47 protein-coding genes (2 of these 47 cut by a window edge) are annotated in these 56,839 nt (G+C 71.6%); 17 read left to right on the forward strand and 30 right to left on the reverse strand.

The window, feature by feature from the left end:
* From FF100_RS02425 to FF100_RS02435, 3 genes are all read left to right on the forward strand, one after another.
* Positions 1 to 350, forward strand: partial view of a homoserine dehydrogenase gene (locus FF100_RS02425; RefSeq protein ID WP_139033951.1) — the end only. The gene continues 973 nt to the left of window position 1, outside the view; the window shows 350 of its 1,323 coding nt (coding positions 974-1,323); its start codon lies beyond the left edge, outside the window; its stop codon occupies positions 348 to 350.
* A 129-nt stretch (positions 351 to 479) separates the two neighbouring features.
* Positions 480 to 1,478, forward strand: coding sequence for a class II fructose-bisphosphatase (gene glpX / locus FF100_RS02430; protein ID WP_139033952.1), 999 nt, complete (start codon positions 480 to 482; stop codon positions 1,476 to 1,478).
* A gap of 102 nt (positions 1,479 to 1,580) precedes the next feature.
* Positions 1,581 to 2,027 (forward strand): GNAT family N-acetyltransferase, encoded by a 447-nt coding sequence (locus tag FF100_RS02435; RefSeq protein WP_139033953.1) that lies wholly within the window; start codon positions 1,581 to 1,583, stop codon positions 2,025 to 2,027.
* Between the two features lie 133 nt (positions 2,028 to 2,160).
* Here the strand turns inward: FF100_RS02435 and FF100_RS02440 are convergent, their stop codons facing one another.
* The 4 genes from FF100_RS02440 to FF100_RS02455 form a co-directional block, all read right to left on the reverse strand.
* The gene (locus FF100_RS02440; RefSeq protein WP_139033954.1) at positions 2,161 to 3,042 is read right to left on the reverse strand and encodes a tetratricopeptide repeat protein; all 882 of its coding nucleotides are present in this window, start codon (positions 3,040 to 3,042) and stop codon (positions 2,161 to 2,163) included.
* A gap of 249 nt (positions 3,043 to 3,291) precedes the next feature.
* Positions 3,292 to 4,425 carry a 5-(carboxyamino)imidazole ribonucleotide synthase gene (locus tag FF100_RS02445; protein WP_139033955.1) on the reverse strand — a complete coding sequence of 378 codons (1,134 nt, stop codon included), beginning with the start codon at positions 4,423 to 4,425 and terminating at the stop codon, positions 3,292 to 3,294.
* Entirely contained in the window at positions 4,422 to 4,919 is a 498-nt protein-coding gene (gene purE, locus FF100_RS02450) for a 5-(carboxyamino)imidazole ribonucleotide mutase (RefSeq protein ID WP_139033956.1), read from the reverse strand. The genes FF100_RS02445 and purE overlap by 4 nt, the downstream gene beginning before the upstream one ends.
* Positions 4,920 to 5,041: 122 nt before the next feature.
* A complete protein-coding gene (locus FF100_RS02455) occupies positions 5,042 to 5,260 on the reverse strand; it encodes a YdcH family protein (protein ID WP_139033957.1) in 219 nt (72 codons plus the stop codon).
* Positions 5,261 to 5,509: 249 nt separating this feature from the next.
* Between FF100_RS02455 and FF100_RS02460 the strand changes: the two genes are divergently transcribed.
* Entirely contained in the window at positions 5,510 to 5,692 is a 183-nt protein-coding gene (locus FF100_RS02460) for a YdcH family protein (protein WP_139033958.1), read from the forward strand.
* A 252-nt stretch (positions 5,693 to 5,944) separates the two neighbouring features.
* On the opposite strand, the gene FF100_RS02465 is transcribed toward FF100_RS02460, so the two are convergent.
* The gene (locus FF100_RS02465) at positions 5,945 to 7,576 is read right to left on the reverse strand and encodes an acyl-CoA synthetase (RefSeq protein WP_139033959.1); all 1,632 of its coding nucleotides are present in this window, start codon (positions 7,574 to 7,576) and stop codon (positions 5,945 to 5,947) included.
* A gap of 157 nt (positions 7,577 to 7,733) precedes the next feature.
* Between FF100_RS02465 and FF100_RS02470 the strand changes: the two genes are divergently transcribed.
* Positions 7,734 to 9,644 (forward strand): propionyl-CoA synthetase, encoded by a 1,911-nt coding sequence (locus FF100_RS02470; protein ID WP_139033960.1) that lies wholly within the window; start codon positions 7,734 to 7,736, stop codon positions 9,642 to 9,644.
* A gap of 13 nt (positions 9,645 to 9,657) precedes the next feature.
* On the opposite strand, the gene FF100_RS02475 is transcribed toward FF100_RS02470, so the two are convergent.
* Positions 9,658 to 10,908 (reverse strand): sensor domain-containing phosphodiesterase, encoded by a 1,251-nt coding sequence (locus FF100_RS02475; RefSeq protein WP_139033961.1) that lies wholly within the window; start codon positions 10,906 to 10,908, stop codon positions 9,658 to 9,660.
* Positions 10,909 to 11,306: 398 nt separating this feature from the next.
* Between FF100_RS02475 and FF100_RS02480 the strand changes: the two genes are divergently transcribed.
* Together FF100_RS02480 and FF100_RS02485 are read left to right on the forward strand one after the other, a co-directional pair.
* A complete protein-coding gene (locus FF100_RS02480) occupies positions 11,307 to 11,723 on the forward strand; it encodes a hypothetical protein (protein WP_139033962.1) in 417 nt (138 codons plus the stop codon).
* Between the two features lie 135 nt (positions 11,724 to 11,858).
* The gene (locus tag FF100_RS02485) at positions 11,859 to 12,980 is read left to right on the forward strand and encodes an NADH:flavin oxidoreductase/NADH oxidase (RefSeq protein WP_139033963.1); all 1,122 of its coding nucleotides are present in this window, start codon (positions 11,859 to 11,861) and stop codon (positions 12,978 to 12,980) included.
* A 25-nt stretch (positions 12,981 to 13,005) separates the two neighbouring features.
* On the opposite strand, the gene FF100_RS02490 is transcribed toward FF100_RS02485, so the two are convergent.
* From FF100_RS02490 to tesB, 5 genes are all read right to left on the reverse strand, one after another.
* Positions 13,006 to 15,639, reverse strand: a complete 2,634-nt coding sequence (locus FF100_RS02490) for a DNA translocase FtsK (RefSeq protein ID WP_139033964.1) — start codon at positions 15,637 to 15,639, stop codon at positions 13,006 to 13,008.
* Between the two features lie 174 nt (positions 15,640 to 15,813).
* A complete protein-coding gene (locus FF100_RS38570) occupies positions 15,814 to 16,185 on the reverse strand; it encodes a YunG family protein (protein WP_139034289.1) in 372 nt (123 codons plus the stop codon).
* Positions 16,186 to 16,316: 131 nt separating this feature from the next.
* Complete coding sequence (locus FF100_RS02500; protein ID WP_139033965.1) at positions 16,317 to 17,828, reverse strand: ammonium transporter; 1,512 nt, start codon at positions 17,826 to 17,828, stop codon at positions 16,317 to 16,319.
* A gap of 81 nt (positions 17,829 to 17,909) precedes the next feature.
* Positions 17,910 to 18,248 (reverse strand): P-II family nitrogen regulator, encoded by a 339-nt coding sequence (locus FF100_RS02505; RefSeq protein ID WP_135414837.1) that lies wholly within the window; start codon positions 18,246 to 18,248, stop codon positions 17,910 to 17,912.
* A gap of 252 nt (positions 18,249 to 18,500) precedes the next feature.
* Positions 18,501 to 19,379 carry an acyl-CoA thioesterase II gene (gene tesB / locus FF100_RS02510; protein ID WP_139033966.1) on the reverse strand — a complete coding sequence of 293 codons (879 nt, stop codon included), beginning with the start codon at positions 19,377 to 19,379 and terminating at the stop codon, positions 18,501 to 18,503.
* 126 nt (positions 19,380 to 19,505) lie between these two features.
* Here tesB and FF100_RS02515 point away from each other — a divergent pair, with 126 nt between their 5' ends.
* On the forward strand, positions 19,506 to 20,774 hold the full coding sequence (locus tag FF100_RS02515; protein ID WP_139033967.1) for an FAD-dependent monooxygenase: 1,269 nt from the start codon (positions 19,506 to 19,508) through the stop codon (positions 20,772 to 20,774).
* 330 nt (positions 20,775 to 21,104) lie between these two features.
* Here FF100_RS02515 and FF100_RS02520 read toward each other — a convergent pair whose 3' ends face one another.
* From FF100_RS02520 to FF100_RS02555, 8 genes are all read right to left on the reverse strand, one after another.
* Positions 21,105 to 21,737: a response regulator gene (locus FF100_RS02520; RefSeq protein ID WP_139033968.1), complete on the reverse strand. Its 633-nt coding sequence runs from the start codon at positions 21,735 to 21,737 to the stop codon at positions 21,105 to 21,107.
* The gene (locus FF100_RS02525; RefSeq protein WP_139034290.1) at positions 21,734 to 23,083 is read right to left on the reverse strand and encodes an ATP-binding protein; all 1,350 of its coding nucleotides are present in this window, start codon (positions 23,081 to 23,083) and stop codon (positions 21,734 to 21,736) included. Before FF100_RS02525 ends, FF100_RS02520 begins: the two co-directional genes overlap by 4 nt.
* A 260-nt stretch (positions 23,084 to 23,343) precedes the next feature.
* Positions 23,344 to 25,809, reverse strand: a complete 2,466-nt coding sequence (locus tag FF100_RS02530; protein WP_139033969.1) for a TonB-dependent receptor — start codon at positions 25,807 to 25,809, stop codon at positions 23,344 to 23,346.
* Between the two features lie 262 nt (positions 25,810 to 26,071).
* The gene (aat, locus tag FF100_RS02535) at positions 26,072 to 26,734 is read right to left on the reverse strand and encodes a leucyl/phenylalanyl-tRNA--protein transferase (protein WP_139033970.1); all 663 of its coding nucleotides are present in this window, start codon (positions 26,732 to 26,734) and stop codon (positions 26,072 to 26,074) included.
* Between the two features lie 152 nt (positions 26,735 to 26,886).
* Entirely contained in the window at positions 26,887 to 27,159 is a 273-nt protein-coding gene (locus tag FF100_RS02540) for a hypothetical protein (protein WP_139033971.1), read from the reverse strand.
* Between the two features lie 240 nt (positions 27,160 to 27,399).
* Positions 27,400 to 28,755, reverse strand: coding sequence for an acetyl-CoA carboxylase biotin carboxylase subunit (gene accC, locus FF100_RS02545; RefSeq protein ID WP_139033972.1), 1,356 nt, complete (start codon positions 28,753 to 28,755; stop codon positions 27,400 to 27,402).
* 79 nt (positions 28,756 to 28,834) lie between these two features.
* Positions 28,835 to 29,326 carry an acetyl-CoA carboxylase biotin carboxyl carrier protein gene (gene accB / locus FF100_RS02550; RefSeq protein WP_139033973.1) on the reverse strand — a complete coding sequence of 164 codons (492 nt, stop codon included), beginning with the start codon at positions 29,324 to 29,326 and terminating at the stop codon, positions 28,835 to 28,837.
* Between the two features lie 163 nt (positions 29,327 to 29,489).
* The gene (locus FF100_RS02555; protein ID WP_139033974.1) at positions 29,490 to 30,302 is read right to left on the reverse strand and encodes a DsbA family protein; all 813 of its coding nucleotides are present in this window, start codon (positions 30,300 to 30,302) and stop codon (positions 29,490 to 29,492) included.
* Between the two features lie 183 nt (positions 30,303 to 30,485).
* On the opposite strand from FF100_RS02555, the gene FF100_RS02560 reads away from it, so the two are divergent.
* Together FF100_RS02560 and FF100_RS02565 are read left to right on the forward strand one after the other, a co-directional pair.
* Entirely contained in the window at positions 30,486 to 31,652 is a 1,167-nt protein-coding gene (locus FF100_RS02560; RefSeq protein WP_139033975.1) for an aminotransferase class I/II-fold pyridoxal phosphate-dependent enzyme, read from the forward strand.
* 29 nt (positions 31,653 to 31,681) lie between these two features.
* Positions 31,682 to 32,452 carry a class I SAM-dependent methyltransferase gene (locus tag FF100_RS02565; RefSeq protein WP_139033976.1) on the forward strand — a complete coding sequence of 257 codons (771 nt, stop codon included), beginning with the start codon at positions 31,682 to 31,684 and terminating at the stop codon, positions 32,450 to 32,452.
* 33 nt (positions 32,453 to 32,485) lie between these two features.
* Here the strand turns inward: FF100_RS02565 and FF100_RS02570 are convergent, their stop codons facing one another.
* The 5 genes from FF100_RS02570 to FF100_RS02590 form a co-directional block, all read right to left on the reverse strand.
* Positions 32,486 to 32,962 carry a VOC family protein gene (locus tag FF100_RS02570; RefSeq protein WP_139033977.1) on the reverse strand — a complete coding sequence of 159 codons (477 nt, stop codon included), beginning with the start codon at positions 32,960 to 32,962 and terminating at the stop codon, positions 32,486 to 32,488.
* 18 nt (positions 32,963 to 32,980) lie between these two features.
* Positions 32,981 to 33,460, reverse strand: coding sequence for an SRPBCC family protein (locus FF100_RS02575; RefSeq protein ID WP_139033978.1), 480 nt, complete (start codon positions 33,458 to 33,460; stop codon positions 32,981 to 32,983).
* 8 nt (positions 33,461 to 33,468) lie between these two features.
* The gene (locus tag FF100_RS02580) at positions 33,469 to 33,906 is read right to left on the reverse strand and encodes a VOC family protein (RefSeq protein ID WP_139033979.1); all 438 of its coding nucleotides are present in this window, start codon (positions 33,904 to 33,906) and stop codon (positions 33,469 to 33,471) included.
* 81 nt (positions 33,907 to 33,987) lie between these two features.
* Positions 33,988 to 35,313 (reverse strand): methyl-accepting chemotaxis protein, encoded by a 1,326-nt coding sequence (locus FF100_RS02585; protein ID WP_139033980.1) that lies wholly within the window; start codon positions 35,311 to 35,313, stop codon positions 33,988 to 33,990.
* A gap of 398 nt (positions 35,314 to 35,711) precedes the next feature.
* Positions 35,712 to 39,011, reverse strand: a complete 3,300-nt coding sequence (locus FF100_RS02590; RefSeq protein WP_139033981.1) for an Rne/Rng family ribonuclease — start codon at positions 39,009 to 39,011, stop codon at positions 35,712 to 35,714.
* 772 nt (positions 39,012 to 39,783) lie between these two features.
* Here FF100_RS02590 and FF100_RS02595 point away from each other — a divergent pair.
* The 5 genes from FF100_RS02595 (at position 39,784) to prfB (ending at position 45,698) form a co-directional block, all read left to right on the forward strand.
* On the forward strand, positions 39,784 to 41,145 hold the full coding sequence (locus FF100_RS02595; protein WP_139033982.1) for an N-acetylmuramoyl-L-alanine amidase: 1,362 nt from the start codon (positions 39,784 to 39,786) through the stop codon (positions 41,143 to 41,145).
* 205 nt (positions 41,146 to 41,350) lie between these two features.
* Positions 41,351 to 43,777: a penicillin-binding protein 1A gene (locus tag FF100_RS02600; RefSeq protein WP_139033983.1), complete on the forward strand. Its 2,427-nt coding sequence runs from the start codon at positions 41,351 to 41,353 to the stop codon at positions 43,775 to 43,777.
* Between the two features lie 64 nt (positions 43,778 to 43,841).
* Complete coding sequence (locus FF100_RS02605; RefSeq protein WP_139033984.1) at positions 43,842 to 44,120, forward strand: AbrB/MazE/SpoVT family DNA-binding domain-containing protein; 279 nt, start codon at positions 43,842 to 43,844, stop codon at positions 44,118 to 44,120.
* Positions 44,117 to 44,491: a type II toxin-antitoxin system PemK/MazF family toxin gene (locus tag FF100_RS02610; RefSeq protein ID WP_139033985.1), complete on the forward strand. Its 375-nt coding sequence runs from the start codon at positions 44,117 to 44,119 to the stop codon at positions 44,489 to 44,491. Before FF100_RS02605 ends, FF100_RS02610 begins: the two co-directional genes overlap by 4 nt.
* A 78-nt stretch (positions 44,492 to 44,569) precedes the next feature.
* Positions 44,570 to 45,698, forward strand: a protein-coding gene (gene prfB, locus FF100_RS02615; protein WP_139033986.1) for a peptide chain release factor 2 whose coding sequence is annotated in 2 segments (ribosomal slippage) — positions 44,570 to 44,638 and positions 44,640 to 45,698 — 1,128 coding nt in all. Because the reading frame shifts where the segments join, the coding sequence is not laid out codon by codon here.
* Between the two features lie 103 nt (positions 45,699 to 45,801).
* Here the strand turns inward: prfB and FF100_RS02620 are convergent.
* Positions 45,802 to 48,159 (reverse strand): caspase family protein, encoded by a 2,358-nt coding sequence (locus tag FF100_RS02620; protein WP_139033987.1) that lies wholly within the window; start codon positions 48,157 to 48,159, stop codon positions 45,802 to 45,804.
* Between the two features lie 189 nt (positions 48,160 to 48,348).
* Between FF100_RS02620 and FF100_RS02625 the strand changes: the two genes are divergently transcribed.
* A complete protein-coding gene (locus FF100_RS02625) occupies positions 48,349 to 49,599 on the forward strand; it encodes a NupC/NupG family nucleoside CNT transporter (RefSeq protein WP_139033988.1) in 1,251 nt (416 codons plus the stop codon).
* A 267-nt stretch (positions 49,600 to 49,866) separates the two neighbouring features.
* Here FF100_RS02625 and acmB read toward each other — a convergent pair whose 3' ends face one another.
* The gene (gene acmB / locus FF100_RS02630; RefSeq protein WP_139033989.1) at positions 49,867 to 51,045 is read right to left on the reverse strand and encodes a methyl acetate hydrolase AcmB; all 1,179 of its coding nucleotides are present in this window, start codon (positions 51,043 to 51,045) and stop codon (positions 49,867 to 49,869) included.
* A 282-nt stretch (positions 51,046 to 51,327) separates the two neighbouring features.
* Between acmB and FF100_RS02635 the strand changes: the two genes are divergently transcribed.
* Positions 51,328 to 52,545, forward strand: coding sequence for an oxalate decarboxylase family bicupin (locus FF100_RS02635; protein ID WP_139033990.1), 1,218 nt, complete (start codon positions 51,328 to 51,330; stop codon positions 52,543 to 52,545).
* Positions 52,546 to 52,778: 233 nt separating this feature from the next.
* Here the strand turns inward: FF100_RS02635 and FF100_RS02640 are convergent, their stop codons facing one another.
* The 4 genes from FF100_RS02640 to FF100_RS02655 all read right to left on the reverse strand — a co-directional run.
* Entirely contained in the window at positions 52,779 to 53,393 is a 615-nt protein-coding gene (locus FF100_RS02640) for a GNAT family N-acetyltransferase (protein WP_139033991.1), read from the reverse strand.
* Positions 53,393 to 55,738 carry an Orn/Lys/Arg family decarboxylase gene (locus tag FF100_RS02645; RefSeq protein WP_139033992.1) on the reverse strand — a complete coding sequence of 782 codons (2,346 nt, stop codon included), beginning with the start codon at positions 55,736 to 55,738 and terminating at the stop codon, positions 53,393 to 53,395. Before FF100_RS02645 ends, FF100_RS02640 begins: the two co-directional genes overlap by 1 nt.
* Before the next feature lie 86 nt (positions 55,739 to 55,824).
* A complete protein-coding gene (locus tag FF100_RS02650; RefSeq protein WP_139033993.1) occupies positions 55,825 to 56,439 on the reverse strand; it encodes an SGNH/GDSL hydrolase family protein in 615 nt (204 codons plus the stop codon).
* Positions 56,436 to 56,839, reverse strand: the final stretch of a protein-coding gene (locus tag FF100_RS02655; RefSeq protein WP_139033994.1) for a hypothetical protein. 580 nt of this gene lie beyond the right edge of the window; the window shows 404 of its 984 coding nt (coding positions 581-984); the start codon falls outside the window, past its right edge; it ends in the stop codon at positions 56,436 to 56,438. Before FF100_RS02655 ends, FF100_RS02650 begins: the two co-directional genes overlap by 4 nt.

Here is a 56,839-nt window from a genome sequence, read left to right on the forward strand (position 1 = left end):
CGCCGGCCTTCGGCCGCCCGGTGGCGGCCCTGGCCGCCCCGGCCCGGGCCGAGATGCAGCGCCACGAGGGCGGCTACTACATCCGCCTCACCGTCCACGACCGCCCGGGCGTCGCCGCCGGCGTCGCCACCAAGATGGCCGAGCGCGAGATCTCGCTCGAGAGCATCCTCCAGCACCGCTCCGACAGCGCCGCGGCCCGCGACCGCCACGGCCGCTCGGGCCTGCCGGTGCCGCTGGTGCTGATCACCTACGCGGCGACGGAGGCCGCGATCCGGGCGAGCCTCGACGCCATGGCGGCCGACGGCCTCCTGTCCGAGCCGCCGCAGCTCATCCGCATCGAGCGCGAGTAGGGTCGGCGGAGGCGAGGGGCCGGCCGGTCATCCACCGATAACCGGCCCGTCGATTGACAGAATTCAGTTCAGCGGCGCCGGTTTCTCCTTTAAGACCCGGGCCCAAGGAACAGCAGGGATCACCAACGCATGTCGGACGCCAAGAAGCCGGGACCGAGCCAGGTCATCGAGCGCATCCTGACCCTCGAGCTGGTGCGCGTCACCGAGCGGGCGGCGGTGGCGGCGGCGCGCCTGCGCGGCCAGGGCAACGAGAAGGCCGCCGACCAGGCCGCCGTCGACGCGATGCGCCGCGAGCTGAACCGCCTGCCGATCGACGGCACCGTCGTCATCGGCGAGGGCGAGCGCGACGAGGCGCCGATGCTGTTCATCGGCGAGACCCTCGGCAACGGCTCGGGCCCGAAGGTCGACATCGCGGTCGACCCGCTGGAGGGCACGACCCTCTGCGCCAAGGACATGCCGGGCTCCGTCGCCGTGATGGCGATGGCCGAGGGCGGCACCCTGCTCGCCGCCCCCGACGTCTACATGCACAAGATCGCCATCGGCCCGGGCTACCCGGCCGGCACCGTGCATCTCGACGCCACCCCCGAGGAGAACATCCACGCGCTCGCCAAGGCGAAGGGCGTGCCGCCGGCCGAGATCACCGCGCTCGTCCTCGACCGGCCGCGCCACACCGACCTGATCGCGGCGATCCGCCGGACCGGGGCCGGCGTGCGCCTAATCTCGGACGGCGACGTCGCCGGCGTGATCTTCACGACGATGCCCGAGGAGACCGGCATCGACATCTATCTCGGCATCGGCGCCGCGCCCGAGGGCGTGCTGGCGGCGGGCGCGCTGCGCTGCATCGGCGGCCAGATGCAGGGCCGCCTGATCCTCGACACCGAGGAGAAGCGCGACCGCGCCGCCAAGATGGGCGTCGCCGACCCGAACCGCCTCTACGAACTCGAGGATCTCGCCCGCGGCGACGTCGTGGTGGCGCTGACCGGCGTGACCGACGGGGCGCTGGTCAAGGGCGTGAAGTTCGGCCGCAGCACCATCCGCACCGAGACGGTCGTCTACCGCTCGCATACCGGCACCGTGCGCCGCATCGAGGCCGAGCACCGCGACTTCGACAAGTTCCACCTGAAGTAGGATCGTCTGCCTATCGGCCGCGCCGGGATGCCGGCGCGGCCCTTGATCCTGGGGCCGTTCCCCACGACCCTGCGGCGTCTCTCCTCCGAGGAATCGCCGCCGATGCCGAGCCCGACCATCCGCCCGCTGCGCCCCGACGAGCGCGCCGCCTGGGATCCGCTCTGGCAGGGCTACCTCGCCTTCTACGGCGCCACGGTCGCCCCCGAGGTCACCGACCTGACCTTCGCCCGCTTGCATGACCCGGCCGAGCCGATGCACGCCCTCGTGGCCGAGCAGGACGGCACCGTCACCGGCCTCGTCCACTACATCTTCCACCGCTCGACCTGGACCGCCGGGCCCTATTGCTACCTCCAGGACCTGTTCACCGCGCCCGCCGCCCGCGGGCAGGGGGTCGGGCGGGCCCTGATCGAGGCGGTCTACGCCGCGGCGCGCGGGGCGGGGGCGAGCCGGGTCTACTGGCTGACCCAGGAGGCCAACGTGACGGCGCGGGCGCTCTACGACACGCTGGCGGACCGGCCGGGCTTCATCCAGTACCGGAAGGTGTTCTGATACCGCCGCGCCTTCGGACGGATCCGTTCGGCGGCGCAAGGCGCAACGCGCGAGGGTATGAGAACGAGGCTCAACGAAAAAGGCCCCCGGCACATCGCCGGAGGCCTCCGTCATCCTTAGGGCCGCGTCGCTCCTATCGGAACAACGACGCCATCCCGCCCTGCATCCGCCCGAGCCCTTGCTTGGCGACGGCATTGCCCTGGTCGATGGCGATGGCGCGCTGGTAGCTCTCCGTCGCTTCCTGGCGGCGGTTGGACTTCTCGTAGGCCAGGCCGCGATAGGCCCAGGAATCCGCGTCCTTGTTGTTGACGTTCAGCGCCGCGTTGTAGTCCTCGATCGCCTTGTCGTACTGGTTGGTGGCGATCAGGCTCTGGCCGCGGGCGGCGTAGGGCGCGGCCACGAAGGGGTTGCGGTCGATGGCGGCGTCGAAGTCGCCGATCGCCGAGCGGTGCTGCCCCTGCGCCTGCCGCACCAGGCCGCGGGCGTGGTAGGCCTCGGCCGATTCCGGCGTCAGGCGGATCGCCTGGCTGAGGTCGCTGTAGGCGGCCTCGTAGTTGCCCTGCGCCCGCTGCAGGTTGGCCCGGCCGATATAGGCGGCGGTGTAGTTCGGATCGGCGTTGATCGCCTTGGTGAAGTCCTGCAACGCCGCGTCGTTGCGGCCCGACTGGCGGTAGGCCAGGGCCCGGTTGCCGTAGGCCGAGGCCGAGTTCGGGTCGAGCTGGACCGCCTTGGTGAAATCGGCGATGGCCGAATCGAAATTGCCCGCCCGGGCATAGGCCGCGCCGCGGGTGTTGTAGGCCGCCGCGTCGCTCGGGTTGCGCTGGATCACGTCGGTCAGCGAGGCGATGTTGACCTCGGTCGCGCCGGACTTGTCGGCCTCGACCACCGCGAATTGCCGCGTCGCGGTCGCGCGGCTGACCGTATCGCAGCCGGCGAGCGCCAGCGCGGTCAGCACGGTCGCCCCCAGCACCCGGGCCGCCGGTGTCACGCGGCTCAAGCCGATCACGTTGTTCATCGCCCGCTCCCAAGGGGCGGCGCATCCTGTCGCGCCGCGCGCCATCGCCATTCGCACGCACGCGCCGCTTGAAGCCGCGGTTCCGGTGCCGGACATACCATTCCGGATCGGGGTGAACGCCGGCTTAAGGCGATGCGCGTCCGACGCTTGTGCGGTCCGATGTGGCGAAGGTGTGGCCTGCCGCCGCCGCTGCGGCAGGGGAGGTGGAGGCGGGGGATGGGTGTGGCAGGAAGGCCGCACCCGGTCGGGTCAGGCCCCGGTCGCGACCCGGGTCAGGTGGCCCATCTTGCGGCCGGGCCGCGCCTCGCCCTTGCCGTAGAGGTGGAGGTGGCTGCCCGGCTCGGCGAGGATCCGGGCCCAGTCGTCGGCCTGGTCGCCGATCAGGTTCAGCATCTCGACCGACGGGCCGGTCAGCGCCGGACTGCCGAGCGGCCAGCCGCAGATCGCCCGGACGTGCTGGGCGAATTGCGAGGTCTGGGCCCCCTCGATGGTCCAGTGGCCGGAATTGTGCACCCGCGGCGCGATCTCGTTGACCACCACCCCGGCGCGCCCGTCCGGCTTGCGGACCAGGAACATCTCGACCGCCAGCACGCCGACATAGCCGAGCGCGTCCGCGATGGTGCGGGCGATCGCCATCGCCTCGGCGGCGGTCTCCTCCGCCATGCCGGGGGCCGGCACGACGGTGCGGGCGAGGATGTGGTGGCGGTGCTCGTTGGCGCAGGGCGCATAGGCCGAGAAGCCGCCCTCGGCGGTGCGGGCGGCGACCACCGACACCTCGGCTTCGAACGGCACGAAGCCTTCCAGGATGGAGGGCTGGTCGCGCAGGGAGGCCATCACGGCGACGGGATCGAAGCCCGCCTCCCGCAGCATCACCTGGCCCTTGCCGTCGTAGCCGAAGCGCCGGGTCTTCAGCACCGCCGGCAGGCCGATCTCCCGCACCGCCTCCGTGAGGCCCGCGGCATCGTCCACCGCCCGGAACGGGGCTACCGGAATGCCGAGGCCGGCGACGAAGCTTTTTTCGGTCAGCCGGTCCTGCGTGGTCGCCAGCGCCGAGGCGCTCGGATGCAGCGGCCGGCGCGCCGCCAGCATCTCGGCGGTGTCGCTCGGGATGTTCTCGAACTCGTACGTCACCACGTCGACGGATGCGGCGAAGGCCTGGAGCGCCGCCGCGTCGTCATACGCCGCGATGGTACGCCGGCCCGCCACCTCGAAGGCCGGGCTGTCGGGATCGGGGCAGTAGATATGGGCCTTGAGGCCGTACTGCGCCGCCGCGACCGCGATCATGCGGCCGAGCTGGCCGCCGCCGATGATGCCGATGGTCGCGCCGGGGGCGATGGGGCCGGGGCTCGCGACGGGGGCGAGACGGGGGGGCGTCGTGCTCACGGGGCGCTCGTATCCGGGTGCTCGGCCACCGCCGCGCTCTGGCGGGCGCGCCAGGCGTCGAGCCGGCCGGCCAGGTCGTCGTCGGTCAGCGCCAGGACGGCGGCGGCCAGCAGCGCCGCGTTGACCGCGCCGGCCCGGCCGATGGCGAGCGTGCCGACCGGGATGCCGGCCGGCATCTGGACGATCGACAGCAGGCTGTCCTGGCCTGACAGGGCCTTCGATTCCACCGGCACGCCGAAGACCGGCAGCGGGGTCATGGCGGCGGCCATGCCCGGCAGGTGGGCGGCACCGCCGGCGCCCGCGATCACCACCCGGAACCCGGCGGCCTTCGCGCCCTTGGCGAAGGCGACCAGGCGGTCCGGGGTGCGGTGGGCCGAGACGATGCGGGCCTCGTAGGGAATTCCGAGGGCGTCGAGGGTCTCGGCGGCGTGGCGCATCGTGGCCCAGTCCGACTGGCTGCCCATGATCACCGCGACGGGGGGCGATGCCGCCATCGTCAAGCGCATCCTCTCGCAAAAAAGCCGCCAAGCCGCGCGAACGGGCCGCGACCGGTCATTCCCCCGCAGTAGCGGCGCGCCCGCGATGCCGCAAGCCGCTGCCGCCGTCTCCGCCGCCGTCAGGCGATGATGTCCGGGGTGAGCTGGTCCTCCAGGAAGGTGATGCGGTCGCGCAGCGACAGCTTGCGCTTCTTGAGGCGCTGAAGCTGGAGGCGGTCGCCGGCCATGACCCCGGACAGGGCCTCGATCGCATCGTCGAGGTCGCGATGCTCCTCCCGGAGCCGCGCCAGCTCGCTCTCGTACTCCGCCGCAGATTCCGCACTCAACTCGAACGCCATCGCCGCCCCAAGTCCTGGAGATATTCCGGGAGAGATGCGGCGAAGCATGAACCAGCCCCCGGCCTCCGGCAAGGGCGTCGCGCTGGCGCCGGGGAGGTTGTGCAGCGCCTCCTCGCTCCGCCGCGGACCCCCTCGCCGCGGCCCCGACGCCGCGGTGCTTTACGCAGGTGCAGCAACAAATGCCTTCGACATCCGCCACGAGCTGTGGCAGGCTGGGTGTGTCACCTACATGACAGGAGGCAATGGCTGATGTCGCTGCACACGCATCTCTCCGAGCTTGAGCGTAAGCACGAAGCCTTGGAGCGCGAGATCCAGGACGCGATCACCCACCTCTCCACCGATGACTTGCGAGTTGTAGAACTCAAGCGGCGAAAGCTTCACCTGAAGGATGAGATCAGTCGCCTGCGGACGTCCACCCGCGTGATGCACTAGCCCAGAGAACCAACCATGTGCCGCCGCGCCATCGTCCGGCGCGGCGGCCCCTGACGAACTGTCCAGGGCATGGGCGATGCGGCCTCGCTCCCTCAGGGATCGCTGGAGGCCTTGCCGGTGATGCAGAACGGTCCAGCCGGCGGCGCGCCAGCGGACCGGACGCCCGGCGGTTCCGGATCCCGGGTTCCGCTGCGCGGCCCCGGGAGGACGTCGGAGGGCTTCAGGTCAGCCGGCCCTGTCGAACAGGCCTTCTCAGAGCGCCTTCGCCATCTCCCGCAGCACGAATTTCTGCACCTTGCCGGTCGAGGTCTTCGGAAGCTCGGTGAACACCACGTGCTTGGGCACCTTGAAGCCGGCGAGGGACTGGCGGCACCAGCCGATCAGCTCCTCGGCCGAGACCATCTCGGAGCCCTTCAGCTCGACGAAGGCGCACGGGCTCTCGCCCCATTTCTCGTCGGGCTTGGCCACCACCGCGGCGGCCGCCACCGCCGGATGCTTGAACAGCGCCTCCTCGACCTCGATCGACGAGATGTTCTCGCCGCCTGAGATGATGATGTCCTTCGAGCGGTCCTTGAGCTGGATGTAGCCGTCCGGGTGCTTCACCCCGAGATCGCCCGAGTGGAACCACCCGCCCGCGAAGGCGGCCTCGGTGGCTGCCGGGTTCTTCAGGTAGCCGCGCATCACCACGTTGCCGCGGAACATCACCTCGCCGAGGGTCTCGCCGTCGGCGGGGACCGGCCGCATCGTCTCGGGGTCGAGCACGTCGAGGGCCTCGAGGGGCGGGTAGCGCACGCCCTGGCGCGCCTTGCGGGCCGCCTGCTCCTCCTTGCCGAGGGAATCCCAGTCGGCGTGCCACTCGTTCACCACCGCCGGGCCGTAGGTCTCGGTCAGCCCGTAGACGTGGGTGACGTCGAACCCGGCCTCCGCCATCCCGGCGAGCACCGCTTCCGGCGGCGGCGCCGCCGCGGTGAGGAACGAGACCCGCCGCGTCAGCTCCCGCCGCTCGGTCTCGGCCGCGTGGATGAGGAGCGACATCACGATCGGTGCGCCGCACAGATGCGTGACGCCGTGATCGGCGAGGGCGTCGTACATCGCCTTCGCCCGGACCTGCCGCAGGCAGACATGGGTGCCGGCCACCACCGACAAGGTCCAGGGGAAGCACCAGCCGTTGCAGTGGAACATCGGCAGGGTCCAGAGATAGACCGGGTGCCGGCCGAGATTCCCCGCCACCACGTTGCCCACGGCGAGCAGCGACGCGCCGCGATGGTGGTAGACCACGCCCTTCGGATCGCCGGTGGTGCCCGAGGTGTAGTTGAGCGTGATCGCGTCCCACTCGTCGCCGGGCATCGCCCAGGCGTAAGCCGGGTCGCCGGCCGCGAGGAGGTCCTCGTATTCGAGGCTGCCGAGGCGCTCCCCCGGACCGTCATATTCCGGATCGTCGTAGTCGATCACCAGCGGCGTGACACCGGCCTGGCTCAAGGCCGGTCCCATGATGCGGGCGAATTCCCGATCGGTGATCACCACCTTGGCCTCGCCGTGATCGAGGCAGAAGGCGATGATCCCGGCATCCAGGCGGGTGTTGAGGGTGTTGAGCACCGCGCCGGCCATCGGCACCCCGTAATGGCACTCGATCATCGCCGGGGTGTTGGCGAGCATCACCGCCACCGTGTCGCCCCGCCCGATGCCGCGGGCCTTCAGGGCCGAGGCGAGCCGCCGGCAGCGGGCATAGAGGTCGCGGTAGCTGCGCCTGAGGCCGCCATGGATCACCGCGGTGTGGTCGGGGAAGACGGCCGCCGCCCGCTCCAGGAAGGTGAGGGGCGTGAGCGGCTGGTGGTTGGCCGGGTTCCGGTCGAGGCCGTGGTCGTAGATCGTCGCGCCGGTCATGGGTCATCCTGCTCGCTGCCCGACGGAAGAGTACCCGCAGGCGCGAGGCGATCAATCCGCCTCCGGTCCTTACGAAAGTTCGACTTCCGGCCGCCCCGACCCCTAAACTATGGGGGTGAGCAGGCCGCCGGGAACGGGCGGCACCGGAGGAGACGCCATGGCGAGCCCGAGCCGCTACCCGGAGACCTACGCCGCCTGGCAGCGCGACCCGGAGGCGTTCTGGGGGCAGGCCGCACAGGCGATCGACTGGGTGACGCCGCCCGGCCGCGTCTTCGCGCCGGAGGAGGGGATCTACGGACGCTGGTTCCCCGGTGCCGCGGTCAATGCCTGCCACAACGCCATCGACCGCCACGTCGCGGCCGGACGCGGCGACCAGGCGGCGATCCTGTACGATTCGCCCGTCACCGGGACCAAGCGCCGGATCACCTATGCCGAGCTCCTGGGCGAGGTCGCGGCGCTCGCCGCCGTGCTGCAGGATCTCGGCGTGGGCCAAGGCGACCGGGTGGTCCTGTACATGCCGATGGTGCCCGAGGCCCTGTTCGGCATGCTGGCCTGCGCCCGCATCGGCGCCGTGCATTCGGTGGTGTTCGGGGGCTTCGCCGCCCGCGAGCTCGCCGCCCGCATCGAGGATGCGGAGCCGAAGGTGGTGCTCGCGGCCTCCTGCGGCATCGAGCCGGCCCGGGTCGTCGCCTACAAGCCGCTCCTCGACGAGGCCTGCCGGCTCTCGGCGCACAAGCCCGGTTCCTGCCTGATCCTGCAACGCCCGCAGGCACCCGCCGAGCTGGTGGCGGGGCGCGACCGCGACTGGGCCGAGGCGGTCGCGGCCGCGAAGGCGGCGGGGCGCGCGGCGCCTTGCGTGCCGGTCGCCGCCACCGACCCGCTCTACGTGCTCTACACCTCCGGCACCACCGGCAAGCCGAAGGGCGTGGTGCGCGATACCGGCGGCTACCTCGTGGCGCTGGCCTGGTCGATGCCGAACCTCTACGGCGTCGCCCCCGGCGAGACCTACTGGTGCGCCTCCGACGTCGGCTGGGTCGTGGGTCATTCCTACATCGTCTACGGTCCGCTGCTCCACGGCTGCACCACGGTGCTCTACGAGGGCAAGCCGGTCGGGACGCCGGATGCCGGCGCGTTCTGGCGCGTGATCGCCGAGACCGGGGCCGTCGCCCTGTTCACCGCGCCGACGGCGTTGCGGGCGGTGAAGAAGGAGGACCCGGAGGCGCGGCTGATGGCGGGCCACGACCTGTCGCGCTTCCGCACCCTGTTCCTCGCCGGCGAGCGGGCCGACCCCGACACCGTCCTGTGGGCCGAGCGGGCCTTGGGCGTGCCGGTCATCGACCATTGGTGGCAGACCGAGACCGGCTGGCCGATCGCCGCCAACCCGGTCGGGCTCGGGGCGCTGCCGGTCAAGCACGGCAGCCCGACCGTGGCGATGCCGGGCTGGGACGTGCAGGTGCTCGACGAGGCCGGCAAGCCGGTGCCGGCCGACACCATGGGCACGATCGCGATCAAGCTCCCCCTTCCGCCCGGCGCCCTGCCGACCCTGTGGCGGCAGGACGAGCGCTTCCGCGAGAGCTACCTCGCGACCTATCCGGGCTACTACAACACCTCGGATGCCGGCTTCCTCGATCCCGACGGCTACGTCTCGGTGATGGGCCGCACCGACGACATCATCAACGTCGCCGGCCACCGCCTCTCGACCGGCGGCATGGAGGAGGTGCTGGCCTCCCACCCCGCCGTGGCCGAATGCGCGGTGATCGGCATCAGGGACGCGCTGAAGGGCGAGGCGCCCTGCGGCTTCGTGGTGCTGAAATCCGGCGCCGCGCAAGCGCCGGACGTGATCGAGCGCGAATTGGTGGCGCTGGTGCGCGAGCGCATCGGCCCGGTCGCCGCCTTCCGCATCGCGCTCACGGTCGGGCGTCTGCCGAAGACCCGCTCGGGAAAGATCCTGCGCGGCACGATGAAGAAGATCGCCGACGGCGAGGCCTGGACCGTGCCGCCGACCATCGAGGACCCGGGCGTCCTGGAGGAGATCGGCGGGGTTCTTCGCGCGCGTGGGCTCGGATAGGGAAGGAGCCGGGTCACCACCCGGCCGCCGTCCCGTGCGGGCGGAGGGCGGCCGGGCCGGAGACGGGCAGGGCGGCGGCCTCGGCGAGCGGCATCGGCCGGCCGGTGAGGAAGCCCTGCACCCGCGTCACCCCGATGCTCCGCAGCACCGCGTACTCGGCGTCGGTCTCGACGCCCTCGGCGACGATTTCGCAGCCGATGCGGCGGCCATATCCGGTCAGCGCCTCGGTCAGGGCCCGGCGGGCCGAATGGGCGTCGATGGCCCGGATCAGGCTCATGTCGAGCTTGATGAACTCGGGGTTGAGGTCGAGGACGTGCCGCAACGTCGCGTGGCCGGCCCCGACATCGTCGATCGCGAGGCTCAGGCCCCGGCGCCGCAGCGGGCCGAGCCCGTTGCGAAGCGCCTCGTAGGACGGGACCGCCGCGTGCTCCGTCAGTTCGAGCACCAGCCTGTCGAGGGGCGCGCCCGCCAGCGCCTCGGCGAGATGCGGCGAGGCGAGGGCCGCCGGCGAGAGGTTGACCGACAGGTCGACCCCGGCGGGCAGCGCCGGAAGCGCGCGCGAGGCCGTGCGCAGGGCCAGGAACTCGAGCGCCTCGCCGAGGCCGGTCTCGGCCGCGTCCGCGAACCACGCGTCGGGGCCGCGCAGGGGCATCGCAGGAAAGCGCGCCAGGGCCTCGAAGGCGGCGAGGGTTCCGTCGGCCGTGCGGTAGATCGGCTGGAACACCATCCCGATCGCCTCGGCCGCGATCGCCTCGGCGATCCGCTGCCGCTTCGCCTCGTGCGCGCGCGCCGCCTCGCGGTCCTGCGACAGGATGGAATCCACGAGGTCGGCGCAGACGCGCAGGATACCGAGATCGCGGGTCGTCAGGCTGCGGTCGGGCGTGAAGCTGAAGCAGCACAGGGTCCCGTAGGGCTCGCCGCCCTCGTGGCGGAGCGGCACGCTCAGATGCGCCCCGACCGGCAGGTCGCGGGTGACCGGCATTCCCGCCGCGACCGGATCCTCGGCCGCATCGTGCATCAGCTCGGGCATCAGGCCCTTGGCCACGTAGTAGCAGAAGCTCTGATCGAGAGGGGCGGAAGTCCCCGCCACGACCGGGTTCACCACCGTCTCGGCATCCGAGATGCGAAAGACCCGGTTGCCGGCGACGAATTCCGAGACGAAGCCGACATCCATTGCCAGATGGCGGCGGACGGAGCGGAGAACCGACAGGATCTGTTCGTCGGCGGTCCCGGAATGGTTGCCGAGAGCAGAGCGCAGAGACATCGTTCGGTCCGACCTGACGGGTGGAGTGATTGCGGTCCATCAACCGGAGGCTGCGTCTCGCTGGGATCCGGGCGATCGCGCGCTTCCAGGTATCGAAAGTCTTGGTATAAAAATCCCGAGGGCGATACAAGCGATACGCCCTATACCCGGCCCGGCTTCGAGGCTATCATCGAGAGATTCCCAAGAACGCTCGGGAAGCGCGGCGATGCAGCGACGCGGTCCTGCAGCACATGTTAGATCCATGAAATGCAACCGCGCGCCTTGACGGTGTGATACGTGCGCCCCATGCTCCCGGGGAGTGTCCGTGTCCGCCCCGCGATCTCCCCGGACGCTCCGTCGCGGTCCGACGGTCGTGACACCGTGCCCCGCCCGCCATCCTGTCGAAGAGAGGTGTCGCCATGCTCGGCCCTGACCCCTGCGAGGGACAGCACCCTGCGAGTGCCGGGCCGGGCGTCGGGACCGTCGTCGCGGCGCGCAGCAGGGTGCCGGAACCGCTCCGGGCCGCCCTCGACCGGATCGAGCAGGGCCTGGCCGGGCTGATGCAGGGGGCGGACAAGCGCGAGACGATGCACGCCCTGCGCAGCACCCTGTCCGACATCTGCGCGCTGACCGAGCGCGATCCGCGGATCCAGCGTGCCGTGAAGCGGGTCGTGAGCGCCGGCGAGCGTCTGGCGGGTCTCGAGACGCCGTCGCTCCGGTCGCGGGCGGAAAGCGCGGCGCGCCGGGCGGCCGCGCGGGCGATCGAGGGGCTGGCCGCCGTCCTGGTCGATACCCGCCCGAGCCGGATCGCCACCAGCCTCGGCCGCGGCTGGTAGCAGGCTTCACGCGTTGCGTCGGGCCGTCCGCTCGCCCACGGGAAGCCCCGCCGCGCACGGGCGCCCTGCGCTGCCTGCCCTGGCGCGTGCCGCCGCCTCGCGCCACACTGGGGCATCCCCTCCTGGAGTATCTGCATGAGCAGCCCGCTTCTGTTCCAGCCCCTGCGCCTCGATGGCCTGGAACTGGAGAACCGCATCATCGTCGCACCGATGTGCCAGTACTCGGCCCGCGATGGCGCGGCGACCGACTGGCACATGATGCATCTCGGCCAGCTCGCGATCTCGGGCGCCGGGCTTCTGACCCTCGAGGCGACGGCGGTGTCGCCGGAAGCCCGGATCACCGCCGGCGATCTCGGCCTGTGGGACGACGGGACCGAGCGCGCCCTGGCGACGGTCCTCGACGCGGTGCGGGACTACGCGCCGGTGCCGGTCTGCATCCAGATCGCCCATGCCGGCCGCAAGGCGTCGAGCGAGCCGCCATGGCGCGGCGGCGGCCAGGTGGCGCCGGACTCCCCCCGCGGCTGGCTCACCGAGGCGCCGTCGGCCCTGGCCCATGCCGAGGGCGAGGTGGCGCCGCGGGCGCTCGACCGCGAGGACATGAAGCGCATCCGCGATGGCTTCGCCGCCACTGCCCGGCGCGCGGTGCGCCTCGGCATCGAGGCGGCGGAGATCCACGCGGCGCATGGCTACCTGCTGCACCAGTTCCTGTCGCCGCTCGCCAACCAGCGGACCGACGCCTATGGCGGCAGCCTCGAGAACCGGATGCGCTTCCCGCTCGAGGTGTTCGACGCGGTGCGGGAGGTGTTTCCGGGCGGCAGCCCGGTCTGGGCCCGGGTCTCGGCGACGGACTGGGTCGAGGACGGCTGGGAGGTCGAGCAGACCATCGCCTTCGCGGAGGCGCTGAAGGCGCGGGGGGCGGCCGCCATCCACGTCTCGACCGGCGGCGTCTCGCCCCGGCAGAAGATCGCGATCGCGCCGGGCTACCAGGTGCCCTTCGCCGAACGGGTGCGGGCGGCGACCGACCTCGTCACCATCGCGGTCGGGCTCATCACCGAGGCGCGCCAGGCCGAGTCGATCCTGGTCGAGGGCAAGGCGGATGCGGTCTCGCTCGCCCGCGCGATGCTCTACGACCCGCGCTGGCCCTGGCACGCCGCCGCGGAACTGGGCGCCCGGGTCCGCGCCCCGAAGCAGTACTGGCGCTCGCAGCCGCACCACCTCAAGGACCTGTTCAAGGAGTCGAGCTTCGGCCAGCGCTGAGGCTCGATCGAGGGTGGGACGGCCTTCAGCCGTCCTGCCCTTCCTCCAGCAGGATCTCGCGCTTGCCGGCATGGTTGGCGGGGCCGACGATGCCCTCGCGCTCCATCCGCTCCATCAGCGAGGCCGCCCGGTTGTAGCCGATCTGCAGCCGCCGCTGGATGTAGCTCGTCGAGGCCTTCTTGTCGCGCAGGACCACCGCCACCGCCTGGTCGTAGACATCGGCGCCGGGCTCGCCGAAGCCGCCGCCCTGGTCCATCACCGGGGCGTCGGCCTCCTCCTCGCCTTCCTCGGCGGTGACCGCCTCGAGGTAGGACGGGCGGCCCTGGCGCTTGAGATGGGCCACGACCTGCTCGACCTCGTCGTCCGAGCAGAACGGGCCGTGCACCCGGGTCGTGCGGCCGCCGCCCGCCATGAACAGCATGTCGCCCTGGCCGAGCAGCTGCTCGGCACCCATCTCGCCGAGGATCGTCCGCGAATCGATCTTCGAGGTCACCTGGAACGAGATCCGGGTCGGGAAATTCGCCTTGATCGTCCCGGTGATCACGTCGACGGACGGCCGCTGCGTCGCCATGATCAGGTGCAGGCCGGCGGCCCGCGCCATCTGGGCGAGACGCTGGATCGCCCCCTCGATGTCCTTGCCGGCCACCATCATCAGGTCGGCCATCTCGTCGACCACGATTACGATGTAGGGGAGCGGGGCGAGATCCATCATCTCGTCCTCGTAGACCGCCTCGCCGGTCTCGCGGTCGAAGCCGGTCTGGACGGTGCGGGTGATCACCTCGCCCCGGGCGCGGGCCTCCGCCACCCGGGCGTTGAAGCCGTCGATGTTGCGAACGCCGAGCTTCGACATCTTCTTGTAGCGCTCCTCCATCTCGCGCACCGCCCATTTGAGGGCGATGACCGCCTTCTTGGGATCGGTGACGACCGGGGAGAGCAGGTGCGGGATGCCGTCGTAGACGGAGAGTTCCAGCATCTTGGGATCGACCATGATCAGGCGGCACTCCTCCGGCGTCATCCGGTAGAGCAGCGACAGGATCATGGTGTTGATGGCGACCGACTTGCCCGAGCCGGTGGTGCCGGCGACGAGCAGGTGGGGCATGCGGGCGAGGTCCGCGATGATCGCCTCGCCGCCGATGTTCTTGCCGAGGCAGAGCGCGAGCTTCTGCTTGGTCTCGGCGAAGGCCGGGCTGCTGAGCAGCTCGCGCAGGTACACCGTCTCGCGCTTGGCATTCGGCAGCTCGATGCCGATGGCGTTGCGGCCCTGCACGACGGCGACGCGGGCCGAGACGGCGGACATCGAGCGGGCGATGTCGTCGGCAAGCGAGATGACGCGGCTCGACTTGGTGCCGGGTGCCGGCTCCAGCTCGTAGAGCGTCACCACCGGGCCGGGGCGCACCGCCAGGATCTCGCCGCGCACGCCGAAATCCTCCAGCGTCGATTCGAGCAGGGTGGCGTTCTGCTCCAGCGCGTCGGTCGAGACCGCGGCGCTCGGCGCCGGATGGCGCGGCTCGGCGAGCAGCGTCAGCGCCGGCATCTCGTAGGCATCCGGCGAGGCCGGGCCCGGAGCCGGGGCGCGACGGGTCTGGATCGGCGGGGGAGGGGGTGCGACGCGGCCGCGGGGCACCGGCTCCGCGCCGTCCTCGTCATCCTCGGGCTCGTCGTCGAGCGCGGGCTCGGTCCGGCGCGATGCCGGGGCCGCGCGCCGCGGCTCGTCCGCGAAGACCGGCTCGCGGCGGCCGGACTTGCCGGCCGAGTTGGCAGCGGACTTGCCGGCGGGACGCTCGGGCGGGCTCTCCGGCTCGTCCCAGCCCTCGGCCTCGCCGGGCTCGGCGAAGGCGCGGCGGGCGGCGAGTGCCGGCGAGTTGCCGGAATAGGGATCGGCGGCGCCCTGGCGCCAGGAGCCGTCGCGGACCGATTCGATCTTCTGGGCCACGGCGCTCCGGGCACTGATGGCGAGGTGGGCGAGCGCCCCCAGGGAGGCGAGGCCGAGGCCCGGCGACTCGTCGTCGTGGGGGGCCGGCGCGCGGCGGCCCTGCCGCTCGTCGTAGCGGCTCACCACCGGCGCGTAGGATTCGGCTTCGTCGTCGCCGTCCTCGTCCTCGATCAGCCCGAAGCCGCAGGCCCCGGTGAGGCTGACCACCGCGATCGCCGCGTAGAGGAAGCCCGCGAAGGCCCCGGCCGGGCCAGCGATCGCCTTGGCGGCGGCGAGCAGCGCGTCGCCGGCGACGCCGCCGAGACCGGTCGGCAGCGGCCAGCGCGCGGTCGGCGGGAGCGCGCTCGCCATGCCGCTCGCCGCGCCGAAGCCGATGATCCACAGGACGATCCGCAATTGCAGCCGCGCCAGCCGGTGGGTGCGCAGGAGCCGCATGCCCCACACCGCCGGCGGCAGCGCGAAGGCGAGGGCGCCGAGCCCGAGGAGCTGCATGCCGAGATCCGACACCACCGCGCCGCCGAAGCCGAGCAGGTTGCGGGCGGTGCGCGAGGTGGCGTGGTTGAGGCTCGGGTCGTCGATCGACCACGTCGCCAGGGCCACCGTGAAGCACGCCGCCCCGACGAGCAGGGCGAGGCCGGTGACCTCCGTCGCCCGCCGCGTCAGGAACGCGCGGAGCGTGTCGATGAGGCCATCGTAGGGCGATGCCGAGCGACGTAGCGAACGCATGCGGGACTGAACCGGGTACGCGGAACTGGACCATGAGGATGGAGCGATGCGGTTAATGCCCATTTAAGGCTAACTGCGTCTTGCGGCGTTGCCGGTGAGCGGTGCGAAGGCGCTGGATCTGCTAGGGTTTCCGGGGGAGGCACGGGTTCGGGCCGCAGGCTTACGGACCCGTCATCATGCCGTCGGTCGGATCAACGATGAGGGTCGCTCTCGCAGGCGCAGGGCCAGGATTCTGCGAGCGACGCTATTGCGCAGGGCCGTATATTGTCTCAAGGTCGCTCCGGCCAGCGCTTCTTCTCTCGTGCTTCTCGCGTCGTCATAAATGATAGACGACGCGAACTGGCTGTCGGTCAAATCATGTCGATCGGCCCCAATCCAGTTGTAGAAGTGCCACCTGGCGGGAAGCCTGGTTTTCAGGATCTCGCCCCCAAAGATGTCGTGAGCGGCCAAGCTCGTCACGTCGCACTGCCCCCTCGCCGGATTCTCCGGGAGCCACAGGCTGCTCGTCTCCACCGACCAGCACTCCGGCAGGATGGACCGTAGCATCGTGGGTGTGACGATCACGGTATCCTCCGAACCCTTCTGGGTGACGCGAAAAAGCCCCGGTGCCGTCGCACCGGGGCCCTTTCAGACTCCGTGAAATGAGCCGGGGCGCGAACGCCCCGGCCCACAAGCCTTTAGTAGTTGTAAGCCCGCTCGCCGTGATCGGCGAGATCGAGGCCCTCGCGCTCCTCGTCCTGGGTCACGCGCAGGCCGACCACCACGTCGACGATCTTGTAGAGGATCGCCGAGCCGATGCCCGACCACAGGATGGTGAAGCCCACCGCCTTGGCCTGGGACAGGAAGGCCGGGCCGAACTCGTAGGCCGCGGCGACGAGCTCGCCGGGCTTCGCGGCGTAGTCGGGCGCGCCGACGCCGCCGAGCGCCGGGTTGACCAGGATGCCGGTGGCGAGCGCCCCGATGATGCCGCCGATGCAGTGCACGCCGAAGACATCGAGGGAGTCGTCGTAGCCGAGGGCGTTCTTGACGGTCGAGCACATCACGAAGCAGACGGCGCCGGCGACGAGGCCGAGCACGATCGAGCCCATCGGGCCGGCGAAGCCGCAGGCCGGGGTGACGGCGACGAGGCCGGCCACCGCGCCCGAGAGCATGCCGAGCAGCGAGGGCTTGCCCTTGGCGGCCCACTCGACGAGGAGCCAGGACAGGCCGGCCGCCGCGGTGGCCACGAAGGTGTTGAGCATCGCCAGCGCGGCCGAGCCGTTGGCCTCGAGGTTGGAGCCGGCGTTGAAGCCGAACCAGCCGACCCACAGCAGCGAGGCGCCGATCATCGTCATGGTGAGCGAGTGCGGGGCGAGCAGGTCGCGGCCATAGCCGATGCGCTTGCCGATCATCAGGCAGCCCACGATGCCGGCGATGCCCGCGTTGATGTGCACCACGGTGCCGCCGGCGAAGTCGAGGGCGCCCCACTTGAACAGCAGGCCGGCATCGGCGTTGACGGCGTCGAGGGCATCCTGGGCCGCCTTCTTGGAGGCCTCGTCGGTGGCCGCAGCCAGCGCCTTGGCGGCGTTGCCGACCGCGTCAGGGCCGCCCCAGTACCAGACCATGTGGGCCATCGGGAAGTAGATGAAGATCAGCCACAGCAGGCTGAACAGCAGCAGGGCCGAGAACTTCATCCGCTCCGCGAAGGCGCCGACGATCAGCGCCGGGGTGATCATCGCGAACGTCATCTGGAAGCAGATATAGACGTATTCCGGGATGACGACGCCGTTCGAGAAGGTGGCGACGGTCGAGTTCGCGTCGACGCCGCGCAGGAAGGCCTTCGAGAAGCCGCCGACGAAATCGTTGAGGCCGCCGCCGTTGGTGAAGGCGAGGCTGTAGCCGAAGAACACCCAGACGATGCAGGCGAGGCTGACGATGGCGAAGATCTGGGTCAGCAGCGACAGCATGTTCTTGGTGCGCACCAGGCCGCCGTAGAACAGCGCCAGGCCCGGCACCGACATCATCAGCACCAGCGCGGACGAGATCAGCATCCAGGCGGTGTCGCCCTTGTTGGGCAGCGGCACCGCCGCGGCCGGCGCCGGCGCCGTCGCCGCTTCGACGGTCGGCGTCTGCGCCAGGGACGGCTCCACCAGGATCAGCGCCAGGGCGGCGCCTCCCAGACCCAGAGCCAGGACGTTGCGAAGCTTCATGGAAGAGGAACTCCCGATGGAATCAAGTGCAATGACGGGGGAGGGCGGCGGGGCACCGAGGCGGGCCCCGCCCGGTCGGCCTCAGAGAGCGTCGGCGTCGGTCTCGCCGGTGCGGATGCGCACGGCCTTCTCGAGCGGCATCACGAAGATCTTGCCGTCGCCGATCTGGCCGGTGCGGGCGGCGGCCGCGATGGTGTCGACGACGTTCGAGACGAGATCGACGGCGACCGCCACCTCGATCTTGAGCTTGGGCAGGAAGCTGACGGCGTACTCGGCCCCGCGATAGATCTCGGTATGCCCCTTCTGCCGCCCGTAGCCCTTCACTTCGGTCACGGTCAGGCCGTGCACGCCGATGCTGGTGAGGGCGTCGCGGACCTCCTCCAGCTTGAACGGCTTGATGATGGCCATGACGATCTTCATGGGACGAGCCCCCTTTCGATTGGCGCCCCCGCCCGGCCTGGGGCCGGACGGGGCGTGATCCGGAGCCTTGGGGAACCCCTCGGTCCTGGCGCCGGTCTCGAAAGACCTAAATCAAGGAACGTGCCACAGATCGCGACCGACCCTACGGACAAGCTGCCCGGTTCCTGGGCCGATTGCGGATAAAGAAGCCGCTCGCGGCGGCAGTTCAGTTCAAAATATCATCATATGCCCATGGATTATGCACGGGCCGGATCAGACCTCGGGCTCGGGCGGGCGGCGCTTCTCGCGGATCATGCCCTCCTGCGCGACCGAGGCGACCAGGGTGCCGTCGCGGGTGAAGATCAGCCCGCGGGAGAAGCCGCAGCCGCCGGACGCGCTCGGGCTGTCCTGGGCGTAGAGCAGCCACTCGTCGGCCCGGAACGGGCGGTGGAACCACAGGGCGTGGTCGAGGCTCGCCGGCTGGATCTCGCTCTCGAACACCGTGCGGCCGTGGGGGCTGAGCGAGGTGTCGAGGAGCGTCATGTCGGAGGCGTAGGCGAGCACCGCCTGGTGGATCGCCGGATCGTCCGGCAGGGCCGAGGTGGCGCGGATCCAGACGTGGAAGCGCGCCGGGCCGGGCTCGCGCGAGCCGTAGCGGGCGAGCTCGACCGGGCGCAGCTCGATCGGCCGTTCGCGCTCGAAATAGGCCCGCACCGGCTCGGGCATGCGCGGCAGCATCGAGGCCTTGAGGGCGCCCTCGCCCGGCAGGTCCTCGGGGCCGGGCACCGCCGGCATCTCGGCCCGGTGGTCGAATCCCGGTTCCTCGACGTGGTAGGACGCCGACATCGAGAAGATCGGCCGCCCGTGCTGGATCGCCACCACCCGCCGCGTGGTGAAGCTGCGGCCGTCGCGGATCCGGTCGACCTCGTAGACGATCGGCACCTTCGGGTCGCCGCCGAGCAGGAAATAGGCGTGGAGCGAATGCGGCCGGCGCTCCGGCGGCACGGTCCGGGTCGCGGCGACGAGCGCCTGGCCGATCACCTGGCCGCCATAGACCCGCTGCCAGCGATCCTTCGGCGAGCGGCCCCGGAAGAGGTTCTGCTCGAGCGGCTCCAGATCGAGGATGTCGAGGAGGTCGGCGACCGCGCGCAAGGGACTATATCCGGGCTGGTGGAGGGGCGCGTAGCTGACGCGGGCCGATGCGCGCCGTCAAGCGACGCGGGGCCCCGCACCATGCTATGAGCCTGCCTACCGGATGAGCAGCAGGCGAAACGCGACATGGTGCAGGGTGACGGCGTGAGCGGGCGGCGGGGCGCGGCGCGGGAGATCGTGGTCGCGGGCGGGGGATTGCCGGGGCTGGCCCTGGCGCTGGCGTTGCGCCAGGCCCTCGGCGAGGCGGTGCGGGTCACGGTCTGCGATCCGGCCTTCGCCCGCACCGACGCAGGCAGGGACCTGCGCGCCTACGCGGTCGCAGCCGCCGCCCGGCGGATGCTCGCGCGGCTCGGCGTCTGGGATGCGGTGGCGGGGAGTGCCCAGCCGATCACCGAGATGGTCATCACCGACAGCCGCCTCGCCGACCCGGTGCGGCCGACCTTCCTGACCTTCGCGGGCGAGGTGGCCGAGGGCGAGCCCTTCGCCCACATGGTCGAGGGCGACGGCCTGCTCGCGGCGCTCCGCGACGCGGCCGAAGCGGCCGGCGTGGTCCTGGAGGGACGCCCGGTGACCGCAGCCGTGCCGGAGACGGGGGCGATGAGCGTGCGCCTGCCGGACGGGCGCCGGATCCGGGCCGATCTCGTGGTGGCGGCGGATGGGGCGCGTTCGCGCCTGCGCGAGGCGGCCGGCATCGGCTGGGTCGGCTGGTCCTATCCACAGGCGGGCATCGTCGCGACGGTGGCGCATGAGCGCGACCACGAGGGCCGGGCGATCGAGCATTTCCTGCCCTCCGGCCCGTTCGCGGTGCTGCCGCTGCCGCCGGGCGGGCCGCTCGGCCACCGCTCCTCGATCGTCTGGACCGAGCGCCAGGACGAGGTGGCGGCGCTCCTCGGCGGCGGCCCGGACGAGGCCCTGGTGGAGGTCGAGCGCCGCTTCGGCCTGTCGCTCGGCCGCATCGCCCTCGAATCGCCGCTCAAGGCCTATCCGCTCGCCTTCGGCATCGCCCGCCGCTTCGGCGCCAAGCGCCTGCTGCTCCTGGGCGACGCCGCCCACGTCATCCACCCGATCGCCGGCCAGGGCCTCAATCTCGGCCTGCGCAGCGCCGCCGCCCTGGCGGAGGCCCTCACCGATACGATGCGCCTCGGCCTCGACCCGGGCGGGCCGGAGGCGCTGGAGACCTACGAGCGCAGCCGCCGCTTCGACACCCTGGCGATGGGGGCGGCCACCGACGGCCTCAACCGCCTGTTCTCCACCGACGCCCTGCCGGTCCGCCTCGCCCGCGACCTCGGCCTCGGCCTCGTCGACCGGCTGCCGGGGCTGAAGCGGATGTTCATCCGCGAGGCGGCGGGGTTGCGCGGGCGCCAGCCGCGGCTGATGCGGGGGGAGGCGCTGTAGGGGGCGACCAGCCCGCTACCGGAGCGGCGACGGATCGTCCTTCCTCCCATCGTTCCGGGGCCCCGCCGTGGAACCCGGAAGCCGGAGCCGCCGAGGCTCGAGGGAATGACGGGCAGGGTATCGCTCTGTCCGGCACCACCGGCGGCTCTGGATCCCCGGCTCCGCTGCGCGGCCCCGGGACGACCCTGCGGGGTCGACGCGTCGGGGGGATGCCCGCGCGATCTCGCCGTCCGACGTGCCAGGACCTCTCATCCCGCCGCGCCGTCGAACGGATCCGTTCGACGGCGCAAGGCAAGCCCGAACGGGCGCCGGCGCCCAGGCGCGAGGGTATCACCGCAGATCCCCGGCATGGCTGACCGCGAAATGCGTCAGCTCGGTCAGGGTCGCAAGGCCGAGCCGCTGGCGCAGGGCCGCGCAGGCATTGGTCACAGTCTTGTAGCTGACCGACAGGTCCTCGGCGATCGCCGTATAGCCCCGTCCTTCCGCGAGCAGGGCCAGGATGCGGCGCTCGCGCGGGGTCAGGGTCCCGAGCAGGGTGCGGCGTGGATCGGCCTGGAGCAGGGCCACCTCGGTGGCGAGCCGCCCGTCGAGATAGGGCCGCCCGGACCGGACCTGCTCGGTGGCCCGCACCAGGTCGCCGGCCGGCGCGTCCTTGAGGACGTAGCCGACGGCCCCGGCGGCGAGCGCCCGCGCCACGATCGCCGGGTCGGCGTGCATGCTGAACACCAGCACGCGGGTCGCGGGGACCCGCTTGCGCACCCGGCCGACCAGCGCCAGGCCGGCGAGGTCCCGGCCCGGGAAGGCGAGGTCGATCACCGCCACGTCCGGCCGGTGGCGCAGGATGGCGCGGTAGCCCGCCGCCAGGCACGCGGCGCCCCATACCTCGGCCCCCGTATCTTCGAGCAGGCGCCGGGCGCCCTGCAGCACGATCGGGTGGTCGTCGACCACGACGAGGCGGGTCACGGGGCGTCCTCTTCCTGGGTCTCGGGTCCGGCGGGCAGCGTGATGCGCAAGGACGTGCCGGGCTCGCGCGGCACCAGGGCGAGCCGGCCGCCCAGGGCTTCGACCCGCTCGCGCATCCCGGGTAACCCTCGTCCCTCGCCGCGCACCTCGCCTGTGCCCGCGCCCATTCCGCTGCCATCGTCGTCGATGCTGAGCCGCAGGCCGCCCTCCTCGTCCGCGACCGCCGCGGTCACCCGCGATGCGCCGGCATGGCGCAGCGCGTTGGTCAGACCCTCCTGCACGCAGCGATAGACGGTCAGGTCGACGAGGTCGCCGTAGCCGGCTTTCAGCGAGGAGAAGCGGCCCTCGACCACGGTCTCGGGATGGTGCCGGGCGGCCTCGCGGACCAGGAGCTCGAGGCAGCGGCTCAAGGGCACCTGGCCGAGGCCGGCCGGGCGCAGGCGGTTGAGCAGGGTCCGGTTGATGGTCTGTACGCGGGTGACGATCGCCGCGATGTCGTCGGTGCGCTGGATCAGGCGGGCGCGGGCCGGCTCGTCGAGGGTCGCGGCGATGCGGGCGATCGAGGAGGAATTGGCCTCGAGCGCGAACAGGCACGGGCCGAACTCGTCGTGCAGCTCGAGGGCGGTGCGCCGGCGCTCATCCTCCTCGGCGGTCAGGACGCGGCGGTGGAGCCGCAGGTTCGCGGCCCGCGCCGCGCCCAGCGTCTCGGCGAGGTGGTTGAACCGGGCGGCGATGACCGCGAGCTCGCGGGTGTCGGGCCGGTCGACCCGGGCGCCGTAATCCTGCTGTTCCAGCCGCGTCAGCCCGGCGGCGAGTTGGGCGAGCGGGCTCAGGACCCGCCCGAAGGCGACGAACAGGATCGCCAGCATGGCGAGGCTCAAGGCGAGGCCGGTCAGGAAGAGGGCGAGGGCGTAGCCCCAGACCTCGTCGATCTCGTCCGAAGGCTCGGCGGTGACGAGCGCCGTGCCGATGCGGGTGCCGCGCAGCACCAGCGGCACCTCGTGGCGGTGGGCCGGCGGGGCGATCAGGCGGGCGAACCAGGCCGGCGCCCGCCGCGGGCCCTCGCGCCGCGCACCGTCCGCGACCGGCCGGTTGCCGGCCTCGAGCAGGGTGACCCGCACGTGGCGCAGGCCCTGGAAGCGCAGCGACAGGGTGCGGAACAGCCCGGAGAGCGGCGCGTCCTGCAGGGCCTGCAACGTCTCGGCGACCAGCGGCTCGACCACCGCCATCGAGGCCGCGGTCTCGACCTCGGTGGCGGTGCGCGCCTTGTGGATGATGACCGCGCCGGAGATCGCCGCCGCCAGCAGGTTGAGAAGGACGACGACCACCATCAGCCGCGCCCGCATCGGCCGGCCGGACCACAGGGCCGGCAGTCGCGGCCGCGGCGCGGCGGGGTCTTCGGACAGGGATCGCCGCGGCGCGGCGGCGTCCGTGGACGAGGGCCGGCGCGGGGCGGCGCCCTCCGGCAGGGGGGGCGGCGGGGAAGGGGCGGGACGCGGAGACACGGGCTCTCGGGGGAGCGGGGGAAGCCCCGCGACACGAGCCCGGCCGCGGGCCCGCTGTCAATGCGGGCGACCGCTCTCGCGGCCGCCCGGCTCGATCGTGGCTACCAGGTCATCCGCACGCCGCCATAGACCGAGAGCGGCTGGACCAGGGTGGTGGTGCGGGGATCGTTCAGCACGTAGCGGCCGGCGAAGTTGTCGTCGCGCTCCAGGAATGTGCCGAAATTGGCGTAGCGGTTGTTGAACAGGTTGGTCACCAGACCGAAGATCTGCACGTTCTGCGTCAGCTGGAAGCTGGTGTTGAGGTTGGCGGTGAAGTAGGCCGGGAGCTTGCGGTTGATGTTCGATTCGTCGCCGCGGAAGTAGGACGAGGAGAACGCCTGCATGTTCATGCCGAAGCGCCATTGCGGCGTGATGGCGTAGTCGAAGCCGGCCTTGATCTGGTGGTCGGGCACGAGCGGCAGCTTGTTGCCCGGGCGCACGGTGATGAGGCCGTCGTCGGCGAGCGGGTTGTTGGGCGAGGAGAGGTCGCCGCGGAACTGGAAGGTGGCGTCGATCAGCGCGTAGTTGGCGTAGAGGCTCAGGCGCCCGGTGACGTACTCGGCCGCGACCTCGATGCCCTGGCGCCGGGTCGCCGGCACGTTGACGAAGTAGCCGCGGGCCGCGTTGCCCGGCACCGCCACCTGCAGGATGTCGTTGGTCAGGTCGGTGCGGAAGGCGCCGAGCTTGTAGTTGAGCAGGCCGCCCTCGTAGAAGTTCGGCACCGAGCCGCGGATGCCGACCTCGTAGGTCCGCGCCTCCACCTGCTTGAGCGGCGGGTCGGCGACGAGCGAGTTCGGCAGCAGGCAGGGCCGGTTCGGGTTGGCGCAGGCGAGTTCGAGCGGCGTCGGCGCCCGGTTCGACTCCGAGTAGCCGCCATAGAGGTTCAGCCAGTCGTAGAACCGGTAGATCAGGCCGGCGACCGGGTTGATGCGGTTGAAGTAGTGGGTGCCGGTGACGTCGGGCGAGAAGCCGGTCAGGTCCTGGGTGCTGATCCGGGCGAAGTTCAGCCGCGCGCCGGCGGTGAGCGAGAGCCGGTCGGTGACGTCGAACGTGTCGAGGGCGTAGAGGCCCATATAGAGGTTCGAGCCGGTGACGGCGCTCGGCGCGATCCCCAGCGCGCCCGCGGTGCGGATCGGCCCGGTGCCGAGGCCCGGGATGGTGCCGTAGGTCGGGTTGTTCGGATCGGTCGTGACGCTCAGGTCCGGGTTGATGACGCCGAGCGTGCTCGCCGACTTGAAGCCGTAGGTCGCGACGTCGATGCTGCCGCCGACGATGAAGGTGTTCGGGCGGTCGAAGATCCGGTCGCGGTTGGTGGCCTGCAGCGTGCCGCCGTAGCCGGTCGCCTCGGTCCGCACGGTGTCGACCGTGCCGTAGGGCACGCCGGCGGAGAACGGGATCTGCTGGTTGCGCGGCCCCAGGATCAGGAACTGGTTGCGGAACTGCGCCTGGGTCTGGCCGGGCGCGGCCGAGAAGCCGTCATCCTCGAAGCACAGGAAGCCGCGGAAATTCGAGCGTGTCGAGCAATTCTCGAAGTTGCCGTCGTTGCCGTCGATCACGAACTGGCTGAAGCGGCGGACATAGGCGTTGCCCGACAGGTCCCAGGTCGGCGAGACGTTGACCTTGCCGGTGACCTGGATCTGGCCGACCGCGGTGTCGATCGATTGCGGGTAAGTGAAGATCGCCCGCTGGTTGTCGCGGGTGAAGTCGACCGGCGCGGCGGCGGCGGCGCCGAAATAGGTCTTGGCGCCGGAGGCGATGATGTGGAACTCGGAATCGAGGGTCCGGTGGCCGAGATCGGCGTAGACCCGGCCGATCTCCGACGGCGACTGGTAGCGCCAGCCGGCATCGCGCAAGCCCTCGCCGGCGAAGTAGAAGCTCCAGGGGCCGATCACCTCGCCATATTGCAGGGTGCCGAGGATGCGGCCGTCCGAGCCGCCGATCACCGAGACTTCCTTGCCCTGCCAGGTGAAGCCGTTCTTCATCTCGATGTTGACCGCGCCGCCGAGCGCGTTGAGACCGAAGATCGGGTTGCCGGTGACGATGTCGATGCGGTTGATCGCGACCTGTGGGATCAGGTCCCAGTTCACCACGTCGCCGAAGGCCTCGTTGATGCGGGTGCCGTTCTGGTAGACGGCGAGCCCCTGCGGCGCGCCGAGCAGCGGCGAGGCGTCGAAGCCGCGATAGGTCAGGGTCTGGCGGAAGCTGTTGCCCTGGCCGTCGGACAGGTTCACGCCCGGGGTGGTGCGGGCCAGCGTGAAGGTCGGGTCGAGGGTGGCCCGGTCCTGCTCGAACTTCTTCGCCGTCACGGTCTCGACGGTGAACGGCACCTTGGCGAGCGACAGGGCGCCGCCGCTCTCGATCCGCTCGCCCGTGGCCGAGCGACCGGTGCCGCCGGAGCCGGCCACCGGCGTCACCGGCACGACGTCGATCGTCTCGAGGGCGATGGTGCCTTGCGCTGCCGCCGGTGCGACGAGCGCGGCCGAGACGAGAGCGGTCGTGACGAGAAGTCCCCAGCGCGACGCCACCATGCCCGACTCACTCCCCCGACCGAACTTTTGTCTCCGGCGCCCTCCGGCGCCTGCTCAGGCAGGAGAGATAGCGAGATCCACGGTTAAGCCGCAATCCCGGCGGACGGGGTATTGCACGCTCAAGTAGTCTTAGGGCAGAGTTGCGGCCCGAAGGCCGGCGATAGTGACGCTGCGGCCACAATCGCGACAACGCCGAAGACCTTGTTTGGGAACATTCGGCAATCAATCTTGCTTCGTGTTCCCGAAGTTTGAACTCGGAAATTCAGGAATGACCGAGGATCGCCACCGCCTCCGCGCCGGTGAGCGGCCCGTCGTCCCACTGCGCCGGGACGTGGATCGCCTCGCGCAGCATCGCCTTGTAGACCTCGCGCGGCACCTCCTCGGCGCCGAACTGGGCGAGGTGGCTGGTGACGAACTGCGCGTCGAGCAGCGTGTAGCCGCCGCGTTTCAGCCGGGCGGCGAGGTGGACCAGCGCGACCTTCGAGGCGTCGCGGGCGGTGTGGAACATGCTCTCGCCGAAGAACGCCGCCCCGAGCGAGACGCCGTAGAGGCCGCCGACCAGGGTTCGCGGCTCACCGGCATAGACCTCGACGGTGTGGCAATGGCCGAGATCGTACAATTCGCCGTAGAGGGCGCGGATGCGGGCGTTGATCCAGGTCCGCGCGCTGTCGCGCCGTGGCGCGGCGCAGCCATCGATCACCGCGTCGAAGTCGCGGTCCGTGACGACCTCGAAGCCGCCGTTGCGCACCGTACGGGCGAGGCGCTGGCCGAGATGGAAGCGGGTGAGGGGCAGGATGCCCCGCTCCTTCGGCTCGACCCAGTACAGGGTCGGGTCGTCCGCGTCCTCCGCCATCGGGAAGATGCCGGCCGCATAGGCCTTGAGCAGGATCTCGGCGGTGATCTCGACGTTCAGGCTGCCGTGCATCGACAGGGGTTCCGGGCGTGGACGGGCGGGCATTCTCCCCCCGGCTCAGGCTCCGGCAAAGATAGGGCATCGGCCTTAACGCGACGAGACGCGGCCCGCGGCTCTGGGCCGCGGGCCGTTCGGATCGGGTCGCGGGGCTGCTCCCCTCCGGCTTAGTTCGACGGGCCGCCGGAGGTGTTGCCGAGATTCGGGTTCATGCGGCTCGGCATCGCGGCGTTGCCGCCCTTCGCCGAGCTGACATCCGTCGGGAAGGTGTTCTCGCCGACGCCGCCGACGCGGGCCGGGACGCCCGGGTTGCCGACGGTGCCGGTGGTGAGCGGGTCGACCACCGGAGCGGCCGGGGTGGGGTAGGCCGGCGCCTGGGCGAGGGCCGGGGTGGCCAGCAGGGCGGCCAGGGCGGCGAGCTTGAGCACGCGCATCGTCATATCTCTCTTCGGTCGGGATTGCTTCGTTCCGGCCTTGACTGGACCTGTTCACTGCCTGACGCAGGGATGACCCAGTCTGTCCTGGCCGTTGCTGCCGGAAGAACTGGCGAGACGCCGCCCCGTTCCGCGTGGCCCGCAAAAATCTTGCGCGCCATCGATTGCTGCGTCGCCGCACCCGGACACGCGAAGGGGGCGCCTCGCGGCGCCCCCTCGACGAAAGCCACGCGGCGTCGGTCGTCCTCAGGCGATCTCGAGCCCGCCGGTCTTGAGGAATTCCTCGAGCCAGTGGATGTCGTAGAGGCCGTTCTGGATGTCGGCATTGCGCACCAGGGTGCGGAACAGCGGCAGGGTCGTGTCGACGCCCGCGACCACGAACTCGTCCAGCGCCCGGCGCAGCCGCATCAGGCACTCGTTGCGGGTGCGGCCGTGGACGATGAGCTTGCCCATCAGCGAATCGTAGTGCGGCGGGATGCGGTAGCCCTGGAAGGCGGCCGAATCGACCCGCACGCCGAGGCCCCCCGGCGGATGGAAGTAGGTGATCGTGCCCGGCGAAGGCCGGAAGGTGGTCGGGTGCTCGGCGTTGATCCGGCACTCGATGGCGTGGCCCTCGACCCGCACGTCCTCCTGGCGCACCGACAGGGGCGCGCCCGCCGCCACCCGGATCTGCTCGTTGACGAGGTCGATCCCGGTGATCATCTCGGTGACAGGGTGCTCCACCTGGATCCGAGTGTTCATCTCGATGAAGTAGAACTGCCCGTCCTCGTAGAGGAACTCGATCGTGCCGGCGCCGAGATAGCCCAGCTCCTGCATCGCCCGGGCGACGGTGCCGCCGATCTGCTCGCGCATCTCGGCGTTGAGGGCGGGGGAGGGGCCCTCCTCCCAGACCTTCTGGTGCCGGCGCTGGAGCGAGCAGTCGCGCTCGGCGAGGTGGATGGCGTTGCCGCGGCCGTCGCCGAGCACCTGCACCTCGATGTGGCGCGGCTTCTCGAGATACTTCTCGATATAGACCGCGTCGTCGCCGAAGGCCGCCTTCGCCTCGGTGCGGGCGGTCATCAGGGCGTTCTCGAGATCGGCCTCGCTGCGGGCGACCTTCATGCCGCGGCCGCCGCCGCCCGACGCCGCCTTGATCAGCACCGGATAGCCGATATCGGCGGCGATGCGCTTGGCCTCGTCGGTGTCGGTGACGCCGCCCTCGGAGCCCGGCACGCAGGGAATGCCGAGGCGCTTGGCCGTGCGCTTGGCCTCGATCTTGTCGCCCATCACCCGGATGTGCTCGGCCTTCGGGCCGATGAAGCCGATGCCGTGGTGGTTGAGCACCTCGGCGAAGCGGGCATTCTCCGACAGGAAGCCGTAGCCCGGATGCACCGCGTCGGCGCCGGTGATCTCGCAGGCGGCGATGATCGACGGGATGTTGAGGTAGCTGTCGCGGGCCGGCGGCGGGCCGATGCACACGCTCTCGTCGGCGAGCCGCACGTGCATGGCGTCGGCGTCGGCGGTGGAATGCACCGCCACGGTCGCGATGCCGAGCTCCTTGGCGGCCCGCAGGATCCGGAGCGCGATCTCGCCCCGGTTCGCGATCAGGATCTTGTCGAACATGGGGCCCTGAGCAGGTTTCGCAAAAGTGGCCGCCGGTTTCGCGATGAAAACCTGCGGCAGACTAAAGAAACGAAGCGGATCACTCGATCAGCAGGAGGGGCTCGCCGAACTCGACCGGCTGACCGTCCTCGATGAAGATCGCCGTCACGGTGCCGGCGCGGGGCGCCACGATGTCGTTGAAGGTCTTCATCGCCTCGACGAGCAGGACCCGGGCGCCGCTCTCGACCCGCGAGCCGACCTCGACGAAGGTCTTCGCCTCGGGCGAGGGCTTGCGGTAGGCGGTGCCGACCATCGGCGAGAGCACCGCGCCCGGGTGGGCGGCGAGCGCCTTCGGGTCGGATTCGGTGGTGAGGGCCGGGGCTGCGGCGGGCAGCGCGGCGGCGGGCAGCGCCGGGGCGACGGCGGCGGCGACCGGCACCTGGACCTGCTGCACGATGCGCTCGCGGGCGACGCGGATCCGCAGGTCGCCCTTCTCCACCTCGATCTCGCTGAGATCGGTCTCGGCGATCAGGGTCGCGAGCTCGCGGACGAGCTCGGGGTCGAAGGGGTCATGCTTGTTGTTGGAGGGCACGGCGGTCTTCGGCAATCGTGATGGAGGGGCGGGGTGACCCGCCGGGCGGCCCGCGGACGACGCGGGGGCGTCTTCGTGTCCTGCGGACGATCGGCGGGCCTCTTAGACCATGCGGCCGGCGCGCGATAGGGGCGCCGGCCTTCAGGCGAGCGGGCCTATGCGCTCAGCAGGTGGCGTGGCCGCACTGGCGCACGCCGGCCACGGTCTTGCGGATCGGCTCGACGCCGACGGCGCCCGGGATGATCTCGTCGCCGATGATGAAGGCCGGGGTGCCCGACAGGCCGAGCTTGTCGCCGAGGCCGACATTCTCCTGCAGGGCCGCCTGGATGTCGGGAGCCTGCATGTCCTTCTGGAGCTTGGCGATGTCGAGGCCCATCTCCTTCGCCACCGCGATCGCCCGCTCGCCGTTCACCCGGCCGCGGCTCTCCAGCAGGCGGGTGTGGTAGTCGAACAGCTTGTCGCCCTTGAGCTGCTGCTTGGCGGCGAGCGCCACCTTGCTGGCCTCGAGCGAATCGGGCCCGAGCACGGGGAAGTCGCGCAGCACGACCTTCAGCTTCGGGTCGCCCTTGATCAGGGTCTGCAGGTCGGTGAGGGCCCGCTTGCAGTAGCCGCAATTGTAATCGAAGAACTCGACCACCGTGACGTCGCCGTTCGGGTTGCCGGCGACGAAGCCGTGCGGCGAGTTGTTCAGGGTGTCCCGGGTCTCCTTGAGGGCGCTGGCCTGGGCGACCTTCTGGGCCTCCTGCTGGCGCTTCTCCAGCTCGGTCATCGCCTCCTGCAGCACTTCCGGGTTCTTGAGCAGGTAGTCGCGCACCACGCTCTCGATCGCCTGGCGCTGGACGTCGGTCATCGGGGCGGCCGATGCCGGGCCCTGACCCGCCGGAGTCGTGGTCGGCGACTGCGCCTGCGTCGGGGCGGCGGCGGCGACGAGGCCCGCGACGGCGAGGGCGGGCAGAAGGCGGGGCAGGGGCAGCATCGTCGTCCTCATCGGCGGGCGTCCATCGGCGGAGCGCGGGTCCGGCGCGCTCCTTGAGCCGCCGGTTAGGCGGTTTCGCGGCAGGCTTGTCAAATCACGCCCGCGTCGACCGCAGGGCGCATTCTCCGGCAAATCCCGTTATGTGCGGGGGCACACCCGAGACCATCCCGCTCAAGGCCCGTCATGTCCGATCCCGCTTCTCTCGTCTCCCGCCGCGCCGCCCGCGTCGCGCCCTTCCTGGCGATGGACGTGCTCGCCGCCGCGGCGCGGCGCGAGCGGCAGGGCGGCAGCGTGGTGCATATGGAGGTGGGCCAGCCCTCGGCCCCGGCGCCGCGGAGCGCCATCGCGGCGGCGCAGGCCGCGCTGGCCTCGGGCCGCATCCCCTACACCGAGGCCCTCGGCATCGCGCCCCTGCGCGAGCGCATCGCCCGCCACTACGCCGAGGCCTACGGCGTCGCGGTGGCGCCGGAGCGGGTCGTCGTCACCACCGGCTCGTCGGCGGGCTTCGTGCTCGCCTTCCTGAGCCTGTTCGATGCCGGCGGCCGGGTGGCGATCGCCGCACCCGGCTACCCGGCCTACCGCTCGGTGCTCCAGGCGGTCGACCTGGAGCCCGTCGGCCTGACCCTGCGGGCCGAGGACGGCTTCGTGCCGACGGCCGCCGCGTTGCGGGCCGCCCACGCGGGCGCGCCGCTCTCCGGCCTCCTGGTGATGAGCCCGGCGAACCCCTCCGGCACGATGATCGACGAAGGCGGCCTGCGCGCCCTGGCCGAGGCCTGCCGCGCGCTGAACCTGCGCTTCATCTCCGACGAGATCTATCACGGCCTGACCTACGGCGTGCCGGCCGCGACGGCCCTCGCCGTCGATCCCGACGCGGTCGTGATCAACTCGTTCTCGAAGTATTACTGCATGACCGGCTGGCGCATCGGCTGGATGGTGGTGCCGGAAGCCCTGGTGCGGCCGATCGAGCGGCTGGCCCAGAACCTCTACATCTCGGCGCCCTACCTGTCGCAGGTGGCGGCTCTCGCCGCCTTCGAGGCGACCGAGGAGCTGGAACTGGTGAAGGCCGATTATGCCCGGGCGCGGTCGCTGCTGCTGAACGAGCTGCCGTCGGTCGGCCTCGGCGACGTGCACCCGGCCGACGGCGCCTTCTATCTCTATGCCGACGTCGCCCGGCTCACCAACGACTCGATCGGCTTCTGCCGCCGGATGCTCGACGAGGCCGGCGTCGCGGCGACCCCGGGCCTCGATTTCGACCCCGAGGCCGGCGCGCACCACCTGCGCCTCTCCTTCGCCGGCGGCGAGGCCGAGGCGCAGGAGGCGGTGCGGCGGCTGAAGGGCTGGCTGCGCTGAGGGTTCATCCGAGCTGAGAAAGGGCTTCCATGCGCGACCTGCATCCCGCCGCCGCGACCGGATTCACCGCCGGCGCCGACACCTATGCCAAGGGCCGGCCCGACTATCCGGCGGCCTTGACCGGCTGGCTCGCGGACGCGCTCCGCCTCGGGCCCGGCCGGTCCGTCGCCGATCTCGGCGCCGGCACCGGGAAGTTCACCGCGCTGCTTGCCGCCACCGGCGCCGACGTGACGGCGATCGAGCCGGTCGATGCGATGCGGGCGAAGCTCGCCGCGTCCCTGCCCGGCGTGACGGCGCGCGCCGGCTCCGCCGAGACGATGCCGCTGGCGGACGGGAGCCTCGACGCGCTGGTCTGCGCCCAGGCCTTCCACTGGTTCGCGACCCCGGCGGCGCTCGCCGAGATCCGCCGGGTCCTGAGGGTCGGCGGCCGGTTCGGCCTCGTCTGGAACGTTCGCGACGAGGCCACGTCCTGGGTCCGGGCGCTGACGGCGATCATGAACGCCCATGAGGGCGACGCGCCGCGCTACCACACCGGGGCCTGGCGCCGGCCCTTCCCGGCCGAGGGCTTCGGGCCGCTGCACGAGGAGGCCTTCCCCCACGGCCATGCCGGCACTCCGGAGCAGGTGATCCTCGACCGCACCCTGTCGGTCAGCTTCATCGCGGCGCTGCCGCAAGCGGAGCAGGACCGGGTGGCGCAGGACGTCCGGGACCTGATTGCCCGCACGCCGGACCTCGCCGGGCGGGCGGAGGTGACGTTCCCGTACCGGACCCACGTGTATTGGTGCGAGCGGCTCGCATGAGCGGAGGGCCGCTCCCGCGCGGTCGGCCCCGGATCAGCCGGCGGCCGCCCGCTCCAAGGCCGCCACGTCGAGCCTGACCATGTCCTGCATCGCGGCAAAGACCCGGGCCGCGACGGCGGAATCCGGATCGGCGATGAGGCGCGGCAGGATCTCGGGGACGATCTGCCAGGGCACGCCCCAGCGGTCGCGCAGCCAGCCGCACTGGATCTCCGTGCCGCCCTCCGCGAGCAGCCCGTCCCACAGCCGGTCGACGGCCGCCTGGTCCGGGCACGACACCGCGATCGAGGCGGCATTGCCGTAATCTGCCGGTGTCCCGCCATTGAGCGCCTGGAAGCTCTGGCCGCCGAGGGTGAACTCCACCAGGATCGCGTCGCCGGGCTGCCCCCCAGGCCACGGGCCGGGGGCGCGCAGGATCCGGCCAAGGCGCGAATCCGGCACCAGGGCGATGTAGGTTCGCACCGCCACCTCGGCGTCGCATGCGAACCACAGGCAGGTGCTGACGCTCGTCATGACGCGTCTCCGCAGGGGTTACAGCCGGGAAGCGAGATCGGCCAGCTGGTCGGCGCAGCGGCCCCAGCCGTCGTGAAAGCCCATGGCTTCGTGCGCGGCGCGGTCCTCCTCCGTCCAGTGTAGGAGGCGGGCCGTGTAGCGGGTGGCTCCCTCCTCGGGCGAGAAGGTGACGATGCCGGTGAAGAACGGCTTCTCCGCCGGCTCCCAGGCGGAGGTGTAGGCGTCGGTGAAGACGATGCGGGCGTTCTCGACCAGTTCGAGATAGACGCCGCGGCTCGCGAACGCGGTCCCGTCCGGCGCCCGCATGACGATGCGGGTCGCGCCGCCCGGGCGGGGATCGGTCTCGGCCTCGGCGACGGTGAAGGGATGCGGGGCGAACCACTGCTTCAGCAGGTCCGGCTCGGTCCAGGCCCGGTACAGCACGGCGGGGGAGGCGGGGATGAGGCGGGTGAGGACGAGTTCGCGCCCGCCGCCCTCGGTTGTCGCGGGGTCGGTCATGGCGGACCTCACTGCGTCTTGTGCTGATGTGACTTCTGCTGATTCATGGCCCAGGTCACGCCGAACGGGTCGCGCACCTGGCCGTAGCGGTCGCCCCAGAACATCTCGGCCGGCGGCGTCAGGGTGGTGGCGCCCGCCTCGACCGCGCGGGCGTAGCGGGCGTCGATATCCGTGACCATCAGGGTCAGGGTGAAGGCCTGCGGCGGCGCCGGCGCGCAGCCATGCTCGGGGAAGGCGTCGCTCACCATCAGCGACGAGCCGTTGACGTGCAGGTGCACGTGCGGCGTCCGCCCCTGCGCGTCGGCCGGCATCGCCGCGACGATCTCGGCGCCGAAGGCGCGGACATAGAACTCCGCCGCCTTCAGGGCGCCGTCCAGCACCAGGTAGGTGACGAGTCCGCCCTGCACCGGCGCCGTCGTCGGGATGTCGCGGTTCGGGTTGCTCATGCGCGCTCCTCCCGTGGACGGCGGACCGAATCAGCGTCGGCGCGACAGTCTAACGCCGGGACGCCGCGCCACGAAAACGCTTCAGCGCGCGGTGATCTCCGCGGCCGCCGCGACCATCGTCTTGGCGGCGGCCTCGAATGCCTGGAAGGCCGGGATCGCCCGGTCCCAGGCGCCCGCGCCCAGGGCCTCGATCATCACGGCGGCATGGCGCCGGGCCTCGGTGCTGGCCGCGAGCAGCCGGGCAGCGACGGGATCGGCGGGATCGACGCCGAAATCGGCCGCTTCGCCGCCGCCGAAGGGCGCCACGGCCGCGGTGGCGGAGCCGGTCCCGACCAGGCAGGCCGCGAGGCGGCGCTTCCACGCACCGACATCCGCGGGCAGCCGAACGAGGGCGTAGGCCGGCAGGCCCCGGGCCGCACCGGCATCGAGGGCGGCTTGCGCCGCCGCCTCGGCCCGCACCAGGATCGTCATCAGGCCGCCGATCTCGTCGCGGGTCTTCTGGGCCTTGCCGGCGACCTGCTGCACGCCCGAGGAGATCTCGGCGGTCGCCGCCTCCTGCTGGCCGAGCACGTCGGCGAGGGCCCGGATGCCCTCCGCCGAGCGGGCGACGGCCTCGCCTTCCTGGGCCACGCGGGCCTCGACCCGCGACACGGCGGCGCTGCCATCCGCCACCGCCTGCCGGCTCTCGGCGACGGCGGCCTGGATCGCCGCGAGCTCCTGCAGCAGCACCGCCAGGCGGCCGCGGATCTGCTCGGTGGCCCGCGCGGTCTGGCCGGAGAGCTGCTTGACCTCCGCGGCCACCACGGCGAAGCCGCGCCCCGCCTCGCCGGCCCGGGCCGCCTCGATCGTCGCGTTCAGCGCCAGCAGGTTGGTCTGGCTCGAGATCGCCTCGATCGTGCCGGCCATTTCCTGGATCTGGAGGGCCGCGCCCTCGAAGCCGGTCAGGCGCTGCTCGATCTGCCCGGCATGGGTCTCGATGGCCGCCATGGTGCGGCTCGCCTCGCGCATGTCGGTCGCGCAGGCCGCGATGCCGCCGCTCGCCTGGGCGGCGAGGTCGGCGCTGGCCTGCGAGCGGCCGGCGAGCTCCCGGGTCGAGGCCGCCACCTCCTCGACCGCCGCCGCCATGGCGCGGGTCTGGCCGGCGATCTCGCCGGCATCGTGCGTCATCCAGCCGAGGACCGTGGCGCCCTCGGACGCCTCGGCGGCGATGCCGGCGGCATGGCCGAGATCCGTCGCGGCGGCACCGCGCATCTGGCCGAGCAGGCGCCCGAGGGCGCTGGCGAGCGGTCCGCTGCCCAGATCCGCCCCGGTCGCGCCGGCGTGGTCGACGATGACCGCGAGGCGGCCTTCGACCATCTCGGGCGTCTCGACGGCGGCGGGCGGCGTGGTGCGGCGGGAGCGGAACATCGGAAAACTCTGAAAAGCTAACAAAGCGATTTACGGTGATGTCCGTATCGGTTCCGTTAACGTCGGGCAGGTTGTCGCGTCTATCGTGTTAGGTGACTTTGGGTCGCCGCGCGGGACGCGCGCGCCGGGTGCCCCTCCGGCAATCACTCTCTATCTCTGCATTTTCCGTTTTCAGACAAAATGGTCGAAATTATCGTCGAATAGGCAAATTCATGAGTATATTCCTAAAACGAGCGTAGTCGATGCTCCGTATCATGCGGCGACCGACAGGACGTTGCAGGACAGGCCCGGCGCGGCCGGCAGCCGCCATGAAAATGGCCGCGCCCCTGTCCGGAGCGCGGCCCGCATGACCCCTCAGGTCATGGTGGGGACGGGCCGCTCGCCCGTCCCGCCCGTGGTCACTCGCCGCCGATCGCCGCCTTGGTGCGCGACCACCAGCCGGCCCGCTTGGGGCGATCCGGATCGGCGGGCGGGGTCAGCACGACCGCCACCGGCTCGGGCTCGGGCTCGGAGGCCGGGGGTGCGGGCTCCACGGCCTGCACGGGCTCGGCCGCCTGCTCGTCGCGCGGCGTCGCCCCGTCGATCCCGGCGGGGGCCGGTGCCTCGATCGCCGCGACGGTCAGGGCCTCGCGCTCGACCGCCGGAAGATCCGGAGCCGGGAGGTCCGGCGCGGTGACCGGGCTGCCGACCGCTTCGGGTGCCGGCCCGGCGATCTCGTCGAGGGCGACGATCTCCTCGGCCAGCGCGTCCTGCACCAGGCTGCCGCCGGCCTCGGGCGCCTCGGCTCCGACCACGACCTCGTCACCGATCGTGCCGCCGGTCTCCTCGAAGCGGTCGCGTCCGCGGCCGCCGCGGCGCCCGCGCCGACGGCGCCGGCTGAGGGCCTCCTCGCGGCTCTCGCGCTCGTCCCGGCCCGGAGCGGCCCCGTCCTCGGTGATCGGGATCGAGACGGCCTCGGCGCTGCCGGCCTCGGCGGGAGCCGCCTCGGCGCTCTCCTCGCCCTCGGCGCCCTCGGCCTCGTCGGAGCGCTCGCCGCGCCCGCGCCGGCGCCGACGGCGGCGACGGCGCTTGCCCCCGCCCTCGTCCTCGCCGCGAGGCGCGCCGTCGGCCTCGGCCTCGGCCTCGCCGGCCTCCACCTCCGCATCGCCGGTCTCGTCCTCGCCTTCCGCCTCGACCTCGTCGACCTCGGCCTCCTCGACGATCTCCTCGTCCTCGTCCTCCTCCTCGAGCGGCGGCGGCAGCACCGCCTCGGCCCGGATGCTGGTGACGGGGCGCGGCTCGACCCGCTGCGCGAGGTCGCCGCGCTCGAGGTGGAAGGCCGAGGTGGCGGCCAGCCGCTCGTCGGCCGCGATGATGATCGCGACGCCGAACCGCGCCTCGAGCTCGTGCAGGTGGGCGCGTTTCTGGTTGAGGATGTAGAGCGCCACCTCGGTCCGGGTGCGCAGCACCAGGTTGTGGCTGCTCGACTTGATCAGCGCCTCCTCGATCGCCCGCAGGATCAGCAGGGCCACCGAGGCGGTCGCCCGCACGAAGCCCGAGCCGCCGCAATGCGGGCACGGGACCGAGGACGATTCGAGCACGCCGGTGCGGATGCGCTGGCGCGACATCTCGAGCAGGCCGAAGGGCGAGATCCGGCCGACCTGGATGCGGGCGCGGTCGTTCTTCAGGCACTCGTTCAGCTTCTTCTCGACGGCGCGGTTGTTCCGCTTCTCCTCCATGTCGATGAAGTCGATGACGATCAGGCCGGCGAGGTCGCGCAGGCGCAGCTGGCGCGCCACCTCCTCGGCGGCCTCCAGGTTCGTCTTGTACGCGGTGTCCTCGATGTCGTGCTCGCGGGTGGCCCGCCCCGAGTTCACGTCGATCGAGACCAGGGCCTCGGTCGGGTTGATGACGAGGTAGCCGCCCGAGCGCAGGGAGACGTGGTTGGAGAACATCGCGTCGAGCTGCTGCTCGACCCCGAAGCGGGCGAAGACCGGCGTCGGGTCGCGGTAGGGCTTCACCACCTTCGACTGCGTCGGCATCAGCATCCGCATGAAGTCCTTGGCCTCGCGGTAGGCGTCCTCGCCCGCGACCAGAACCTCGTCGATGTCCTTGTTGTAGAGGTCGCGGATGGCGCGCTTGATCAGCGAACCCTCCTCGTAGACGAGCGCGGGAGCGGCGGAGGACAGGGTCAGCTCGCGCACGCTCTCCCACAGCCGCATCAGGTACTCGAAGTCGCGCTTGATCTCCGGCTTGGTGCGCGACGCACCGGCCGTGCGCAGGATGACGCCCATCCCCTCGGGCACCTCGAGGTCGGTGGCGATCTCCTTAAGGCGCTTGCGGTCGGCCGCGCTGGTGATCTTGCGCGAGATGCCGCCGCCCCGGCCGGTATTGGGCATCAGCACCGAGTAGCGGCCGGCCAGCGACAGGTAGGTGGTGAGCGCCGCGCCCTTGGTGCCGCGCTCCTCCTTGACGACCTGGACCAGGATGACCTGCCGGCGCTTGATCACCTCCTGGATCTTGTAGTGCCGGCGCGGGGTGCGGGGCCGCTCGGGGATCTCGGCGAGCGCGTCGCCACGGCCGCCGACCTGCTCGACGACCGCCTCCTCGTGGTCCTCGTCCTCGTCGTCCTCTTCGCCGTCCTCGTCCTCGTCCTCGTCGTCCTCGTCGTCCTCGGATTCGTCGTCCGAGTCGTCCTCGTCCTCCGACGCGGCGACGGTCTCGTCGGCGTCGACCGGCTGCGAGGCGGCGACGGGCTGGGGCAGCGCGACCTCGCTGGCCGGCTCGGCGGCGGCAGCCTCGGCCGACGTCTCGACGCCGGCGCTCTCGACCGGAGCGGGCGCCGCCGACACGGCCGCGGCGATCGCCGCCGGGGTCTCGGATCCGCCCTCGGCCTGCGCCGGGTCGCTCTCGGAGCCGGGGGCTGCCTGGGCGACGGCGTCCTGCGCGCCGGCGTCGCCGGCAGGGGTCTCGGCGGGGGGCCGCACCTCACCGGACGGCTCGACCGCGGGGGTCTCGCCGGCCGAGGCGTTGTCCTGCACCGGGTGCTCGTGTCCCGCGTGCCCGTGTGCCGGGGATTCGCCGCTCTCGGCGCCGGCGTTCTCCACCCACGGAGCATCCTGGGGAGTCGCGTCTTGAGCAGGCACCTCTTGAGCAAGCGCCTCGTGTGCAGGCGCCTCTTGGACGAACGTCTCCTGCGTGAGGGTCTCGCGCGGATGCGTGTCCTGCCAGCCGGTCGCCTCGGCGCCGGTCTCCGGGGCGTGGGAGCCGTTCTCCTGGGAGTCCTGCGCCTCGTCGGCGGGAGCACTCACCACGGCGTCGGCCGGACGCGACGCGGCCTCGGCCCGGCGGCCGCGGCGCCGCCGGCGGCGGGGCTGTTCGCTGCGCTCGCTGCGTTCTGGGCGCTCGGGCCGCTCCTCGTGCTCGCGCTCGGCCCGCGCCTCCTCCTCGAGGAGCGCCATCCGGTCGGCGATCGGGATCTGGTAATAGTCGGGGTGGATCTCGCTGAAGGCCAGGAAGCCGTGGCGGTTGCCCCCGTACTCGACGAAGGCGGCCTGCAGCGACGGCTCGACCCGGGTGACCTTGGCGAGGTAGATGTTGCCCCGCAGCTGGCGGCGGCTAGCGGATTCGAAGTCGAATTCCTCGACCTTCGAACCCTTGACCGTCACCACCCGGGTCTCTTCCGGGTGGGCGGCATCGATGAGCATCTTGTTGGCCATGGCGAACTTTCGGCATGGCGACCGACGGCTTGGCCGCTGGACGGGGCCATCCGGGAACGGACCGTGAGGACGAGGGCCTCAGAGATCCTGGCCGTGCGCGGGAGGACGAGCCTCCGTAGTCCGGTGCCGCCCCGGGCGCGGAAACCCGCGCCGGGAGGGCTGTCCCGTGCCGTGCCCGTTCGGGCTCGGCGGATGATGTCGTGCAGGGGGGGCCGTCAATCGCCGCTGCGCGCATCCACGCGCGCGAGGGGTTGACGATGGCCGGGGGCAGGGGGCACGGACGGGCGCGACGCCGGATGCGCGCGCCTGGGGCAGCAGCTTCGAAACCCGAGGCTGTGCGTCCACGCATACTCCCACCGACCTTTCGAATCAGGCGCCGGGACGCAAAGGTCCGGCCGCCGGTAAAAAACGGGCGACGACGCTCACGAACGCCGTCGCGGATCTCAAGACACCTGCCCGGCTCGCGAGATCGTCGGACGATCCGCCGGCGGCCGGCCAGCGCCGAAGCCGCTGCAAGAGCGCCCGGGCGAGCCCGTGGTCCGCGGCGAGAAGCCGGCGGCAACGGGCAGGGGTCATCATCATTACAGAGTGTCCGGCGGAATTTGCAAGCTCCAACGCGGTGATGAGCGGGGGATCGGCCTCCCGCGGCGGCGATGCCCGCCGTGCCCCAGCGGCAACAGCCGGACGCCACTGATCCGGAAGCCTTCGCGATGCGTTAACCATGGCGCGGTTATCGCGTAACCGGGATGGAGCCTTCAGGTCGCCGCGAGCCATGCCGACACGACGCGCAAGTCCGAGCCAATCGCCGATCCAATCGCTGGTCCGTGCCGCCGTTCTGGCCGTGGGCCTCGTCGTGCCGGCGCTCGGCATCGCCGCGCCGTCGGCGGGTGCCGTCGGCGCGCCGGAGCGTCCCGCCGTCGAGCGTCCCGCCGTGGCGATCGCCGCCGAGGTCGCGGCGAGCCCGGAGGGCGGCACCCGCCTGACGGTGGTGCTGTCGCGGCCGGTCGAGGCGCGGGCCTTCGTGATGGAGCGTCCCGACCGGGCGATCGTCGACCTGCCCGAGGTCAATTTCCAGTTGCCCCCCGAGGCCGGGCGCAAGCGCGACGGCCTCGTCGCCTCCTACCGCTACGGCCTGTTCGCCCCCGGCCGCTCGCGCATCGTCATCGACCTCGCCCAGGCCGCCACGGTGGCGCGGGTCGCCACCACCACCCGGAGCCGGGACGGGGCGACGCTGCTGACCATCGATCTCGCCCGCAGCGACCGCGAGGCGTTCCGGCGCGCCGCGCAGCCGCCGGAGCCGGCCCGCCCGGCCGGGCCGGCCTCGCAGCACGCAGGCGATTCGCGCCCCCTCGTCATCGTCGATGCCGGCCATGGCGGCATCGATCCCGGCGCCATCGCGGGCAACGGTGTCTACGAGAAGGACATCGTCTTCGGGGTCGCCCAGGGGCTGGTGCAGCGCCTGGAGGCCGGCGGCAGGATCCGGGTGCAGATGACCCGCGACCGCGACGTGTTCGTCCCGCTCGCCGAGCGGGTGCGCATCGCCCGCGACGCGCGGGCCGACCTGTTCGTGTCGATCCACGCCGATTCGATCTCGGCCGCGCCGCAGGTGCGCGGCGCCACCATCTATACCGGCTCCGAGAAGGCGACCGACGCCGAATCGGCCCGGCTGGCCGACCGCGAGAACAAGGCCGACGCCGCGGCGGGCGCCGACCAGGGCGAGGGCCCGGGCGACGTCGCCGACATCCTCCAGGAACTCACCCTGCGCGAGACCCGCGGCTTCTCGGCCCGGTTCGCCAAGGGGCTGTTCACCCGCCTGTCCGGCGTGATGGAGATGAGCGTGAAGCCCCATCGCGAGGCCGGCTTCCGGGTGCTGCGCTCGCCCGACGTGCCCTCGGTGCTGGTCGAGCTCGGCTATCTGTCGAGCAAGCGCGACCTCGACCTGCTGCTCTCCGACGAGTGGCGGGCCAATGTGACCGGCCAGATGGCCGGGGCCATCGAGGCGTTCTTCGCCTCGCGCCTGCCGCCTTCCGTCACCGCCCGCGCGCCGGACGCGCCCCGGATCGGCCGGGCGGCCCAGATCACGCCGGGCCAGGGCGCGACGGTCCAGGGCGGACCCGCCCCAGTTTCACCATAGATCCCGTGTCGATAGGGACCCGTCGGCCCCTCGCTGTCCTGGATTTCGCGGTCCTCCTCCGCTAAGCGCGGGAGCGGTTCGCGCGTCGTCGTGACGGTCGCGTTCTCGTGAGGAGCCGTGCCCGGGCGTGGCCTCCGCCACCAGTCTCGGGCTACACAGCAGGCCCTGTAGGGGCCGCGCGGCATCATCGACGGATCGGGTTTCGATGCGCTTCATCCTCCGCTTCTTCGGCTTCCTGTTCAGCATCGGCGCGATGATGGTCGTCGTCGGTGCCGCGGCCGGCGGCTACTTCTTCTGGAAGTATTCGCGCGACCTGCCCGACCACGCGGCGCTCGCCAATTACGAGCCGCCGGTCATGACCCGCGTCCACGCGGCCGACGGCAGCCTGCTCGCCGAGTATGCCCGCGAGCGCCGGCTCTACCTGCCGATCCAGGCGATGCCGAAGATCGTCGTCGCGGCCTTCCTGTCGGCCGAGGACAAGAACTTCTACAAGCACGGCGGCATCGATCCCGAGGGCATCGTCCGGGCGATCGTCACCAACGCGTCCAGCGGCAAGAAGCAGGGCGCCTCGACCATCACCCAGCAGGTCGCCAAGAACTTCCTGCTCTCCTCCGAGCAGACCTTCGACCGCAAGATCCGCGAGGCGCTGATCGCGCTGCGCATCGAGTCGACCTACTCGAAGGACAAGATCCTCGAGCTCTACCTCAACGAGATCTTCCTCGGCACGATCGTGCCGGGCCGCAACCTGCACGGTATCGCGGCCGCTGCGCTCGATTATTTCGGCAAGTCGGTGCACGAGCTGACGATCCACGAGGCGGCCTATCTCGCGGCGCTGCCGAAGGGCCCGAACAACTACCACCCCTATCGCCGCACCCAGCAGGCGCTGGCGCGCCGCAACGAGATCATCGGCCTGATGGCCCAGAACGGGTACATCACCAAGGAGGAGGCCGAATCGGAGCGCAAGCTGCCGCTCGGGGTGAACCCGCGCAACGTCTCGCCGAACACCGCCAACGCGAACTACTTCGCCGAGGAGGTCCGCCGCGAGATCTCCGAGCGCTACGGCGAGAAGAAGCTCTACGAGGGCGGCCTGTCGGTGCGCACCACCCTCGACCCGAAGATGCAGGCGATGGCCCGCAAGGCGCTCGTCGACGGCCTCGTGCGCTACGACCAGGCCCGCGGCTGGCGCGGTCCGAAGAGCCGGGTCGAGCTCGCCGGCCGCGACTGGGGCATGGCGGTGGCCGAGGTGCCGGCGCTCGGCGACGTGCAGCCCTGGCGCCTCGCCGTGGTCCTCGACACCTCGGGCGGGCGCGCCACGATCGGCCTGCAGCCGAAGCGCGAGAGCTCGGGGCAGGTCTCGAAGGACCGCGACACCGGCATCATCACGGCCGAGGGCGTGCGCTGGACCGGCCGCGGCGTCGCCGCCGCGCTCAACCCCGGCGACGTGGTCTATGTCGAGCGGATGGAGGGGGCCGGCAACGCCTACCGCCTGCGGCAGATCCCGGAGGTCTCCGGCGCGATCGTGGCGATGGATCCCTATACGGGCCGCGTCCACGCCATGGTCGGCGGCTTCTCCTACGACGAGAGCGAGTTCAACCGCGCCACCCAGGCGATGCGCCAGCCCGGCTCGTCGTTCAAGCCGATCGTCTACTCGGCGGCGCTCGACAACGGCTACACGCCGTCCTCGATCGTCCTCGACACGCCGATCACCATCGAGGCCGGTCCCGGCCAGGAGGCCTGGACGCCGTCGAACTACGACGGCAAGTCCGGCGGTCCGCACACCCTGCGCTACGGCATCGAGCACTCGAAGAACCTGATGACGGTGCGGCTCGCCAAGGATGTCGGCATGCCGCTGATCGCCGAGTATGCCCGCCGCTTCGGCGTCTACGACGACATGCTGCCGGTGCTGCCGATGTCGCTCGGCGCCGGCGAGACCACCGTCATGCGGATGGTCACCGCCTACTCGATGCTCGACAATGGCGGCCGGCGCATCCGTCCGACCCTGATCGACCGGATCCAGGACCGCAACGGCGAGACGATCTACCGCCACGACACCCGCAAGTGCATCGGCTGCGACGCCGAGAAGTGGTCGGGCCAGGACGAGCCGAAGCTCGTCGACGAGTCGGAGCAGGTGCTGGACCCGCTCACCGCCTACCAGATCGTCTCGATCATGGAGGGCGTGGTCCAGCGCGGCACCGCCACCATCCTGAAGGAGATCGGCAAGCCGCTCGCCGGCAAGACCGGCACCACCAACGACGCCAAGGACGCCTGGTTCGTCGGCTTCTCGCCCGATCTCGCGGTCGGCATCTATATCGGCTACGACAAGCCGCGCTCCCTCGGCGACCGCGCCACCGGCGGCGGCCTCGCCGCCCCGGTCGCCCGCGACTTCCTGAAGGCCGCCCTCAAGGACAAGCCGCCGACCCCGTTCCGCGTGCCCCCGGGCATCAAGCTGATCCGCGTCAACGCCGCCAGCGGCACCCGCGCCGGCGGATCGGAGGGTGGCCTGCTCGAGGCCTTCAAGCCCGGCACCGCCCCGCCGGACAGCTACTCGGCCCCCGCCAGCGCCCAGCCGGCGGCCCCGGCGGCGGTGCCGCCGGACGCGGACCGGGCGGCCCAGGCGGGCGGGCTGTACTGAAGCTCCACTCACCCCAGATTCCCGACTATGCTACGATGCGTAGTGGCGTCGGGAATCTGGGCGAATGTCGATCATCATGAAAGTTCGTGAGCAGGACGGCTCACGTGTTGTGACCCTGCCGAGCGAACTCCTGGACAGCATCGGCGCCGGCGTCGGCACGGCGCTCGCGCTTGAGGTGAAGGATGGGGCGATCGTCGCGGTGCCGGTCCACGAGCCTGCAGCCCGTAAATCACGTCGCTACACGCTGGCCGAGCTGCTCGTGGGTGCCGAGCATCTGCCGGAGATCTACGAAGGCGTTGCCGGATCCCTCGATGGTAACCCCGTTGGTCGGGAATTGGGTTGACGGGGCCTCGTCCGCGGGCTCCGAAGCGCGGTGAAATCTACTCCATCGATCCGAATCCGGTCGTCGGGCGCGAAATGCGAGATCGGCACTACTGGATCGTTTTGACCCCCGAGGCCGTGAACGTCCATGGTGTTGCAGTCGTAGTCGTCGTTTCTACGGTTGCGGCCGGAGCCCGCGCAGCTGGACTTACCGTACCGGTCCGAGGGGATGGTGTGACGGGCGTTGCCGTCTGCACTCACCTGCGCAGCTTCGATCTGCGCTCCCGTCTAGCGGATGGTTCGGCGCGTCTCGTAGGCGTCGTAGAGGCAGCGACCGTCGATGAGATTGCAGACCGAGTGGCGAGCTTGTTCGATCCCGAGCCGGACTCGTGAGAGCAGCCCGCCGTTTACACCCGCGCCCCCCGGCGCTATCACCCTCCACCCCACCTCACGCGAGTGAACCCACACCAGATGCGCGCCGAGATCGAGCAACTCTCGGATGCCGCCAAGCAGTCGATCGGACTGCTGAGGAGGCATCTTTGACTGGGATACCGTTGACAAGCGCCTCGCGGAGCTGAACGCCCGCTCGGAGGACCCCTCGCTCTGGAACGATCCGGAGGAGGCCCAGAAGGTCATGCGCGAGCGCACGCAGCTCGACGACGCCGTGACGTCGATCCGGCGCCTGGAGCAGGGCCTGGAGGACGGCGCGACGCTGATCGAGCTCGGCGAGATGGAGGGCGACACCGCCAGCATCCGCGAGGGCGAGGAGCAGATCCGCGCCGTGCAGGTCGAGGCGGCCCGCCGCCAGATCGAGACCCTGCTCTCGGGCGAGGCCGACGGCAACGACACCTATCTCGAGGTCCATGCCGGCGCCGGCGGCACCGAGAGCCAGGACTGGGCCAACATGCTCCAGCGCATGTATGCCCGCTGGGCCGAGCGCCGGAAGTACAAGGTCGACATCGTCGAGTGGTCGGACGGCGAAGAGGCCGGGATCAAGGGCGCCACGCTCCTGATCAAGGGCCACAACGCCTATGGCTGGCTGAAGACCGAATCGGGCGTCCACCGCCTGGTGCGGATCTCTCCGTATGATTCCAACGCCCGGCGGCACACCAGCTTCGCCAGCGTCTGGGTCTATCCGGTCATCGACGACCGGATCACGATCGAGATCAAGGAATCCGACTGCCGGATCGACACCTACCGGTCGTCGGGCGCGGGCGGCCAGCACGTCAACACCACCGATTCGGCGGTGCGCATCACCCACAACCCGACCGGGATCGTGGTGGCGTGCCAGCAGGAGCGCTCGCAGCACAAGAACCGGGCCACCGCCTGGAACATGCTGCGCGCCCGCCTCTACGAGCTCGAGCTGAAGAAGCGCGAGGAGAAGGCCAATGCCGAGGCGGCCTCGAAGACCGATATCGGCTGGGGCCACCAGATCCGCTCCTACGTGCTCCAGCCGTACCAGTTGGTGAAGGACCTGCGCACCGGCGCCCAGTCGACCAGCCCCGACGACGTCCTCGACGGCGACATCGACGACCTGATCGAGGCGTCGCTGGCGCACCGGGTCTATGGCGGCGCCGACGCGGTCGAGGATATCGACTGAGGGCCTGTCCCAGGCTCGAGCGACGACGGGGCGCGGTACCTCCTCCGGATGGGGGGTGGGCCGCGCCCTTCGTCGTTCTCGGGAGCCGTCGACGGCGGTCGCCCTAGCGGCAGGACGGCCCGCCCGGATGGCCGCAGCCATGGCCCGGCGGGGCGTGAGGCGCCGGTCGCGGCGCGGCTTGCGGCGGGTGCGGTGACAGCGGCTGGGGCCGCGGCGCCATCATCTGCGGCTGGCGCATCGCCTGGGCCTGCTGGCGCCGCATCGCGTCCTGCATCTGCTGCTGCTGGCGCTGCATCATCTGCTGCGCCTCGAAACGCTGGTGGCTCTGCGCCTGCTGGGCTTGGAGCGCCTGTTGCCGCTGCATCGCCTGCTGGCGCACGGCCTGCTCCATCCGCATCCGCTGCAGCCCGTCATCCGGCCGCGGGGGGCGCGCGACCATGCGGGGCGGCGCGAGGGGCTGCATCGCCGGCCGCGGCGCCTGGGCGGGGGCGACCATCCGGGGCGGCTGGACCGGGCGCGACGGCGAGACCGGCGGGCGGACCCCCTGAGGTTGAAGGCCCTGCAGCGGTGCCGCCGCGGACGAACCCTGCGGTGGCCGTGCAGCGGGGATGGGCTGTCCCGGCGGAACCGGGGGCTGGCTCGCGGGCGGCGGCCCGCCCGGCGCGATCTGGCCGAGCCCGGCGGGCCGGCCGGACGGCGGCGTGCCGGCAGCAAGGCCGGGCATTCCGGGCCGACCGGCGGCGGCGGGCAGCGGGGTGCCGCCTGCTCCGGGCAGCGCCTGCGCCGGGGTCGGGCGCGGTCCGGCCGGCGCCTGGGACGGGATCTGGCCGGGCAGGCTCGGCCGCAGGACGGTCGCTCCGGGCACCGTCACGCCCGCGGGACCGGCGGCGGCGCGCGGGATCTGGCCGGGTGCGCCACGACCGGTCGCGGTCTGGAGGGCCGGCGGCAGGGCGATGCGGGCCGCCGCGGCGCCGAGCGCGGCTCCCGCGACGGCGCCGACGGCCGGCGCCGTCAGGCGCGCCGCTCCCGGTGGCACCGGCTCGGGGCCGTGCTCGTGCATGACGGCCGTGGTGGTGACGTGCAGGTTCTGGAACAGCACCGGGTTCGGCGGCGGCACCACGGCCGGCGGGGCGATGACGTAGGTGGGGACCGGGACGTAGACCGGAACCGGCAGCACGGAGGTCTCGACCGGCGGCGGGGGCGGGGCCAGCTCGACCAGCACGGTCGGCCGCGGCGGCAGGAACGCCACGGGCGGCGGCGGCAGGGCATAGACCGGATCGTCGAGGACGAGCGCCGGCCGCGCGACGAAGATCACCTCGTCCGGCGGGGGCGGCGGCACGTCGTAGGCCAGCACGCGGTAATCCGCCGGCGGCTCGAAGGCGGCGGCGAGCGCCGTCAGGCGCCGGCGCGCGTCCCAGGCATGCGGGCCCCGTGGATAGCGGGAGAGGTACGACCAGTAGGCCTCGCGCGTGTCGGCGAGCGCGCTGCGGCGCCAGGTCAGGGCCTCGCGCCGCGCCGCGATGATCGCCCGCACGCGCTTGGCCAGCGGGTCGCGCGGATAGGCGGCGACGAACTCCTCGTACCCCGCCAGGGTGTCGCGGCCGAGACAGGCGGCATAGGCCTCGCGCGCGCCGATCTCGCCGAGCGGGGATCGCGGCGGCGTGAACCCGGCCAGCGACGGCGCGCCGGCCGCGCGCTCCAGGAACACGAACGGTGCCTCGATGCGCGAGGCGCTCCACGGCACTTCGGCCCCGCCCGTGACCTCCGCCACCCGCAGCCGCACCCGCTCGAACAGGGCGGCGGGCGCGAGCCCGCCCTCGCGGATCATCTCGACGAGGCCGAGGGCATAGGCGCCGTAGGGACCGGTCTCGGCCGGGCCGACGGTGCCCGGGGCGGCATTGTAGGCGATCAGGCTGCCGGGCTCCGCCTCGACCAGCGGCAGGCCGCCGGCCAGCGGATCGCCCGCCAAGCGGAACGGCGCCGTTCGGGCGGCGTCGAGCACCACGAACCGGGCCTTGAGCGGCAAAGCGGCGAGGCGCTTGACGTAGTCCGAGATCCGCAGGGCCTGGAGCGGCACGTCGGAGGCGGCCTCGATCCGGGCATCGACCGGCGCGAAATAGGCCTCGTTCTCGAGCTGCAAGCCGTACCCGGCGAGGTAGACGAAGGCGACCGCGTCCGGCCCCGCCGCCGCGGCCTTGTCGGTGAAGTCGCGCAGGCTCCGCCGCAGGGACGCCTCGTCGAGGTCGCGGGCGCCGACGACGTCGAAGCCCGCCGCTTGCAGCGTCTGGGCGACGAGGCCGGCATCGTTGGCGGCGGTGGGCAGCGGGCCGGCCGCATAGGCACCGTTGCCGACGACGAGGGCGATGCGCCGCTCGGCCGGGGCGGCCGTTACAGGCAGGGCGCTCGTCACCAGGCCGGCCAGGGCCGCGAGGGCGAGGATGACGTGTCGGAGCGGCGGCATGGCGTGGACCTCCCGTGGCCGACGATCGGGGTCGCGCGTTCCCCGGATGTCGCACCGGATCGCCGCTCTTCCGGGCAGCACGATGGCGTGCGGCATCACGAACCGTCGCGCTTGAACCGGCACTGAACGATGCGGCATCAGGCTTGCTGGGCCCTGCCGACGGGCGAGGTCCGCCCTTGGGACGTTGTGATGCCGGACCGCCTGCTCCACGCCGCCGCCAGCATCGCGGTGCTGATCGCGATCGCGGTGGTGTTCTCGACCAACCGCCGGGCGATCCGGCCGCGGGTGGTGCTGTCGGCGCTCGCCGTCCAGATCGCGCTCGGCGCCCTGGTGCTGTTCTGGCCGGCGGGCCGCACGGCCTTGAGCGCCGTCGCCGACGCGGTCCAGGCAATCCTGTCCTATGGCGACAAGGGCGTGGCGTTCCTGTTCGGCGGTCTCGTCGAGCCGAAGATGTTCGAGTTGTTCGGCGGCGGCGGTTTCGTGCTCGCCCTGCGGGTGCTGCCGCCGATCATCTACGTCTCGGCGCTGATCGCGGTCCTGTACCATTTCGGCGTGATGCAGGCGCTCGCCCGGGCGCTCGGGGCGGCGTTGCAGCGGGTGCTCGGCACGTCGCCGATCGAGACCTTCTCGGCGGTCATCACCATTTTCATCGGGCAGAGCGAGATCGCGGTGGCGCTCCGCCCGTTCCTGGCGCTCCTCACCGGGGCCGAACTCTTCGCCGTGATGACGAGCGGCGCCGCCTCCACCGCCGGCTCGATCCTCGCCGGCTATGCCGGCCTCGGCGTGCCGATGCCCTACCTGCTGGCCGCCTCGTTCATGGCGATCCCCGGCGGGCTCCTCTACGCCAAGATCCTGGTGCCCTCGACCGAGCCGAGCCGGGTCGAGACCATGCGGGTCGAGTTCGGCGAGACCCGGGCGGTCAACGTGATCGAGGCCGCCGCCGACGGCACCCAGAAGGGCCTCGCGGTGGCGGTGGCGGTCGGCGCGATGCTGATCGCCTTCGTCGGGCTGATCGCGCTCGTCAACGGGATCGTGGCCTATGCCGGGGGTCTCGTCGGGATGCCCGGCGCCTCGATCGAGGGAGGGCTCGGATTCGTCCTGGCGCCGCTCGCCTGGCTGCTCGGGGTGCCCTGGGATCAGGCGACGCTCGTCGGCGGCGCCATCGGCCAGAAGCTCGCCTTCAACGAGTTCCTCGCCTACGCCAATCTCTCGCCGGTGCTGAAGAGCAACGCGCTCGGGGACCGCACCACCGCGATCCTGTGCTTCGCGCTGTGCGGCTTCGCGAACCTGTCGTCGATCGCGATCCAGCTCGCGAGCTTCGGCAGCCTCGTGCCCGAGCGCCGATCCGAGGTGGCGTCCTACGGCCTCAGGGCGATCCTGGCCGGGACGCTGTCGAACCTGACGAGCGCGGCGATCGCCGGGGTGTTCATCGGGGCGTGAGGGGTGGGGTCGGCACGCCGTCAACCACCATTGCACCCGCACGATCGACGGCACCGGACCTCGCGACACCCTCCCGTCATCCCGGGGCTCGGCGAAGCCGAGAACCCGGGTTTCACGACCGCTGGAGGCGGGGCGAGACGGATAGCGGTTCCCCTCGCCATGACCCCTCGGCGGTCATGAAGCCTAGGTTCCGCTGCGCGGTCCCGGGCTGGCGCGGAGGGCGCAACAAGTCTGACGCGCAATCGCCATCGCGCGTCGTGTCGATCCTCAGCTCACGCTTCGGTAGACCGCCGTTTCGAACTCCAGAAAATTCTCCACCGCGGCCGGGTCGGCGAACGGGAACGCTTGCGTCCCCCAGAACCCGCCGACCCCCTTCGTCCGGTCGATCCAGAAATACAGGTTGGCGAGGCCGGCCCAGGCGAGGGAGCCGGCGGAGCGCCCGGTCGGGGCGTCCTCGTCGTTGATCATGAAGCTGAGACCCCAGGATTTCGGCATCCCGGGGAAGAATTCGGCCTCGTGCGAGAGGTGGCGTTTCACCCCCGGCAGGGCGCGGATCTTGAGCGAGGGGCCGAGGCCGTTCGTCGCCGCCATCGCGACGGTCTCGGGCCGAAGCACCGGCCCGTGCGGGCCGGCGCCGTCGTTGAGCCAGAGCCGGATGAAGCGCAGGTAATCCTCGGCGGTGGAGTAGAGCCCGTGGCCGCCCATCTCGACCTCCGGCGCCTGCGGCAGCTCGAAGCCGTCGAGCACCGTGAGCGTGCCGTCCTCAGCCCGCTGGTGCATCCGGGCGAGGCGGGCGCGCATCGCCGGCGTCAGCGCGAAGCCGGTGCTCTCCATGCCGAGGGGATCGAAGATCCGCTCGCGCATCACCCTGCCGAGGTGCTGCCCCGTCACCGCCTCGACCACCTGTCCGGCCCAGTCGATGCTGCTGCCGTATTCCCAGGATTCGCCGGGATCGAACAGGAGCGGCGTCATGAGCGCGGCGCGGGTGCCGCTGGTCACGCCCGGCCGCCTGGTCTCGCGCAGGAGCCGGGCATAGGCCTCATTGAAGATGTCGTAGCCGAAGCCGGCCGTGTGCAGCAGCAGCATCCGGGTGGTGATCGGCCGCGCCGGCGGGCGCAGGCGCGGCGCGCCGTCCCTGGCGAAGCCGTCGAGCACCTGGATCTCGGCGAGGGCCGGCACGTAGGCGGCGGCCGGGGCGTCGAGGTCGAGCCGGCCTTCCTCGGCGAGCTGCAATGCGGCGGTGGCGGTGACCGCCTTGGTGGTGGAGAAGATCGCCATCACCGTATCGGTCGTCATCGGCGCGCCGTCGCCGCGCTGCCCGGCCGCGCCGGCATAGAGCGTGCGCTCCCGGTCGGTCGCCACGGCGACGACGCCCGGAAGCCCGGGGGCCCGCTCCACTCCGCGCCGCAGGATCGCGTCGGCCGCGTCCTTCAGTGTCTCGCCCATCGTCATCCTCCCGGCGCGGCGCTGCTGCGCTCTCGGCCGACAGGGTAGAGGGAGTCCGAGTCCGTGTCAGGCATGGGACCGGCGATCACCCTGTCGCGAGCGTCGCAAGGCAGCATCGGGCGCTTCAGCGAGGGCATCCCACGCCCATGGCGCCTGCACGAAGAGAAGCGCCGCTTCATCCTGCCGAAGCTGCTGACGGAGCGGAACCTGCCGCCGGGCGGGGCATTGTCGGGCGTCCGGCGGGGTCGCGAGGCCTTGCTGTCATCAAGGTCGAGGCTGCCCGTGACCCTCCTTTCCCGCCGTCACACGCTGGCCGCCGCGGCGGCCGGGCTCGTCAGCACCGCCGCCGGGGCGCAGACGCCGTCCGGACCGGCCCCGATCCGCGGCAAGGACGGGGCCGACATCCTCGGCCCGACCAACCCGGCGCGGCAGGCCGAGGAGCCCTTCACCACCCGCCCGCCGAAGACCGACCACGGCACGATGCCGAACCTGAAATGGTCGTTCACCGACAGCCACATGCGGCTGGAGGAGGGCGGCTGGGCGCGCCAGACGACGACCCGCGAATTGCCGATCTCCACCGCGATGGCCGGCGTCAACATGCGGCTCAAGGCCGGGGTCGCCCGTGAGATGCACTGGCACAAGGAAGCCGAGTGGTCCTACATGCTGAAGGGCCGCGCCCGCATCACGGCCGTGGACCAGGCCGGGCGTACCTTCGTCGACGACGTCGGCGAGGGCGACCTGTGGTACTTCCCGTCCGGCATTCCCCATTCGATCCAGGGGCTGGAGAGCGAGATCGACGGCTGCGAGTTCCTGCTCGTCTTCGACGACGGGCATTTCTCGGAGGATTCGACCTTCCTGATCACCGACTGGCTCGCCCACACCCCGCGCGACATCCTGGCGAAGAATTTCGGGGTGCCGGAGGAGGCCCTGGCCAAGCTCCCCGAGAAGGAAAAGTACATCTTCCCGGCGCCGATGCCGGGCCCGCTCGCGGGCGACAGGACCGGCGGCGCCGGCCCGATCCCTGAGACCTTCAGCCACCGGATGCTGGCGCAGGAGCCGATCCGCACGAAGAGCGGCAGCGTCCGCATCACCGATTCGAAGATCTTCCCGGCCTCGAAGACCATCGCGGCGGCCCTCGTCGAGCTGGAGCCGGGGGGCTTGCGCGAGCTGCACTGGCACCCGAACGGCGACGAGTGGCAGTATTACCTGTCGGGCCAGGGCCGGATGACGGTGTTCGGTTCGGAATCGAAGGCCCGCACTTTCGACTACCAGGCCGGCGACGTCGGCTACGTGCCCTTCGCCATGGGGCACTACATCGAGAATACCGGCTCGACGCCGTTGCGCTTCCTGGAGCTGTTCCGCAGCCCGATCTACGCCGACGTGTCGCTGAACCAGTGGATGGCGCTGACGCCGCATGCGCTGGTGCGGGCGCACCTGAACATCGACGAGGCGGTGCTGGCGGGATTGCCGGTGAAGAAGACGCCGGTGGTGCCGGGGTAAGCTCGTCGGGCTCGTCCACTCGTATTCGAACCGACGCGACCGATTCAAAACCCTCCCTCGTCATTCCGGAGCCGGGCAGCGGAGCCCGGACTCCAGATGCTCAGATGTGCGAGGACCGGGCGGAACGCTGCCCACCTCGTCCTGGACATCCTGCGGTTCCGGATACCGGGCTCTGCGGATCAGCACCGGACCGACGCGGGAGGGTCGCCGGCGCCGGCGCGACATCGACGCCCTCACACCTCTGACGTCGTCGCCACGGCCGCCTGCGCCTCCCGCGCCGCCGCCTCCTGGCGCCAGGTCGAGGGCTGGTCCGACGCCCCCGTCCCGAGCGCGCATTGCACCATCACGCTGTCGGCCCAGCGGCCGTGGCGGTAGGCCACCGCCGGCAGGTGGCCGACCTTGCTGAAGCCGCAGGCCTCGTGGAGACGTAACGACGCCTCGTTCTCGGCGTCGATGTAGCCGATCATCTGGCGGTAGCCCCCCGCCGCGCAGGCCTCGATCAGGGCCGGCAGCAGGCGCCGGCCGATGCCGGCATGCAGATGGCCGGCATGGACGTAGATCGAGTGCTTGAGCGTGTAGCGGTAGGCCGGCCGCTTGCGGAACGGCACCGCGTAGGCGTAGCCCGCCACCATTCCGTGGCGCTCGGCCACGAGGTGGGGCAGGCGCTTCGAGCGCATGTTCTTGCGCCGGCGCTTGAGGTCGTCCGGCCGGAGCCGGTCCTCCTCGAAGTCGCCGGTATCGCCGACGCCGTGGCGGATGTGGTGCTCGTAGATGTCGATCATCGCCGCCACGTCCGCGTCGGTCGACGGGCGGATCACGATCCCCGGTTGCCCGGCCGCCGAATCCATCACCGCCCCTCCCGCAGCACGTAGGTGTAGAAGCGGATGCGCCCGTCCGGCTCGACCTGGCGGTAGACGCCCTGGATCTCGGCCTCGAAGCCGGGGAACAGGTTGGCGGCGGCCTCGAACATCTTGAAGTAGTCGAGCATGGGCTTCGCCCGCTCGTCGAGCCGCTCGCCCGGCAGCACCGTGCCGATGCCCGGGGGATAGACCAGCATCAAGGTCGTGGCGATCCGCCCCTCGGCCTCGGCGATCGGCACGAAGTCGACGTTGTTGCGGGTCAGCATCTGCGCCGCGGCCTTCGGCGGCATCACCATCTCGGGCAGGTGCTCGGGCATGAACTGCTTGCGCTGCAGGCCCGAGGTGCCGGCCTGGCGGTGGAAGGTGTGGTAGTCGGCGCAGAGGTCGCGCAGGCGCACCCCGCCGTAGCGCTGCGGCCGGCGCCGGACGAATTCCGGCATCGCCTCCTCGAGCAGCACGTTGTCGTCGTGCAGGCGCTTGAACGCGACCAATCCTGAGATGAGCGTGCCGGCCTTCGAGGATTCGACGCCCGGCGTCAGCAGGAAGAGCAGCGAGTTGAGGTCGTTCTTCTCCGGGACGATGCGGTTCTCGCGCAGGTACTGGGCGACGATCGGGGCCGGCACGCCGTGCTCGGTATACTCGCCGGTCCGCCGGTCGAAGCCGGGGGTGAGGACCGTGAGCTTGTTCGGATCGGTGATGGCGTAGCCCGGCGCGACATGGGTGAAGCCGTGCCAGCCCGCCCCCGGCTTCAGCTCCCAGTGCCGCGGGTCGGAGGCGAGCTCGTCGGTCGGCAGGCTCTCCCACGGCACCTCGGCGCCGCCGGCGCCGGTCGCCATGTCGGGCACGAAGGGATCGAAGAACCAGCGCCGCTTCGGGTCGCGCTCGTTCTCCTCGAATTCCTTGCGGATCGCCCGCACCTTCTTGCGCCACTCGATGCCGAGCCGGATCGTGTCGTCCCACAGGATCATGCCGGAGCGCCCCTTCATCATCTGGGCGCCGACGTCGAGGGAGGCGAAGAGCGGGTAGAACGGCGAGGTCGAGGCGTGGACGAGGAAGCTCTCGTTGAGGCGCCGGTGCTCCACCCGCCGGGTCTGGCCGCGGATATGGCCGTCCTTGGTGTGGATCTGCGAGGCCTGGGAAAAGCTGGCGAGCTGCTTATGGGTCGATTGCGTGGCGATGATGCCGGGCGAGGTCTCGTCCAGCCCGGTCAGCCCCATGGCGTAGCGGCCCTGGAACAGCGGGTGGAACTTCATGAAGCCGGCCCAGGCTTCGTCGAACAGGATGTAGTCGCACAGATGGCCGATCTTCGCGACGATCTCGCGGGCGTCGTAGATCGTGCCGTCATAGGTGCATTGCTCGATCACCGCGACGCGGAACGGCCGCTCGCGGCGCCACGCCTCGCGGTCCTTGACCAGCGGGTTGTCGCGGATCTTCTGGCGGATCTTCCCTTCGTCGAGCGCCTCGTGGAAGATCGGGCCGATCAGCCCATAGGCGTTGCGGTCGGTCTCGAGGAAGATCGGGATGCCGCCGCCGAGGAACAGCGCGCCGTGATGGGCCGCCTTGTGGTTGTTGCGGTCGAACAGCACCAGGTCGTCCTCGGCCACCAGCGAGGAGAGGACGATCTTGTTCGACGCCGAGGTGCCGTTGAGCACGAAGTAGGTCTTTTCGGCCCCGAAGATCTGGGCCGCCTCCTTCTGCGCCTTGAGCGCCGGGCCCTCGTGGGTCAGGAGGTCGCCGAGATCGAGGACCGAGTTGTCGAGGTCGTCGCGGAAGATCGCCTCGCCGAGATGCTCGACGAAGATGCGGCCGATCGGCGAGCGGTTGTAGAAGATGCCGCCATTGTGGCCCGGGCAGGTCCAGAGCTGGTTGCCCTTCTCGGCGTAGTCGACCAGCGCCCCGAAGAACGGCGTCTTCAGGGTCTCGGCATACTGGGTCACGCGGCTGACGAGGCCGCGGGCGATGAATTCCGGGGTCTCCTCGGCGAGGAAGATGTAGCCGTCGATGAAGTCGAGCAGCTCGACCGGGATGTCCTCCAGTCGCTTGCGCCGGACCATGATGACGATCGGCATCTCGAGGCCGCGCTTGCGCATCATGTCGATGAGCGCCGCCGCCTTGCCGTCGAGGCCGCGCTTGCCCCAGTCGACCACCAGGCAGCCCACCGCCGCGTCGGTCTGCACCGCGATCGCCGCGTCCTCGACGCGCCGCGCCCGCACCACCTCGAAGCCGCGATGCTCGACCGCCGCCACGATCTGGTTGACCCGGGCGCCCTCCAGGTCGTCCGGATCGAAGGCCGGCGTGCACATCAGCACGGTGAAGCGGCGGTGGAAATCCATCGAGCGGGGCTCCTGTCCTTCGGGAACGGCCTGCGTGTCGGACGCTGTCATGACGATCCGATGACAATCGCCGGCGGGCCGGTGATTCAGCCGCCCCGCACGAGGCCCGCGAGGGCGCCGCTCAGGGCGGCGTAGCCGTGGGCGTTGAGATGGAGCCGGTCGGCGTCGAGGCCAGGGGCGGGATCGGGACCGAGTGCCGCGTCGCCGTCGAGGAGCCGTAGGGCGCGGGCCCGGGCGAGGTCGCCGAGCGCCGCGTTGAGCGCGAGACGATCCGCCTCGCTGCGGCCGGGCGGGCTCCCCCGCCACGGGACCGTGGCGAGGACGAGGGTCGGCGGCGCCCAGGCGGCGCGCAGGGCCGTCACCAGGGCGTCGATCCCGGCGGCGATCGTCTCCGCGGCGTCGCCATCGGCGAAGCTGTTGGTGCCGACCATGACGAGCGCAAGGCGGGGCCGGAGCGCGAAGGCGGCCATGGCGGACAGGCGCCAGCGGGTGGTCTGCACCCGGTCGCCGGGCAGGCCGAGATTGAGCGTGGCGAGGCCGGTCGCGGCCGCGAGATCGGGCTCGGGCCAGCCGGCGACGAGCGAATCGCCGAGCGCCACCGCCTCGGGGGCTGCGCCGGCGGCGAGGCGGGCCAGGAGGGCGCGGTGGCGCTTGAGGCCGGAGGCTTTGGCCGGTGGGGCCGGAGGGCGGGGGGCGCTCACCGGGCGACGGCGCGCCGCAAGCCCAGCCGTTCCAGCACCTGCCGGCCGATCAGCGGCGTGTAGTGCAGGTTGTCGAGCCAAGCGGGCGTCGAGCCTCGGCCGGGGTCGAACGGGTAGGGGGCCCCGAGCCCGGTGAGGTCGAGGACCGGCCGTCCGCGGGCGGCGCCGAGCCGCGTCACCGCCGCCCGCCAGCGCTCGAAATCGTCCATGAGCCCGAGATCGGCGAGCACCCGCCGCTGCGCGTCGCTCACCGGCGAGAGATAGACGGTCAGGTCGAGGCCCGAGAGCCGGTCGAGGGCGAGATCGAGGCCCGCCAGGGTCTCGGGCCGGAACGGCGCGGTGGTGCGCCGGCGCGTGGCATCGTTCTCCACCGTCAGGGCCGCCGACAGGGGCGGGGTGA

Origin of the sequence: Methylobacterium terricola (genome assembly GCF_006151805.1) — a bacterium.
Classification (GTDB): Bacteria; Pseudomonadota; Alphaproteobacteria; order Rhizobiales; family Beijerinckiaceae; genus Methylobacterium; species Methylobacterium terricola.

Excerpts from the sequence above, each read along its gene's own strand:
- glpX (WP_139033952.1), top strand. The coding sequence starts at position 480 with ATGTCGGACGCCAAGAAGCCGGGACCGAGCCAGGTCATCGAGCGCATC.
- FF100_RS02435 (WP_139033953.1), top strand. The coding sequence starts at position 1,581 with ATGCCGAGCCCGACCATCCGCCCGCTGCGCCCCGACGAGCGCGCCGCC.
- FF100_RS02440 (WP_139033954.1), bottom strand. The coding sequence starts at position 3,042 with ATGAACAACGTGATCGGCTTGAGCCGCGTGACACCGGCGGCCCGGGTG.
- purE (WP_139033956.1), bottom strand. The coding sequence starts at position 4,919 with ATGGCGGCATCGCCCCCCGTCGCGGTGATCATGGGCAGCCAGTCGGAC.
- FF100_RS02455 (WP_139033957.1), bottom strand. The coding sequence starts at position 5,260 with ATGGCGTTCGAGTTGAGTGCGGAATCTGCGGCGGAGTACGAGAGCGAG.
- FF100_RS02460 (WP_139033958.1), top strand. The coding sequence starts at position 5,510 with ATGTCGCTGCACACGCATCTCTCCGAGCTTGAGCGTAAGCACGAAGCC.
- FF100_RS02465 (WP_139033959.1), bottom strand. The coding sequence starts at position 7,576 with ATGACCGGCGCGACGATCTACGACCACGGCCTCGACCGGAACCCGGCC.
- FF100_RS02470 (WP_139033960.1), top strand. The coding sequence starts at position 7,734 with ATGGCGAGCCCGAGCCGCTACCCGGAGACCTACGCCGCCTGGCAGCGC.
- FF100_RS02475 (WP_139033961.1), bottom strand. The coding sequence starts at position 10,908 with ATGTCTCTGCGCTCTGCTCTCGGCAACCATTCCGGGACCGCCGACGAA.
- FF100_RS02480 (WP_139033962.1), top strand. The coding sequence starts at position 11,307 with ATGCTCGGCCCTGACCCCTGCGAGGGACAGCACCCTGCGAGTGCCGGG.
- FF100_RS02485 (WP_139033963.1), top strand. The coding sequence starts at position 11,859 with ATGAGCAGCCCGCTTCTGTTCCAGCCCCTGCGCCTCGATGGCCTGGAA.
- FF100_RS02490 (WP_139033964.1), bottom strand. The coding sequence starts at position 15,639 with ATGCGTTCGCTACGTCGCTCGGCATCGCCCTACGATGGCCTCATCGAC.
- FF100_RS38570 (WP_139034289.1), bottom strand. The coding sequence starts at position 16,185 with ATGCTACGGTCCATCCTGCCGGAGTGCTGGTCGGTGGAGACGAGCAGC.
- FF100_RS02500 (WP_139033965.1), bottom strand. The coding sequence starts at position 17,828 with ATGAAGCTTCGCAACGTCCTGGCTCTGGGTCTGGGAGGCGCCGCCCTG.
- FF100_RS02505 (WP_135414837.1), bottom strand. The coding sequence starts at position 18,248 with ATGAAGATCGTCATGGCCATCATCAAGCCGTTCAAGCTGGAGGAGGTC.
- FF100_RS02515 (WP_139033967.1), top strand. The coding sequence starts at position 19,506 with ATGGTGCAGGGTGACGGCGTGAGCGGGCGGCGGGGCGCGGCGCGGGAG.
- FF100_RS02525 (WP_139034290.1), bottom strand. The coding sequence starts at position 23,083 with ATGCGGGCGCGGCTGATGGTGGTCGTCGTCCTTCTCAACCTGCTGGCG.
- FF100_RS02530 (WP_139033969.1), bottom strand. The coding sequence starts at position 25,809 with ATGGTGGCGTCGCGCTGGGGACTTCTCGTCACGACCGCTCTCGTCTCG.
- aat (WP_139033970.1), bottom strand. The coding sequence starts at position 26,734 with ATGCACGGCAGCCTGAACGTCGAGATCACCGCCGAGATCCTGCTCAAG.
- FF100_RS02540 (WP_139033971.1), bottom strand. The coding sequence starts at position 27,159 with ATGACGATGCGCGTGCTCAAGCTCGCCGCCCTGGCCGCCCTGCTGGCC.
- accC (WP_139033972.1), bottom strand. The coding sequence starts at position 28,755 with ATGTTCGACAAGATCCTGATCGCGAACCGGGGCGAGATCGCGCTCCGG.
- FF100_RS02555 (WP_139033974.1), bottom strand. The coding sequence starts at position 30,302 with ATGCTGCCCCTGCCCCGCCTTCTGCCCGCCCTCGCCGTCGCGGGCCTC.
- FF100_RS02560 (WP_139033975.1), top strand. The coding sequence starts at position 30,486 with ATGTCCGATCCCGCTTCTCTCGTCTCCCGCCGCGCCGCCCGCGTCGCG.
- FF100_RS02565 (WP_139033976.1), top strand. The coding sequence starts at position 31,682 with ATGCGCGACCTGCATCCCGCCGCCGCGACCGGATTCACCGCCGGCGCC.
- FF100_RS02570 (WP_139033977.1), bottom strand. The coding sequence starts at position 32,962 with ATGACGAGCGTCAGCACCTGCCTGTGGTTCGCATGCGACGCCGAGGTG.
- FF100_RS02575 (WP_139033978.1), bottom strand. The coding sequence starts at position 33,460 with ATGACCGACCCCGCGACAACCGAGGGCGGCGGGCGCGAACTCGTCCTC.
- FF100_RS02580 (WP_139033979.1), bottom strand. The coding sequence starts at position 33,906 with ATGAGCAACCCGAACCGCGACATCCCGACGACGGCGCCGGTGCAGGGC.
- FF100_RS02585 (WP_139033980.1), bottom strand. The coding sequence starts at position 35,313 with ATGTTCCGCTCCCGCCGCACCACGCCGCCCGCCGCCGTCGAGACGCCC.
- FF100_RS02590 (WP_139033981.1), bottom strand. The coding sequence starts at position 39,011 with ATGGCCAACAAGATGCTCATCGATGCCGCCCACCCGGAAGAGACCCGG.
- FF100_RS02595 (WP_139033982.1), top strand. The coding sequence starts at position 39,784 with ATGCCGACACGACGCGCAAGTCCGAGCCAATCGCCGATCCAATCGCTG.
- FF100_RS02600 (WP_139033983.1), top strand. The coding sequence starts at position 41,351 with ATGCGCTTCATCCTCCGCTTCTTCGGCTTCCTGTTCAGCATCGGCGCG.
- FF100_RS02605 (WP_139033984.1), top strand. The coding sequence starts at position 43,842 with ATGTCGATCATCATGAAAGTTCGTGAGCAGGACGGCTCACGTGTTGTG.
- FF100_RS02620 (WP_139033987.1), bottom strand. The coding sequence starts at position 48,159 with ATGCCGCCGCTCCGACACGTCATCCTCGCCCTCGCGGCCCTGGCCGGC.
- FF100_RS02625 (WP_139033988.1), top strand. The coding sequence starts at position 48,349 with ATGCCGGACCGCCTGCTCCACGCCGCCGCCAGCATCGCGGTGCTGATC.
- acmB (WP_139033989.1), bottom strand. The coding sequence starts at position 51,045 with ATGGGCGAGACACTGAAGGACGCGGCCGACGCGATCCTGCGGCGCGGA.
- FF100_RS02640 (WP_139033991.1), bottom strand. The coding sequence starts at position 53,393 with ATGGATTCGGCGGCCGGGCAACCGGGGATCGTGATCCGCCCGTCGACC.
- FF100_RS02645 (WP_139033992.1), bottom strand. The coding sequence starts at position 55,738 with ATGGATTTCCACCGCCGCTTCACCGTGCTGATGTGCACGCCGGCCTTC.